53 protein-coding genes and 2 pseudogenes (1 of these 55 cut by a window edge) are annotated in these 56209 nt (G+C 70.6%); 21 read left to right on the top strand and 34 right to left on the bottom strand.

All coding sequences use genetic code 11. The features are described from left to right. A protein-coding gene (locus ACLL9L_RS14080) for a hypothetical protein (protein ID WP_411285285.1) crosses the window boundary here: on the bottom strand, nt 1-1341 show its 5' portion. 60 nt of this gene lie to the left of the window's left edge; 1341 of the gene's 1401 nt are visible here — the first part of the coding sequence; the start codon lies at nt 1339-1341; its stop codon lies off the left edge, out of view. A gap of 597 nt (nt 1342-1938) precedes the next feature. Between ACLL9L_RS14080 and ACLL9L_RS14075 the strand changes: the two genes are divergently transcribed. Next, nucleotides 1939-4338, top strand: coding sequence for a hypothetical protein (locus tag ACLL9L_RS14075; protein WP_411285284.1), 2400 nt, complete (start codon nt 1939-1941; stop codon nt 4336-4338). Between the two features lie 24 nt (nt 4339-4362). On the opposite strand, the gene ACLL9L_RS14070 is transcribed toward ACLL9L_RS14075, so the two are convergent. Further along, a complete protein-coding gene (locus tag ACLL9L_RS14070; RefSeq protein WP_411285320.1) occupies nt 4363-4497 on the bottom strand; it encodes a hypothetical protein in 135 nt (44 codons plus the stop codon). A gap of 654 nt (nt 4498-5151) precedes the next feature. After that, nucleotides 5152-6078, bottom strand: coding sequence for a methylenetetrahydrofolate reductase [NAD(P)H] (gene metF, locus ACLL9L_RS14065; RefSeq protein ID WP_411285283.1), 927 nt, complete (start codon nt 6076-6078; stop codon nt 5152-5154). Between the two features lie 153 nt (nt 6079-6231). On the opposite strand from metF, the gene ACLL9L_RS14060 reads away from it, so the two are divergent. Together ACLL9L_RS14060 and ACLL9L_RS14055 are read left to right on the top strand one after the other, a co-directional pair. Further along, entirely contained in the window at nt 6232-7326 is a 1095-nt protein-coding gene (locus ACLL9L_RS14060; protein WP_411285282.1) for a polyprenyl synthetase family protein, read from the top strand. Nucleotides 7327-7363: 37 nt separating this feature from the next. Beyond that, nucleotides 7364-8290 (top strand): phytoene/squalene synthase family protein, encoded by a 927-nt coding sequence (locus tag ACLL9L_RS14055; protein ID WP_411285281.1) that lies wholly within the window; start codon nt 7364-7366, stop codon nt 8288-8290. On the opposite strand, the gene ACLL9L_RS14050 is transcribed toward ACLL9L_RS14055, so the two are convergent. Genes ACLL9L_RS14050 through ACLL9L_RS14040 form a run of 3 tightly spaced genes read right to left on the bottom strand, consistent with a single transcriptional unit; the run spans nt 8234 to nt 9403 of the window. After that, nucleotides 8234-8626 carry a lycopene cyclase domain-containing protein gene (locus ACLL9L_RS14050; protein ID WP_411285280.1) on the bottom strand — a complete coding sequence of 131 codons (393 nt, stop codon included), beginning with the start codon at nt 8624-8626 and terminating at the stop codon, nt 8234-8236. The two genes, ACLL9L_RS14055 and ACLL9L_RS14050, sit on opposite strands and share 57 nt — an antisense overlap. After that, on the bottom strand, nt 8623-8991 hold the full coding sequence (locus ACLL9L_RS14045) for a lycopene cyclase domain-containing protein (protein ID WP_411285279.1): 369 nt from the start codon (nt 8989-8991) through the stop codon (nt 8623-8625). Before ACLL9L_RS14045 ends, ACLL9L_RS14050 begins: the two co-directional genes overlap by 4 nt. Nucleotides 8992-9001: 10 nt before the next feature. After that, nucleotides 9002-9403, bottom strand: a complete 402-nt coding sequence (locus ACLL9L_RS14040) for an Rv2175c family DNA-binding protein (RefSeq protein WP_411285278.1) — start codon at nt 9401-9403, stop codon at nt 9002-9004. A gap of 167 nt (nt 9404-9570) precedes the next feature. On the opposite strand from ACLL9L_RS14040, the gene ACLL9L_RS14035 reads away from it, so the two are divergent. From ACLL9L_RS14035 to ACLL9L_RS14025, 3 genes are all read left to right on the top strand, one after another. Further along, complete coding sequence (locus ACLL9L_RS14035) at nt 9571-10521, top strand: LysM peptidoglycan-binding domain-containing protein (protein ID WP_411285277.1); 951 nt, start codon at nt 9571-9573, stop codon at nt 10519-10521. Between the two features lie 65 nt (nt 10522-10586). After that, nucleotides 10587-12551: a Stk1 family PASTA domain-containing Ser/Thr kinase gene (gene pknB, locus ACLL9L_RS14030; protein ID WP_411285276.1), complete on the top strand. Its 1965-nt coding sequence runs from the start codon at nt 10587-10589 to the stop codon at nt 12549-12551. Between the two features lie 12 nt (nt 12552-12563). Then, complete coding sequence (locus ACLL9L_RS14025; protein WP_411285275.1) at nt 12564-13469, top strand: DMT family transporter; 906 nt, start codon at nt 12564-12566, stop codon at nt 13467-13469. A 65-nt stretch (nt 13470-13534) separates the two neighbouring features. On the opposite strand, the gene ACLL9L_RS14020 is transcribed toward ACLL9L_RS14025, so the two are convergent. Together ACLL9L_RS14020 and ACLL9L_RS14015 are read right to left on the bottom strand one after the other, a co-directional pair. Next, complete coding sequence (locus ACLL9L_RS14020; protein WP_411285274.1) at nt 13535-14620, bottom strand: threonine aldolase family protein; 1086 nt, start codon at nt 14618-14620, stop codon at nt 13535-13537. Continuing rightward, a complete protein-coding gene (locus tag ACLL9L_RS14015) occupies nt 14617-15972 on the bottom strand; it encodes a class II 3-deoxy-7-phosphoheptulonate synthase (RefSeq protein WP_411285273.1) in 1356 nt (451 codons plus the stop codon). Before ACLL9L_RS14015 ends, ACLL9L_RS14020 begins: the two co-directional genes overlap by 4 nt. Nucleotides 15973-16062: 90 nt before the next feature. Between ACLL9L_RS14015 and ACLL9L_RS14010 the strand changes: the two genes are divergently transcribed. After that, a complete protein-coding gene (locus ACLL9L_RS14010) occupies nt 16063-16902 on the top strand; it encodes a DUF1028 domain-containing protein (RefSeq protein WP_411285272.1) in 840 nt (279 codons plus the stop codon). Nucleotides 16903-17350: 448 nt separating this feature from the next. Here the strand turns inward: ACLL9L_RS14010 and ACLL9L_RS14005 are convergent, their stop codons facing one another. From ACLL9L_RS14005 to ACLL9L_RS13985, 5 genes are all read right to left on the bottom strand, one after another. Then, nucleotides 17351-17551 (bottom strand): formate dehydrogenase subunit delta, encoded by a 201-nt coding sequence (locus ACLL9L_RS14005; protein ID WP_411285271.1) that lies wholly within the window; start codon nt 17549-17551, stop codon nt 17351-17353. A gap of 23 nt (nt 17552-17574) precedes the next feature. Beyond that, nucleotides 17575-20367, bottom strand: coding sequence for a formate dehydrogenase subunit alpha (gene fdhF / locus ACLL9L_RS14000; RefSeq protein WP_411285270.1), 2793 nt, complete (start codon nt 20365-20367; stop codon nt 17575-17577). Nucleotides 20368-20417: 50 nt separating this feature from the next. Continuing rightward, nucleotides 20418-21965, bottom strand: a complete 1548-nt coding sequence (locus ACLL9L_RS13995) for a formate dehydrogenase beta subunit (protein WP_411285269.1) — start codon at nt 21963-21965, stop codon at nt 20418-20420. Continuing rightward, nucleotides 21962-22480 carry an NAD(P)H-dependent oxidoreductase subunit E gene (locus ACLL9L_RS13990; RefSeq protein WP_411285268.1) on the bottom strand — a complete coding sequence of 173 codons (519 nt, stop codon included), beginning with the start codon at nt 22478-22480 and terminating at the stop codon, nt 21962-21964. Before ACLL9L_RS13990 ends, ACLL9L_RS13995 begins: the two co-directional genes overlap by 4 nt. Before the next feature lie 120 nt (nt 22481-22600). Beyond that, nucleotides 22601-23467 carry a lysophospholipid acyltransferase family protein gene (locus ACLL9L_RS13985; RefSeq protein ID WP_411285267.1) on the bottom strand — a complete coding sequence of 289 codons (867 nt, stop codon included), beginning with the start codon at nt 23465-23467 and terminating at the stop codon, nt 22601-22603. 112 nt (nt 23468-23579) lie between these two features. On the opposite strand from ACLL9L_RS13985, the gene ACLL9L_RS13980 reads away from it, so the two are divergent. Both ACLL9L_RS13980 and ACLL9L_RS13975 read left to right on the top strand, forming a co-directional pair. After that, on the top strand, nt 23580-24329 hold the full coding sequence (locus tag ACLL9L_RS13980) for an alpha/beta hydrolase (protein ID WP_411285266.1): 750 nt from the start codon (nt 23580-23582) through the stop codon (nt 24327-24329). A 17-nt stretch (nt 24330-24346) separates the two neighbouring features. After that, the gene (locus ACLL9L_RS13975; RefSeq protein WP_411285265.1) at nt 24347-24973 is read left to right on the top strand and encodes a hypothetical protein; all 627 of its coding nucleotides are present in this window, start codon (nt 24347-24349) and stop codon (nt 24971-24973) included. A gap of 96 nt (nt 24974-25069) precedes the next feature. Here the strand turns inward: ACLL9L_RS13975 and ACLL9L_RS13970 are convergent, their stop codons facing one another. From ACLL9L_RS13970 to ACLL9L_RS13945, 6 genes are read right to left on the bottom strand one after another with little or no spacing between them, the layout of a single operon-like run. Further along, entirely contained in the window at nt 25070-25783 is a 714-nt protein-coding gene (locus ACLL9L_RS13970; protein ID WP_411285264.1) for an endonuclease/exonuclease/phosphatase family protein, read from the bottom strand. Beyond that, complete coding sequence (locus tag ACLL9L_RS13965; protein ID WP_411285263.1) at nt 25780-26757, bottom strand: ROK family glucokinase; 978 nt, start codon at nt 26755-26757, stop codon at nt 25780-25782. Before ACLL9L_RS13965 ends, ACLL9L_RS13970 begins: the two co-directional genes overlap by 4 nt. Then, nucleotides 26754-27359, bottom strand: a complete 606-nt coding sequence (locus ACLL9L_RS13960) for a hypothetical protein (protein WP_411285262.1) — start codon at nt 27357-27359, stop codon at nt 26754-26756. Before ACLL9L_RS13960 ends, ACLL9L_RS13965 begins: the two co-directional genes overlap by 4 nt. Next, on the bottom strand, nt 27356-28594 hold the full coding sequence (locus ACLL9L_RS13955) for an ArsA family ATPase (protein ID WP_411285261.1): 1239 nt from the start codon (nt 28592-28594) through the stop codon (nt 27356-27358). Before ACLL9L_RS13955 ends, ACLL9L_RS13960 begins: the two co-directional genes overlap by 4 nt. Nucleotides 28595-28600: 6 nt before the next feature. Beyond that, complete coding sequence (locus ACLL9L_RS13950; RefSeq protein ID WP_411285260.1) at nt 28601-29044, bottom strand: SRPBCC family protein; 444 nt, start codon at nt 29042-29044, stop codon at nt 28601-28603. Nucleotides 29045-29054: 10 nt separating this feature from the next. Further along, nucleotides 29055-29444 (bottom strand): polyketide cyclase / dehydrase and lipid transport, encoded by a 390-nt coding sequence (locus tag ACLL9L_RS13945; RefSeq protein WP_411285259.1) that lies wholly within the window; start codon nt 29442-29444, stop codon nt 29055-29057. A 92-nt stretch (nt 29445-29536) separates the two neighbouring features. Here ACLL9L_RS13945 and ACLL9L_RS13940 point away from each other — a divergent pair, with 92 nt between their 5' ends. Further along, nucleotides 29537-31339, top strand: coding sequence for an AMP-dependent synthetase/ligase (locus ACLL9L_RS13940; protein WP_411285258.1), 1803 nt, complete (start codon nt 29537-29539; stop codon nt 31337-31339). Between the two features lie 79 nt (nt 31340-31418). On the opposite strand, the gene ACLL9L_RS13935 is transcribed toward ACLL9L_RS13940, so the two are convergent. Together ACLL9L_RS13935 and ACLL9L_RS13930 are read right to left on the bottom strand one after the other, a co-directional pair. Next, the gene (locus ACLL9L_RS13935) at nt 31419-32606 is read right to left on the bottom strand and encodes a hypothetical protein (RefSeq protein ID WP_411285257.1); all 1188 of its coding nucleotides are present in this window, start codon (nt 32604-32606) and stop codon (nt 31419-31421) included. Nucleotides 32607-32945: 339 nt separating this feature from the next. Further along, nucleotides 32946-33197 (bottom strand): hypothetical protein, encoded by a 252-nt coding sequence (locus tag ACLL9L_RS13930; protein ID WP_411285256.1) that lies wholly within the window; start codon nt 33195-33197, stop codon nt 32946-32948. A gap of 229 nt (nt 33198-33426) precedes the next feature. Between ACLL9L_RS13930 and ACLL9L_RS13925 the strand changes: the two genes are divergently transcribed. Then, on the top strand, nt 33427-35223 hold the full coding sequence (locus tag ACLL9L_RS13925; RefSeq protein ID WP_411285255.1) for a DEDD exonuclease domain-containing protein: 1797 nt from the start codon (nt 33427-33429) through the stop codon (nt 35221-35223). A gap of 16 nt (nt 35224-35239) precedes the next feature. Beyond that, a complete protein-coding gene (locus ACLL9L_RS13920; protein WP_411285254.1) occupies nt 35240-35524 on the top strand; it encodes an Lrp/AsnC family transcriptional regulator in 285 nt (94 codons plus the stop codon). A 125-nt stretch (nt 35525-35649) separates the two neighbouring features. Here the strand turns inward: ACLL9L_RS13920 and trpD are convergent, their stop codons facing one another. Continuing rightward, nucleotides 35650-36714 carry an anthranilate phosphoribosyltransferase gene (gene trpD, locus ACLL9L_RS13915; protein ID WP_411285253.1) on the bottom strand — a complete coding sequence of 355 codons (1065 nt, stop codon included), beginning with the start codon at nt 36712-36714 and terminating at the stop codon, nt 35650-35652. 4 nt (nt 36715-36718) lie between these two features. After that, nucleotides 36719-37189: a hypothetical protein gene (locus tag ACLL9L_RS13910; protein ID WP_411285252.1), complete on the bottom strand. Its 471-nt coding sequence runs from the start codon at nt 37187-37189 to the stop codon at nt 36719-36721. A gap of 185 nt (nt 37190-37374) precedes the next feature. Between ACLL9L_RS13910 and ACLL9L_RS13905 the strand changes: the two genes are divergently transcribed. The 4 genes from ACLL9L_RS13905 (at nt 37375) to ACLL9L_RS13890 (ending at nt 41814) form a co-directional block, all read left to right on the top strand. Next, nucleotides 37375-37992, top strand: coding sequence for a heme-copper oxidase subunit III (locus ACLL9L_RS13905; protein ID WP_411285318.1), 618 nt, complete (start codon nt 37375-37377; stop codon nt 37990-37992). Between the two features lie 70 nt (nt 37993-38062). Next, the gene (locus ACLL9L_RS13900; protein WP_411285251.1) at nt 38063-38848 is read left to right on the top strand and encodes a cytochrome c; all 786 of its coding nucleotides are present in this window, start codon (nt 38063-38065) and stop codon (nt 38846-38848) included. A gap of 66 nt (nt 38849-38914) precedes the next feature. Further along, a complete protein-coding gene (locus tag ACLL9L_RS13895; RefSeq protein ID WP_411285250.1) occupies nt 38915-40045 on the top strand; it encodes a Rieske 2Fe-2S domain-containing protein in 1131 nt (376 codons plus the stop codon). Then, the gene (locus ACLL9L_RS13890) at nt 40045-41814 is read left to right on the top strand and encodes a cytochrome b (protein WP_411285249.1); all 1770 of its coding nucleotides are present in this window, start codon (nt 40045-40047) and stop codon (nt 41812-41814) included. Before ACLL9L_RS13895 ends, ACLL9L_RS13890 begins: the two co-directional genes overlap by 1 nt. A 202-nt stretch (nt 41815-42016) precedes the next feature. Here the strand turns inward: ACLL9L_RS13890 and ACLL9L_RS13885 are convergent, their stop codons facing one another. Together ACLL9L_RS13885 and ACLL9L_RS13880 are read right to left on the bottom strand one after the other, a co-directional pair. Further along, on the bottom strand, nt 42017-42217 hold the full coding sequence (locus ACLL9L_RS13885; RefSeq protein WP_411285248.1) for a hypothetical protein: 201 nt from the start codon (nt 42215-42217) through the stop codon (nt 42017-42019). A gap of 72 nt (nt 42218-42289) precedes the next feature. Beyond that, nucleotides 42290-42726 (bottom strand): annotated as a pseudogene (locus ACLL9L_RS13880) (LD-carboxypeptidase). 384 nt (nt 42727-43110) lie between these two features. Between ACLL9L_RS13880 and ACLL9L_RS13875 the strand changes: the two are divergent. After that, nucleotides 43111-44592 carry an aldehyde dehydrogenase gene (locus ACLL9L_RS13875; RefSeq protein WP_411285247.1) on the top strand — a complete coding sequence of 494 codons (1482 nt, stop codon included), beginning with the start codon at nt 43111-43113 and terminating at the stop codon, nt 44590-44592. Nucleotides 44593-45011: 419 nt separating this feature from the next. Further along, complete coding sequence (locus tag ACLL9L_RS13870; protein WP_411285246.1) at nt 45012-45383, top strand: metallopeptidase family protein; 372 nt, start codon at nt 45012-45014, stop codon at nt 45381-45383. A 63-nt stretch (nt 45384-45446) separates the two neighbouring features. Here ACLL9L_RS13870 and ACLL9L_RS13865 read toward each other — a convergent pair whose 3' ends face one another. The 3 genes from ACLL9L_RS13865 to coxB are packed head-to-tail and all read right to left on the bottom strand — an operon-like array spanning nt 45447 to nt 48528. After that, a complete protein-coding gene (locus ACLL9L_RS13865; protein WP_411285245.1) occupies nt 45447-45848 on the bottom strand; it encodes a cytochrome c oxidase subunit 4 in 402 nt (133 codons plus the stop codon). Next, complete coding sequence (gene ctaD, locus ACLL9L_RS13860; RefSeq protein ID WP_411285244.1) at nt 45845-47620, bottom strand: cytochrome c oxidase subunit I; 1776 nt, start codon at nt 47618-47620, stop codon at nt 45845-45847. Before ctaD ends, ACLL9L_RS13865 begins: the two co-directional genes overlap by 4 nt. Beyond that, entirely contained in the window at nt 47620-48528 is a 909-nt protein-coding gene (gene coxB / locus ACLL9L_RS13855; protein WP_411285243.1) for a cytochrome c oxidase subunit II, read from the bottom strand. The genes ctaD and coxB overlap by 1 nt, the downstream gene beginning before the upstream one ends. Nucleotides 48529-48621: 93 nt before the next feature. On the opposite strand from coxB, the gene ACLL9L_RS13850 reads away from it, so the two are divergent. Together ACLL9L_RS13850 and ACLL9L_RS13845 are read left to right on the top strand one after the other, a co-directional pair. Then, on the top strand, nt 48622-49806 hold the full coding sequence (locus ACLL9L_RS13850) for a cysteine desulfurase family protein (RefSeq protein ID WP_411285242.1): 1185 nt from the start codon (nt 48622-48624) through the stop codon (nt 49804-49806). Further along, complete coding sequence (locus tag ACLL9L_RS13845; RefSeq protein WP_411285241.1) at nt 49803-50141, top strand: sulfurtransferase TusA family protein; 339 nt, start codon at nt 49803-49805, stop codon at nt 50139-50141. The genes ACLL9L_RS13850 and ACLL9L_RS13845 overlap by 4 nt, the downstream gene beginning before the upstream one ends. Nucleotides 50142-50162: 21 nt before the next feature. Here the strand turns inward: ACLL9L_RS13845 and aat are convergent, their stop codons facing one another. The 5 genes from aat to ACLL9L_RS13820 all read right to left on the bottom strand — a co-directional run bounded on the left by aat (nt 50163) and on the right by ACLL9L_RS13820 (nt 54564). Further along, nucleotides 50163-50837 carry a leucyl/phenylalanyl-tRNA--protein transferase gene (aat, locus tag ACLL9L_RS13840; RefSeq protein WP_411285240.1) on the bottom strand — a complete coding sequence of 225 codons (675 nt, stop codon included), beginning with the start codon at nt 50835-50837 and terminating at the stop codon, nt 50163-50165. A gap of 13 nt (nt 50838-50850) precedes the next feature. After that, complete coding sequence (locus ACLL9L_RS13835; protein WP_411285239.1) at nt 50851-51837, bottom strand: carbohydrate kinase family protein; 987 nt, start codon at nt 51835-51837, stop codon at nt 50851-50853. Between the two features lie 150 nt (nt 51838-51987). Beyond that, on the bottom strand, nt 51988-52386 hold the full coding sequence (locus ACLL9L_RS13830; RefSeq protein WP_411285238.1) for a HesB/IscA family protein: 399 nt from the start codon (nt 52384-52386) through the stop codon (nt 51988-51990). 140 nt (nt 52387-52526) lie between these two features. Further along, the gene (locus ACLL9L_RS13825) at nt 52527-53693 is read right to left on the bottom strand and encodes a glycerate kinase (protein WP_411285237.1); all 1167 of its coding nucleotides are present in this window, start codon (nt 53691-53693) and stop codon (nt 52527-52529) included. A 70-nt stretch (nt 53694-53763) separates the two neighbouring features. Continuing rightward, entirely contained in the window at nt 53764-54564 is an 801-nt protein-coding gene (locus ACLL9L_RS13820; RefSeq protein WP_411285236.1) for a metallophosphoesterase, read from the bottom strand. A gap of 144 nt (nt 54565-54708) precedes the next feature. Here ACLL9L_RS13820 and nadA point away from each other — a divergent pair, with 144 nt between their 5' ends. Further along, the gene (gene nadA, locus ACLL9L_RS13815; RefSeq protein WP_411285235.1) at nt 54709-55914 is read left to right on the top strand and encodes a quinolinate synthase NadA; all 1206 of its coding nucleotides are present in this window, start codon (nt 54709-54711) and stop codon (nt 55912-55914) included. Nucleotides 55915-56010: 96 nt separating this feature from the next. Here nadA and ACLL9L_RS13810 read toward each other — a convergent pair. Then, nucleotides 56011-56209, bottom strand: a pseudogene (locus ACLL9L_RS13810) (dipeptidase); the annotation flags it as partial.

Genomic DNA, 56209 nt, shown 5'->3' with positions numbered 1-56209 from the left:
GGCCTTGTCGTACACGACGACGTTGCCGTCGTCCTGGATGACGGCGTAGTCACCCGGGCTGTACAGCCTGGTGTGCCAGACGGGTGCACCACTGGGTCCGTAGATGACGACGTTGCCGTCGGCCTGCGCCTCGAGCCTCGACCCGGGCACCGACGTGCCGCTGGACCACCGGGTCGACCCGTTCGCGTTCTTCAGGACGAGGTTGCCGCCGGTCTGCAGCGTGAGGGTGAAACCGTTGGACCACGAGGTGACGGACTGCCCCGAGGACAGGTGGGTGAATGCCCGCTGCGGGACGAACCGGACCGCGGCCCGGCGGGTGTAGCCCTTGCTGTCCCACAGGGGCGCGCCGGCGTCGGAGTACAGCACCAGGTTGCCGTCGTTCTGCATCCGCAGCTGGGCGCCGGGGCTGTACACGCCGGTCGTCCACAACGGCAGGTTGGCCTCCGGGTCGTACATCACGACGTTGCCGTCGGCCTGGACGCGCAGGTAGCTGCCCGGGACATTCGTGGACGACGCCCACTGGTACTTCCCGGCGGCGTCGTACGTTACGAGGTTGCCGTCGGTCTGCATGTTCAGCCGGAACCTGCCGTCGGGCGAGAAGACCGCCGGGCCACCGGCGTTGACGCTGCCCGGCACCGTCCCGGTGGCCGGCACGGGAACGGGGGCAGGCCCCGGGACGACGGATGGGCACGGCGTGGGGTTGGGTCCGGAGTAGGCCGGCGCCCACCCGGTGGTCGAGGTCCGGCACGGCCCGTAGTCCCTGGCAGCCACCTTGCCGCTCCAGTAGGACGTGGCGGCCATCGCCCACTCCCAGGAGAGCGAGATGTGCACATGGTCGCGGTGGCACGCGGTGTCCGACGCCGCCTCCGGGTGCGCCTCGCAGTTGCTGTAGGGCCGCCAGCCGTCGCTCGGGCGGTAGGCGCCCCAGATCTGGTCGTTCCAGATGATGTACATGACCCCGAGGCGGCGGGCATTGGCCACCGCGTTCCCCTGGGCATCGGTGGCCAGCAACCAGTTCACGAGAGTGTCCCCCCGGTCGAGCCCCTCCGGGGTGCGGACCGTCGTCATCCAGTCGACCGCCCGGCCGTCGTAGTGCTCGCTGACCGACCCCTCCGAGCCACACGCACGTCCGATCCCGGTGGACGTCCCTGGGTACGTCGCCTTCAGCAGGTTGGCGAAGCGCGTCGCGCCCGGCTTTGCAGTGGGATCACAGGAGACATCCGGCACGTATGCCGCGGTGGCCTCGATGCCCGTGACGGCCGGAGGCGGTGGGGGCGTGGCCGCGGCTGCGGCGGACTCGGGGATCGCGACGGCGAGGGCCGCGAGGAGGACAGAGCTCAACAACACACTGGTAACAGGTCGACGTCGCACGAAGGCAGGTCCTTTTCAGTTGCGGTGAGGGAGCCTGCGAGCCGGGTGACGGCGCAGGGGAGGGTCGCCGGGTGGGGTGGGTGATGCCCGCCCCGAACGGGCCAGCGGATGCCGGGGCGAGCGCATCCTCACGGGCGCCCGTGTCGGACGAGCAGCCTCTCGGTTCACCTTTCATGGACACTTACTAGCAGTTATCGGCGTGTTTGTCCCTAATTATCCTATTTAACCGCTGTATCCTGCCGCCTCGCGAAACTCCAGCGTCTGGCCTCCTCCACCTGCCGTTCCGCTTGGCTGGAACGTCTTCACCGAACCTGACAACCACCACGAGCCCCGGCAGCCGATGGCTGTTCCCGGGACAACCCGACAACTTCGCTGCAGCCACGTGAAGGGACAGGTCACCGGCCAGCAATCAGTCTCAGGACGGCGGGTCCAGACATGGGGTCTTAGTACCTAAGTGCCATAGACGCGTCTGGGTCGTCAGGGTTGAATGGGGCTCTTGGCCACCGGATCGGCCGTTGGCGGGACGGAGTGTCTGTGCTACAACCGTGGTCGCCCAATCCGTTCACCGTGCGCCGTCGCAGGCCGGTCATCATCGCCGTGCTCCTTCTCGTCTCCACGTTCCTGGTGGTCGCCCCTGCGTCCGCGGCCGTCTCGGTGTCGCGAGCAGAGGTCAGCGGGTCCAACTTGCGGCTCGAGGGCACCGCGGCGGCCAGTCGGGACATCACCGTCGACGGCGTCATCATGGGTAGGAGCGACACCGGCGGGGGTTTCCGCATCGACCGCACCCCATACACCCGGCCGGCCGACTGCACAGTTGACATCGACGACGGCTCCGCGACGCCGCGAGTGGCGACGCTGTCCGGGTGCACCGCGACCCAGCCGCCGCCCGCTGGTCAAGCCGCGCCCTCGCCGCTCACACCTGCCAACGGAGCGGCAGTGACCACGCCGTTGACCCTCTCTTGGTCGTCCGTCATCGACCCGGCCAGTGTCAACGGCGGCTACAACTGGGAGATCAGCGCCTCTCCGACGTTCGCGCCGCTGGTGACCCGCGACTCCACTCTGCCGAGCGTGACTCAGCAGAGGGTCGGTGGCCTCGGCCTCGGCACGTACTACTGGCGCGTCCAGGCGATCAACAGCAACCTCGACCAGAGCGCGTTCTCGGCGACGCGCAGCTTCACCGTCACCGGGTCCGGCGCGGGCGCGCTGAGTTCGCCGGTGCTCGGCGCGCTGCCATTCGGCACGGCGTACCACCCGATGGAGAGCTTCCCCTTCTCGTGGAGCGCCGTCGCCGGAGCCAGCAGCTATGTCGTCGAGGTCTCCGCCGACCCGAGGTTCCCGGCGCCCGTGGATGTCCGCTTCACAAACATTCCCGACCCGAACTATGGCTTGACGTTCAACAGCACTCTCATCGGCAGCTGGAACCTGCGCGTGTATGCCGTCGACGCGGCCGGAGTCGCCGGCACCCCCTCCAACGTACGCACGTTCACCATCTCCTACGCCGCGCCGGTCGGGCCCGCACCGACCCTCGTGTCCCCTGCTGCCGGTGCCAACCTCCCGCTGCCGATAACCCTCGACTGGAACGACGTCCAGAACCCGCAGCCTTCCGGCTACGAGGCCCAGGTCGCCACAGACCCCGCGTTCACCAACGTCGAGGTCCAGATCAGCCAGCAGACGAGCTCTCAGTACACCCTCCTGGGCCTCAGTTCTGGGACGAAGTACTGGCGGGTCCGCCACACCCAGGGGGACGCGTCGCCAACGACCGCAGCGATGACCGCGTGGTCGACGGTGCGCTCGTTCACGGTCGACACCGCGCCGGCGATGATCGCGTCTATCTCCCTGCTGGGCATCACATCTGCCTACAGCGGGACGGAGCAGGTGGGCGAGCTCCAGCTCACAGGTCCAGCGCCGGCCGGCGGGGCGTTGGTCCAGCTGACGAGCACCCAGCCCGGCGCCACGCCGGTCCCGTCGTCCGTGCTCATAGGCGCCGGGACCGCCTTCACCCAGTTCCGGTTCCTGTACGGGCAGGTGACCGCACCAACCTCAGCGACCATCACGGCGACGTATGCCGGATCGGCGGCGAGCGTCCCGGTCACCGTGAACCCCCCGTCACTCAAAGAGGTCGGGCCTTCGCCGAACCGGATCACCGGTAGCAGTCCCGCGACGGCGTTCGTCACGCTGAACGGCGCCGCACCCCCCGCGGGGGCGGCCGTCACACTCACGAGCAGCTCGCCGCTGGCCGTGCCGCCCGCGACCGTCACCGTGGCCCCAGGCGGCTTCTCGCAACCGTTCACCATTCAGACCAGTGCCGTGACGGTCAACACCACCGTGACGATCTTTGCCAGCTGGAACGGAAAGCAGGTCACGCACCAGCTGACCCTCGAGCCCGGCGTGGCACCTTCGGAGTGGACGGTAACCCCGCCCACCACGACCGGATCAGAGGGCTCGTCGGCCCGGGTGGCCATGGCCCAGCTCCAGTCCACGGACGTCACCTTCACCCTGACAAGCAGCGACCCTGCTGTCGCCCGGATGGCCCCGACGGTGACGATCCCGGCCGGCTCACCGCATGCCGGCGTCCTGATCCTGACCACCAATCCGTCGGCAACGACGACCGTCACGCTGTCGGTGTCGGGGGCCGGGGTCACCAAGACGGCGACGCTGACCGTGAACCCGATCCCGTTGACGCCGCTGCCGGCACCGACCCTGGTGTCGCCGCCTTCGGGCGCCCGCTTCGCGCCCGGCCAATCCGTGTTATTTGACTGGAGTAGCGTCGCCAGCGCTGCGTCCTACACGCTCCAGGCGAGCTCCACGAGCACCTTCACGTCCATCCTGCTCGAACGCTCCTCGACCGCCCCTCAGATCGGCGCGTCCTTCACGGCCAAGGGCGACTGGTTCTGGCGGGTGCGAGCCAACCGGCCGGATGGAAGTGCGGGAAGCTGGTCGACCGCGCGTTCCTTCAGGATCAACTAGCCGCCCAAGGTCACCGACCCGGGCTCACGGCCCGTGGCTCAGGCCAGCGCGGACCGCGAGGGCGAGCAGACCCTTACGCATGTCCTCGGCGATCTCGCCCATCGCGATGGTCACTTCATCGGGCACGGCGAGCCCCGGCCCGGAACTCGTTGTTGGCATGTTCTTCTGCTACGAGTTGGTGACGGGGGTCCTTGCGAGAAGGCCGTAGGCAGGTGCCGTGCGTGCGCGGGAGTGTCCCGGAGACGCGCCCGAGGAAGCTTCCAGATCGGGAGCCTCATACGGGACACGCTCAGCGGACCCGACCGGCCCCTCGCGGCAGTTGTGCCGAGATCGGGCACGCCAGCGAGCCTCGGGGCTTGTCTCGACGAGACCCCAGAGCCCGTTCGGCTGGCGCAAGCCCATCCTTGACTGTACGGATGCGAAAAACCGATATACGTGCCGGAGCGCCCGCTGTTCGGAATGTCCGCAAACGTCCAAGTCTCCGCATGTCGACGCGTCGAGGAGGGACAACGGCTACGCACGCCCGCACATCGTCGAGACAAATACCACCGAGAAGTGCGGAACGGCAGCTCGACGGGCGGGCTGGCGAAGGGTAACCGAGTCTCTGTACTGATGACAGAGCCGGAGAAAACCGACATACTCTGGACCGGGAAACCGCAAGCGGGCGCCCGGGTCACAGCAGGTCGTGCAGGGGGCGACCTGCCCTACGGGACCCGGACGCCTGCCGCCTGGCCCAGGCCCAGGCCCAGGCCAGGGCCAGGCCCAGGCCCAGGCCAGGGCCAGGGCCAGGGGCAGGGCCAGGGCCAGGGCACGCTACTGGGCGGCAGTCATCCCGAGGTTGTCCCACACCCGGAGCGTCGCGGGCGAGCGGTTCATCGTGATGAAGTGGATGCCCGGAGCTCCCTCGGCGAGCAGCTCCTGAGCCAGCTCGGTCGTGATCTCGACCCCCACCTCGCGCACGGCTGCCGGATCGTCGGCCACGGCCTCGAGCCGGGAGGCCACCGCGTCGGGCACCGGCTGACCGGACAGCTGGGTCATCCGGGCGAGCTGCTTGACGTTGGTCACCGGCATCAGGCCGGGGATGATCGGCAGGTCCCGGCCCCGCGCCGCGACCCGGTCGCGCAACCCGAGGTAGGCCTCCTTGGTGAAGAAGAACTGGGTGATCGCATACTCCGCGCCGGCATCGGCCTTGCGCACGAGCACCTCCGCGTCGGCATCGAGGCTCGGGCTCTCCGGGTGCTGGTCGGGGAAGGCCGCGACGCCCACGGTGAACGCCCCGAGCGTGCGGACCAGCGCGACCAGCTCGTCGGCGTGGTCGAGGCCCTCGCGGTGACGGACCCACTCCTGCCCCGGACCGCCCAACGGGTCGCCGCGCAGGGCGAGGATGTTGCGGATCCCCGCCGCGGAGAAGGCGCCGACGACGCTGCGCAGCTCGCTCACCGAGTGCCCGACGCAGGTCAGGTGCGCCAGCGGGGTGAGGGTCGTCTCGCGCGCGATCCGCTCGGTGACCCGGACGCTGCGGTCGCGGGTCGAGCCGCCCGCGCCGTAGGTGACCGACACGAACGTCGGGCGGGTCTTCTCGAGCCGCCGGATCGCCTCCCACAGATGGGCCTCCGCCGCGTCGTCCTTCGGCGGGAAGAACTCGAAGCTGAAGCTCGGCAGGTCCTGGGCCAGGGCCTGCGGGATCGACCGCGTCATGTGGGCGGGCCGGGGCAGGCGGGCCGAGGTGCCGAGGGACATGCGACCAGCCTACGACGCGGGCCCCTGACGACGGTCGCGCCGCGCACCACGTGGCCGTCCGGGAGTGCGCCGGGTCACCCCGGGGCGGGTCACCCGTCCACTCACCAGCCCGTAGGCTGGTGACGCACCCGCTGACCGCCCCCGGAGGACCCCGTGAACCGCCCGACGGACCCGCTCGACCAGGTCGGACTGCGCGCTCGCGTGCAGGCGGCGGTCGATGCCGAGATCGCGGTGCAGACCGCCGTCCTCGACGCGCTGGGTGACGACCTGTCGAGCCTGGTCGACGCGGTCGCCCGGTTGCTCGCCGGCGGCAAGCGGCTTCGGGCGGCGTTCCTCTACTGGGGCTACCGCGCCGCCGGCCAGCCGGACTCCGACGCCCTTGTGCGGCTCGCCACCGCGATGGAGTTCTTCCAGGCCGCGGCCCTGCTCCACGACGACGTCATGGACGGCAGCGACTCACGCCGGGGTATGCCGTCCGCCCACCGCGCGATCGCGGCGCACCACGCCGAGGCCGGGTGGGCGGGCAGCAGCGTCCGCTTCGGGGAGGCGGCCGCCATCCTCGCCGGCGACCTCTGCCTCCAGTGGACGGACGAGCTCTACGCCACCTGCGGCCTTCCGGCGGAGCACCTCGCCCGGGCCCGGGGCACCTTCGACGCGATGCGCACCCAGCTGATGGGCGGGCAGTATCTCGACCTGCTCGAGTCGGCCCGCGGCTGGGACGGCCTGGACACGGCGGCCCGGGTCGCCTCGGCCCGCAACGTCATCCGCTTCAAGAGCGCGAAGTACACCATCGAGCACCCCCTGCTCATCGGCGCCGCCGCCGGTGGGGTGGCGGCCTCCACGCTCGGCCCGCTCTCGCGCTACGGCCTCGCCCTCGGGGAGGCGTTCCAGCTGCGGGACGACCTGCTCGGGGTCTTCGGCGACCCTGCCGCCACCGGGAAACCGGCCGGCGACGACCTGCGTGAGGGCAAACGCACCGTGCTCGTCGCCCTCGCCCTCGACGCGGCCGATGCCGACCAGTCGGCGCTGTTCGACAAGCACCTCGGACGGGGCGACCTCGACGACGCCGGGGTCGAGGACCTGCGGACCGTGCTGCGCGACACCGGGGCGGTCGACGGAGTGGAGTCGATGATCGCGGCTCTCGCCGAGGAGGCCGGGGCGGCCCTCGCGAGGACCACCGGCCTCGACCGCGACGCGGTCGCCGTCCTCGCCTCCCTCGTGACCTCCTCCACGACCCGGGAGTCGTGACGCCGCCCGTGCCCGGAGACCGCCCGCGGGCCACCCGATGAAGGACCGGGCCATCCCGCCCGCACTCGCCCCGGCATACCAGCGGTGCCGTGAGGTCCACCGCGAGCACGGCGGGGCCTCCTACCTCGCGACGAGTCTGCTCCCGCGCGAGCGACGGCCCCATGTCTGGGCGGTCTACGCCTTCGCGCGCACCTCGCGCGACCTCGTCGACCGGCCCCGCAGCGACCCGCTGGAGGCCCTGCCGGCGTGGCGGCACGCCGTGCTCGCGACCCTGGCCTCGGACGCCCCGCCCGACCCCGCCGCCCCGCCCGACCCTGCCGCCCCGCCCGACCCTGCCGCCCCGCCCGTCCTCACCGCCCTGTGGCACACCCAGCGGGTCGTCGGGATGCCGGGCGACCTCTTCGAGGACTACCTCGCGTCGCTGGTCATGGACCTCACCGTGACCCGTTACGCCACCTGGGACGACCTGCGCGCGTACATGAGCGGCGCCGCCGCCGCCCTCGGCGAGATGATGGCCCCGTTGTTCGGGGCGACCGACCCGTCCGTACGGCCCCTGGCCCGGGCGCTCGGCGAGGCCTTCCACTTCACGACCGTCGTGCGCGACATCGCCGAGGACCTGGCACGGGGCCGGGTCTACCTGCCCGAAGAGGACCTCGTAGCCCACGGCGTGACGGCTGACGACCTCGCCCGCTCGGTCGCGAGCCGCCGCCCCGACGACGCCGTGCGGTCCCTCGTGACGGCGCAGGTCGAGCGTGGACTCGCCCTCTATGAGGATGCCGGGCCGGGGCTCGCGCTCGTCGATGCCCGGTCGCGCGTCGGGCTCCAGACGGCCTTCAGCCTCTACCGCGAGATCCTCGTCGAGGTCGGGCGGCACGACGGCAACGTCTTCGACGGCCGGGTCAGGGCGTCACGGGCGGCGCGGGCCGCCACCGTCGCCCGGGTGCTGCGCCGCCGGGGCCGCTGACCCGGGCGCTGCTCGGCGTCCCTGCCGGCCCAGCCGGACCCACAGGGCACATGTCGCGAGGACGAGCGCGAACCCGAAGCCGAGGTCCTCGACCGGCGCCCAGGCGATCCTCCCGTCCCCGAGGAACGGCACCCCGCCGCTGCCGATGATGGCGTCCGGGTCGTAGGTGACGATCCGCCGCCCGGTCAGCCAGCCGTTGGTCACGAGCTGGAAGAACACGACAATCACGTATGCCGCCCACCACCGGCGCGTCGTGAGGAGCCGGGTGCGCAGGACGAGCAGGTCGAGGAGCGCGGCGAGCACGATGCCGACCGCGGTGGCGGTGGTGTAGCTCATCGCGCCACTCCCCCGTCGCCGGGTGGTCCTCCAACCCTGCGGCGACGTTCTCCCCGGCGCAGGACGACGCCGACGGCCTCGTAGGTCAGCAGGCCGGCGAGGGGGATGACGACGAAGAAGGCGAGCTCCTCCAGGGGCAGGCCCAGGACCCGGACGCCGAGGGTCTGCCCGGGGTCGAAGGACCAGTGCCCGGCCCGGGTCGCGGCCACGTCCCACGCGATGAAGACGAGCGCCACCGGGAGGATGCTGAGGGCCACCCGACGGACCTGACGCGCCAGGTCGAGATGGAAGACCCGGTGCAGCGGCAGGGTGCCCACGAGGCAGAACGCGAGCATCGCGGCATACGAGAGGTGTCGCACCGGCATTGGTCAGCGGTCAGAAGGCGAGGGCCTGGGCGCGGCGCCGGACCTCGGTCTTGTGCCCCGCGATGAGGGCGTCGATGGGGGCGCCCTCCACCGGGAGCGTCTCGTCGGGGGTGAAGAGCCAGCGGAGGATCTCCTCGTCGTTCATGCCCCCGTCGGCCAGGACGGTGAAGGTGCCCTTGAGGTCGAAGCGCGGACCCTCGTCGGTGACGAACTTCGCCGGGACGCTGACGACGCCCCGCTCACCGATGCGCTGCGAGAGCAGCTCACGGTCCGCGAGGTGCTGACGCACCCGAGCCAGCGAGATCCCGACCCGCTCCGCGATGTCGGGCACGGTCGTCCACTCGCCGACCAGGGCGGGCAGTGCGGTGAGAGCGGTGAGGGGGGTGGGACGGGGGGAGGTCGGATCAGCCACCCGAGCAGCCTAGGGGACCGGTCCGGGTGGTCCAAAGGGACCCGGCACCAACTCAACGCGCGAACACTCGACGTCCCGTGTAGATTCACACACTGCACACCTGTCCCACGCTCCCCACGCGTCCCTTCAACCCCGAGCTCGCCCCGACGGGGAAGGATTCAGCCCCCATGGCCCCGATCGCCGTCAGCACCCCTCCACCCGCACTGTCACCACCCCCTGCCCTGGTCCGTACCGCGGCGGGCGCCCCGTCAGGGTGGCAGTCGTACACGGTCCAGGCCGGCGACACGCTCATCGACATCGCAGCCCGCGCGGGCACGCCGCCCTCCGTCATCGCCGCCCAGAACCAGCTGCCCCTCGGCGGCCGGATGATCCGGACCGGTGCCGTGATCCTCGTCCCCGCCGGCCCCCAGCCGACGGTGGCGCCGGCTGCTGCGCCCATTCAGCCCGTGTCGTCGAGCTACACCGTCCAACGCGGTGACACGATCGGCCACATCGCCCTGCGCGCGCCGGCCACCGCCCGGCAGATCCTGGCTGCCAACGGCCTCGGGCCGAGGTCGCAGATCCGGCCCGGCCAGGTGCTCCAGATCCCCGGCCTCACTCCCGCTCCAGCCGCCCCGGCCCCAGCCGCTCCGGCGACCACGGCCAACACCTTCGCCGGCCGGACCTACCCGGACGCGACCGTCGCCGCAGCCGCGGCCGCACGAGCCACCCTCAAGGCCGCCGCTGCGCCGGACCGCCAGGCGATGCGCTCGATCGTCGAGGCGACCGCCCGTCGCCACGGGATCGATCCCCAGCTGGCACTGGCCATCTCCTACCAGGAGTCCGGCTGGGACCAGCGCCAGGTCTCGGTCGCGAACGCCATCGGGGCGATGCAGGTCATCCCCAGCTCCGGTGAGTGGGCCTCGTCGTTGGTGGGGCGCAGGCTCGACCTGCTCAGGGCCGAGGACAACGCCACGGCCGGCGTCGTCATCCTTCGGGCCCTCACGCGCTCCTCCAGCTCGGTCGACGAGGCCATCGCGGGCTACTACCAGGGCCTCGGCTCGGTGCGGGCCAACGGCATGTACGCCGACACCCAGCAGTACGTCGCCAGCGTCAAGGCGATGATGTCCCGCATCTGACGCCACCGGCACCCCAGCGGCTAGCCTCCACCGCTTTGCCGGGAAGCCTTCGTAGACTCCTCATCATGTCGTCCCGCGTGCAGGAGTCCGTCGTCGGGCGCCTGCTGGACGGCCGCTACCGGGTGCTGTCGCACCTCGCCGACGGGGGGATGGCCTCGGTCTACCTGGCCCTGGACGAACGTCTCGACCGCGAGGTCGCCGTGAAGATCATGCGGAGGGACCTGGCCCAGGACGAGACGTTCGTCAGCCGGTTCCGTCGGGAGGCACGCTCGGCCGCCCGGCTGAGCCACCCCAACGTCGTCGCGGTCTTCGACCAGGGCGAGGACGCGGGCGACATGTTCCTCGCCATGGAGTACGTCTCCGGCCGGACCCTACGCGAGGTCCTCGTGCAGGAAGGCCCGCTCACGCCCCGGGCCGCCCTGGACCTCTTCGACCCCATCCTGCAGGCCCTCGACGCCGCCCACGCGGCCGGCCTGATCCACCGCGACGTCAAGCCCGAGAACGTCATCCTGCGCGACGACGGCGTGGTGAAGGTCGCCGACTTCGGGCTCGCCCGGGCGGTCACGACCGCCACCACGACCAACGCGTCGGGGGTCCTGCTCGGCACGGTCGCCTACCTCTCCCCCGAGCAGGTCGAGCGCGGCATCGCCGACGCCCGCTCCGACGTGTATGCCGTGGGCCTCGTCCTCTACGAGATGCTCACCGGCCGCAAGGCCTTCGACGGCGACACCCCGATCCACGTGGCCTACCAGCACGTGCACGGCTGCGTGCCCGTCCCGTCCGACCAGGTGCCGTCCCTGCCTCAGGAGCTGGACCAGCTCGTCGCCCTCGGCACGGCACGCGACCCCGACCAGCGCCCCGCCTCCGCCGGCGACTACCTCACCGAGGTGCGCCGGTCGCGCGCCCTCATGTCCACGACCGAGCTCGACCTGCGCCCCGTCCCACCCCTGCGGGCAGACGGACGCCCCGCCGGCACCTCGGACCTGAGCCCCACCTCGGCCATCCCGCTGCGCGAGGGGCACGGATCCCGCGCCGGCCCGGCCCACCCCACGCAGTCCGTGCCGCGGTCCCTGTCACCGCCCGTGCCGCGGCCTGCGGGGCAGCCCGGTGGCGGGGCCTCCATCGGTCAGGCTCCGACGCGCCGTCGACGCCGCTGGCTCGTCCCGGTCCTGCTCGTGGTCCTGCTCGCGCTCGGGGGCGGGGGTGCCGCGTGGTGGTTCGCGGACGGGCCCGGAGCCAGGACGACGGTGCCGACCGTCGCCGGGCACCCCCGGCTCGAGGCGTTGACCGCCCTCGAGGTCGCCGGCCTGCGCGGCGACGTGGTCGAGTCGTTCGACGAGGCGGTGCCGGCGGGGACCGTCCTGTCCCAGGAACCCGGGCCCGGCTCCGAGGTCCCCCGGCTCACCGCCGTCACCGTCACGGTCTCCAAGGGTCAGGAGCGGTATGCCGCGCCCTCCCTCGTCGCGACCTCGGTCGATGCCGCCGCCGCCATGCTCAGCCAGGTCAACCTCGCGGTCGGCGCCCGGACCGACACCTTCAGCGAGACGGTCGAGGCCGGCACGATCATCTCCCAGGACCCTGCCGCCGGCACCCCCCTCCAGCGCGGCGCCCCCGTTGCCGTCACGGTGAGCAGGGGTCGTGCCCCGATCACCGTCACCGACGTCACGGGCAAGCGGACCGCCGACGCTCGGCAGGCGCTCGAGAGCCTCGGGCTGAGCGTCGTCGAGGGCCCGGTGGTCAACAGCGACACCGTCCCCGAGGGTGTCGTCGTCAGCCAGGCCCCCCGGAGCGGCACCCGGTTCAAGGGTGACCCGGTCACGATCGTCGTCTCCAAGGGCCCCGTCCTCGTCGCGGTTCCCGCCACCGTCGGCACGCAGCGCGACCAGGCGGCCGCCCTCCTCAAGGCCGCGGGCCTGAACGTCAGCTACACCGAGATCCTCGGCGGCTTCTTCGGAACCGTCCGCGACTCGAACCCGCCGGCCGGCAGCATGGTCCGCAAGGGGTCCACGATCACCTTGACCATCGTCTGAGCCGGCAACCCCGTGTCCCAGCGCCCGGACCGGGCCCGCTCCGTCGCGACCGGGCTGCTCATCCTCCTCACCGCGGTCTGGGGGTCGACGTTCTTCCTCATCCGCGACCTCGTCGCCACGGTGCCGCCGATCGACTTCCTCGCGGTCCGCTTCACGATCGGCGCCGTGCTCATGGTCGTCATCTTCCGCCGTCCGCTGCGCGCCCTCGGTCGGCGCCAGTGGCTTGCCGGCGCCGGCCTCGGCGGCCTCTACGGCGTCGCCCAGATCCTCCAGACGATAGGCCTCACCCACACCGACGCCTCGGTCTCCGGCTTCATCACCGGCACCTACGTCGTCCTCACCCCGCTCCTGTCCGCGCTGCTCCTGCGCGAACGGATCCCCCGCGCCACCTGGTATGCCGTGCTGCTCGCCACCGTGGGCCTGTCGGTCCTCTCCCTCAACGGGGTCAGCGTCGGCATCGGCGAGGCCCTGACGCTGGGCGCTGCCGTGGTCTACGCCCTGCACATCATCGGGCTCGGCCGGCTGTCGACGCCCTCCCACGCCACGGGGATGGCGGCGGTCCAGATGCTCGTCATCGCCGTGATCTGCGTGGTCGCGGCCGTGCCGGACGGCATCACCTGGCCCCGGGGCGGGGGCCAGTGGGCGTCGGTCATCTACATGGCCACCGCCGCGGGGGCCCTCGCCCTGTGGATCCAGACGTGGGCTCAGGCCCACCTGAGCGCGACGCGGGCCGCGATCGTCATGACCCTCGAACCCGTCTTCGCCGCACTCTTCGCGGTGCTGTTCGGCAGCGAGTCCCTGACGTCACGGATGGTCGTGGGCGGCCTGCTGGTCCTCACGGCGATGTACCTCGTGGAGCTGCTCGGCCGCCGCGCCGACGAGCCGCCGTCGGAGGTCCTCCACCACGAGGTCACCTGACCGGGTGCCCACCGCCTCCTCTTGACGCTGCGTCAAGCGCGTCGGTAACGGACTGCTGGGCCAGCTCAGGCAGCGGGGCCGGCGGCCAGCAGAGCAGAGACGACGTCGATCGCGATGTCGGTGCCGGCATCGTCGACGTCGAGGTGCCACACGAGCCGGACCGCGCCCGGCCCCACGGCATACAGGCGCACGCCCTCGCCCAGCGCTGCGGCCACGAGGGCCGCACCGGACCACCCGGCCAGCGACACGTCGAGGATGAGGATGTTCGTCTCGACGGTGGCCGGGTCGATCGAGCCCGGGGCCGCCGCGGCGAACGCCCCGGCGGCCCGGCGGGCCCGGGCGTGGTCGTCGGCGAGCCGCTCGAGGTGGTGCTGCACGGCATACAGTCCACCGGCCGCGAGGATGCCGGCCTGGCGCATCCCCCCTCCGTAGCGCTTGCGCCAGATCCGCGCCTCGGCCATCGCCTCGGCCGACCCGACGAGGACCGAGCCGACCGGCGCGCCGAGCCCCTTGCTCAGGCACACCGAGACCGTGTCGAACTCGCGGCCGTAGTCCCGCAGCGCCACCCCGCTCGCGACATGGGCGTTCCAGAGCCGGGCGCCGTCGAGGTGCATCGCCACGCCCCGCTCCTGCGTCACCCGCCGGACCTCGCGGATCGCCTCGAGCGGCTGGACGGTGCCGCCACCGAAGTTGTGGGTGTTCTCGAGCACGACCAGCGCGGTGGTGACCTGGTAGGGACCCGCCCCCGTGATCATCAGCTCGAGCGGCTGGCGCGGGTCGAGCAGCCCACGCGGGGCGACCCACGTCCGGGACGAGATGCCGGAGAAGACGGCCGCCGCTCCGAGCTCGGCGCGCACGACGTGGGCGAGCGAGTCGCAGACGAGCTCCTCGCCCGGCCGGACGTGGAGGCGCAGACCGAGCTGGTTGGCCAGGGACCCCGACGGGGTGAAGAGCCCCGCCTCGTGGCCGAGCAGCCCGGCGACGTGCTCCTCTAGGGCACGCAGCGTGGGGTCCTCGCCGAACACGTCGTCGCCGACCTCGGCGCCGGCCATGGCGGCCCGCATCGCCTCGGTCGGCTTCGTCAGGGTGTCGGAGAGCAGGTCGGCCGCGAGGGCGGGCGCGTGCACGGGCGCGAGGGCGGGCGCGGTCATGACTGGCCGAGCATCTCCGCGACGAGGAAGGCCAGCTCGAGGCTCTGCTGGTGGTTCAGGCGCGGGTCGCAGACGGTCTCGTAGCGGTTGCCCAGGTCGGCGTCGAGGATCTTCTCGGAGCCGCCCAAGCACTCGGTGACGTCGTTGCCGGTCAGCTCGACATGGATGCCGCCGGGCACCGTGCCGAGCGCCCGGTGCACCTCGAAGAATCCCTGGACCTCGTCCACGACGTCGTCGAAGTTGCGCGTCTTGTAGCCGCTCGTGGACTCGAAGGTGTTGCCGTGCATGGGATCGCAGATCCACGTGACCTGGGCGCCCGACTCGGTGACCCGCTCCACGATCGCGGGCAGGGCGCTGCGGATCGTGCCCGCGCCCATCCGGGTGATGAAGGTCAGCCGGCCCGGGGTGCGGTCAGGGTCGAGCTTGTCGATGAGCTTGAGCAGGTAGTCGGGTTCGGCCCGGGGCGAGACCTTGACGCCGATGGGGTTCTGGATCCGCGAGACGAAGTCGATGTGCGCCCCGTCGAGGTCACGGGTGCGCTCCCCCACCCAGACGAAGTGCGCCGACGTGTCGTAGGGCAGCCCGGTGCGTGAGTCGATCCGCGTCATCGGCCGCTCGTAGTCGAGCAGCAGGGCCTCGTGCGCGGCGAAGAACTCCGTCGTCCGCATGGCGTCGAAGTCGGCGCCGCAGGCGGCCATGAACTTCATCGCCTTGTCGATGTCGTGCGCGGTCCGCTCGTAGCGCGCGTTGGCCGCGTTGGCGACGAAGCCCTTGTTCCAGTCGTGCACGTGGCGCAGGTCGGCGAACCCGCCGGTCGTGAAGGCGCGCACGAGGTTCAGCGTCGAGGCGGCCGCGTGGTAGGCGTGCACCAACCGCTGCGGGTCGGGCGTGCGCGAGCCCGGGACGAAGGCGAAGTCGTTGACCATGTCACCGCGGTAGGCGGGCAGGGTGACGCCGTCGCGGGTCTCGGAGCCGCTGCTGCGGGGCTTGGCGTACTGCCCCGCCATCCGTCCGACCTTGACCACCGGGAGCGAGGCGCCGTAGGTGAGGACGGCCGCCATCTGCAGGACGGTCTTGACCCGGTCCCGGATGTTGTCGGCCGTCGCCGAGGCGAAGGTCTCGGCGCAGTCGCCACCCTGGAGGACGAACGCCTCGCCGCGGGCGGCGGCCGCGAGGCGGTCGCGCAGCACGTCGCACTCCCCCGCGAAGACGAGGGGGGGATAGCTCGAGAGCGTCGACACGGCATCCCGCACGGCCCCGGCATCCGGCCACTCGGGCTGCTGCGCCGCGCCCAGCCTGGCGCCGGCCTGCTCGAGCTCGGCCTGGAAGTGGGTGCTGTCCAACGTGTTCACCGGATGATTCTAGGAGCGTCGACGGAGTGGTCGGTGCGCGGTCCGCCTGACGAACGCCGGCGAACAGCCGCCCGGGTTAGGGTCTGGCCCATGACGTTCTCAATCGCTGCCCGGGCCGGTGATGCCTACGGCGTTGCCGTGGCCAGCAAGTTCATCGCCGTCGGGTCCGTGGTGCCGGCCGCCCGGATCGAGGTCGGCGCGGTCGCGACCCAGGCCATGGCCAAGGTGTCCTACCGCAAGGACGTCCTGGACCTCCTCGAGCTGGGAGTCGACGCCGAGACCGCGGTGGCCCGGGTCACCGCCGCCGACGAGGGACGGGCGCACCGCCAGCTCGGGGTCGTCTCCGAGACCAGCCAGGCCACCTACACGGGTTCGGAGTGCATGGCGTGGGCGGGCGGGCGCGCCGGCGGCGACACCTCGGGTCGCTACGCCATCCAGGGCAACATTCTCACCGGCGAGAAGGTCGTCGTGGCGATGGAGCAGGCCTGGTTCGACAGCGTCGGTATGCCGTTGCCGCGCCGCCTGCTCGCGGCTCTCCTCGCGGGGGACGCCGCCGGCGGGGACTCGCGCGGCCGCCAGGGCGCCGCGATCCACGTCGTCCAGCGTGGGACCGGCTACGACGCCTCCGGTGTCCTCGTCGACTTGCGCGTCGACGACCACCCCGACGCACCCGCCGAGCTGGCCCGACTGCTGGACCTGCACGACCTGTTCTTCGGCGAGCCCGAGGACGTCCAGCCCCTGACCGGCGAGCTGGCCGACGAGGTGTCGTCCCGGCTGGCCGTGCTCGGACACACCGGCGCCGACGCCTACGCCGCCCTCGAGGCGTGGTCCGGCGTCGAGAACTACGAGATGCTGCTGAGCCCCGGCGGTATCGACGCCCGGGTGCTGGCGGCGCTGCGGGCGGCGACACCGGACTCGCCCACGTCCTGACCTGCGCCGGTCCAGAACCCCTGGGTTGAGGGCCGTCCGCCCATCAGGGGGCTGGTGTCGTCGTATCCGCAGTTGATGCACACCGCCGTCGACACGACTGATGCCCGACGCCCGAATGGAGTTCCATCGGCAACTGCTCGGACTGCAGTACCGCCCACGTGATGAGCCTCCAACTCGCGTTCCATGACGTCGACAGCGTGACGCCGTCCACCTGGGCGTTGCACGACGTGCAGAAGCAGTCAGATCGATCTCAGCGTGCCCCGCGACGAGGACGTGCATCGGCACAGTCAGCGGGCCAAGGAGCTGGGTGCGCGGGTCCTGCCTGAGCCGACCACGAAGGACGATGAGCGCCCAGTGTCGAGTCTCGCACGATCCACCGTTGACACCGATCGCGTCGTCGGCACGAGTCGCGAGCGGGGCCGGCCGGAACGGGGCCGGCCGGAACGGGTCAGGGCTTGACCTCGCGGAGCCGGAACTGCTCGGCGGCCGCGGCTGCGAGCGGAGTCAGGTCGGACCCACCTCCGTCGACATACGTGACCAGGTCCGCGCGCATGGACGGCGCCCAGAACGACCGCAGGTGCGCGGTGATCTCGGCGACCGCCCGCTCATGCGGGTGGTGGGCCACGTTGGCAGCGATCTGGTTCAGCATGCGCACCAGGGGTGCGGGGTTGCTCACCGCTGCCCCACGCCCAGATCCTGGAGCGCCTGCTCGCTGACGGGTGTCTGCGAGGTGGTCGCCACCTGGACCGCCGTGACCTTGTACTCGGGGCAGTTGGTCGCCCAGTCCGAGTAGTCCGTGGTCACGATGTTCGCGCCGCTGCTGGGGTAGTGGAAGGTCGTGTAGACCACTCCTTGCGGCATCCGGTCGGCGACCCTCGCGCGCAGCACCGTCTGGCCCACCCTGCTGATGATCGCCACAGCCGCCCCGTCGACGATGCCGCGCTCCTCGGCGTCGTGCGGGTGGATCTCCAGCACGTCCTCCCCGTGCCACTGCACGTTGGCCGTCCGACGGGTCTGGGCACCGACGTTGTACTGGCTGAGGATGCGCCCTGTGGTGAGGATCAACGGGAACGTGCGGCTGGTGCGCTCGTCGGTGGCCACGAACGGCGTCTCCACGAAGTGCCCCTTGCCGCGCACGAACCCGTCCACGTGCATGGTCGGCGTGCCGTCGGGGGCCGAGGCGTTGCACGGCCACTGCAGGCTGCCCACCTCGTCCAGCTTGGCGAACGAGACCCCGGCAAAGGTGGGGGTCGTGGCGGCGATCTCGTCCATGATCTCGCTGCCGTGGGCGTAGTGCATCGGGTAACCCATGGCGGTCGCGAGCTCACAGGCCACCTCCCACTCTTGCTTGCCCGACTTCGGCGCCATCACCGGGCGGACCCGGTTGATCCGCCGCTCGGCGTTGGTGAACGTCCCGTCCTTCTCCAGGAACGACGTCCCGGGCAGGAAGACGTGGGCGAACGCAGCGGTCTCGTTGAGGAACAGGTCCTGGACGATGAGCAGGTCCAGAGAGGCCAGGGCAGCCTTGACGTGCTTGACGTTCGGGTCGGACTGCGCGATGTCCTCGCCCTGGATGAACATGCCGCGGTAGCTGCCGGCGAGGGCCGCATCGAACATGTTCGGGATCCGCAGCCCGGGCTCGGGGTCGAGGGTGCGCGCCCACAGCTGCTCGAACACCCGGCGCGCGGTGTCGTCGCCCACGGGGCGGTAGCCGGGCAGCTCGTTCGGGAACGAGCCCATGTCGCAGGAGCCCTGCACGTTGTTCTGCCCGCGGAGCGGGTTGATGCCCACACCCTCTCGGCCGATGTTGCCGGTGGCCATCGCGAGGTTCGCCATGCCCATCACCATGGTCGAGCCCTGGCTGTGCTCGGTGACCCCCAAGCCGTAGTAGATCGCCGCGTTCGGCGCAGTGGCATACAGCCGCGCCGCCGCGCGCACCTGCTCGGCGGGCACGCCGGTGATCTGCTCCGTCGCCTCGGGGCTGTTCTCCGGGCGGGCGATGAACTCCTCCCACAGGGCGAACGAGTCTGCCTCGCACCGCTGCGCGACAAAGGCCCGGTCGACCAGTCCCTCGGTGACCACGACGTGGCCGATGGCGTTGACGATGGCGACGTTCGTGCCCGGGTGCAGCTGGAGGTGGTGTGCTGCCTCGATGTGGGGGCTGCGCACGAGGTCGATGCGGCGCGGGTCGATGACCACCAGTGCGGCGCCCTTGCGCAGGCGCTGCTTCATCCGGGAGGCAAACACCGGGTGTCCGTCGGTGGGGTTGGCCCCGATCACCACGATGACGTCGGCCTGGTCGACCGACGCGAAGTCCTGCGTGCCGGCCGAGGTGCCCATGGTCTGCTTCAGCCCGTAGCCGGTGGGAGAGTGGCACACCCGGGCACAGGTGTCGACGTTGTTGTTGCCGAACGCCGCCCGGATCATCTTCTGCACCACGAAAACCTCTTCGTTCGTGCAGCGTGAGGAGGTGATCCCCCCGATGGACAGGACGCCGTGCTCGGCCTGGATCGCCATGAGTCGCGACGCGGCGTGGCTGATCGCCTCGTCCCACGACACCGTGCGCCACTGGTCGGTGATCGACTCGCGCACCATCGGGGACAGCTGGCGGTCCCGGTGGGAGGCGTAGCCCCAGGCGAACCTGCCTTTCACGCACGAATGGCCCTCGTTGGCCCCGCCGTCCTTCTGCGGCACCATCCGGACGACCTCGTCACCACGAAGCTCGGCCTTGAACGAGCAGCCGACACCGCAGTAGGCGCAGGTGGTGAGCACCGAGCGCTGCGGCGGGCCCAGCTCGATCACCGTCTTCTCCTGCAGCGCCGTGGTCGGGCAGGCCTGCACGCAGGCACCGCACGATACGCACTCGGACGCCATGAACGACTCACCCGCGGACGCCGCAACCGTCGAGTCGAACCCACGACCCGCGATGGTCAGGGCGAACGTCCCCTGCACCTCGTCACAGGCGCGGACACAGCGCGAGCAGGCGATGCACTCGGCGGCGTCGAAGGTGAAGTAGGGGTTGCTCTCGTCCTTGTGCGCGTCGAGGTGGTTCTTGCCCTCGAAGCCATAGCGCACGTCGCTCAGCCCCACCGTCGCCGCCATGCCCTGCAGCTCGCACTCGCCGTGGGTGTCGCTGGTCAGGCAGTCGCGGGGGTGGTCGGACAGGTAGAGCTCCGTCACACCTCGGCGCAGCCGCGCCAGACGAGGGGACGCGGTCGTGACGACCATGTCCGGGCCGCACGGGGTGGTGCACGAGGCGGGGGTGCCCTTGCGCCCGTCGATCTCGACCAGGCAGAGTCGGCAGGAGCCGAACGGCTCGAGCGAGTCGGTCGCGCACAGCTTCGGGATGTCGACGCCGGCCAGCGCGGCCGCGCGCATGACCGACGTCCCGGCGGACACGATCATTGGTATGCCGTCGACCTCCAGCTTGATGTCCGCCTCACCGGGGCGGGCTGGAGTGCCCAAGTCGATCTCCCTGAGCCCGGTTTCGCTCAGCACATTTTCCCTGAGCACAGTCATCGTCGCGCGCCTTCCGATCGGTCCAGGTCCTGGGGGAAGTACTTGAGCACGCTGCGCACGGGCATCGGGGTGAGTCCACCCATGGCGCACAGCGACCCGTCCGTCATCAGCTCACACAGGTCCTCCAGCAGCACGACGTTCGCCGCGGGGTCCTGACCGGCCACGATCCGGTCGATCACCTCGACGCCGCGGACGGCGCCGACCCGGCAGGGGGTGCACTTGCCGCAGGACTCTGTCGCACAGAACTCCATGGCGAAGCGGGCCTGGGCCGCCATGTCGACGGTGTCGTCGAAGACGACCATGCCGCCGTGGCCGATCATGGCCCCTGCCTCGGCGAAGGCCTCGTAGTCCAGCGGCAGGTCGAACTGCGTGGGCGGCAGGTAGGCCCCGAGGGGGCCGCCGACCTGCACGGCGCGAACCGGTCGGCCGGAGGCGGTGCCCCCACCGAACCTCTCGAGCATCGCTCCCAGGGTGATCCCGAAGGCGGTCTCGACGATCCCGCCGCGTGCGACGTTCCCCGCCAGCTGGAAGACCTGGGTGCCGCGGGAGCGGCCGACGCCGAAGTCACGGTAGAACTGCGCCCCGCGGGCGAGGACCACCAGGACGCTGGCCAGCGACAGCACGTTGTTGACGACCGTCGGCTTGCCGAAGAGACCCTCGAGCGCGGGCAGCGGCGGTTTGGCGCGGACCACACCCCGCTTGCCCTCCAGGCTCTCCAGCATCGCGGTCTCCTCACCGCAGATGTAGGCGCCCGCGCCGACGCGGATCTCCAGGTCGAACACGTGGTCGCTGTCCAGGACTCGCGAACCGAGCCAGCCGTTCTGGTATGCCGTCTGGATGGCGGCGCGCATCGTGGCCACGGCGTCGGGGTATTCCGAGCGGATGTAGATGAAGCCCTCGCGGGCGCCCACGGCGATCCCGGCGATGACCATGCCCTCGATGAGCATGAAGGGGTCGCCCTCCATGAGCATCCGGTCCGCAAACGTCCCGCTGTCGCCCTCGTCGGCGTTGCAGGTGACGAACTTCGGGGAGTCGGGTGCGTCCAGGACCGTGCGCCACTTCACTCCGACCGGGAAACCTGCACCGCCGCGTCCGCGCAGACCGGACTCGGTGACCTCGTCGCAGATCTGCACCGGCGTCATCGCCAACGCCCGCTTCAGCGCGAGCAGCCCACCGTGCGCCTGGTAGTCGTCGGTGGACAGCGGGTCGATGACGCCGACCCGGCGGAAGGTCAGGCGGTCCTGCTCCGCGAGCCAGGCAATCTGGTCGGTGTGGCCGTGGCCGAGCGCGTGCGCCTTCCCGTCCAGGAAACCCGCGGCGAACAGGCCGGCGACGTCGTCCGGCGTCACCGGGCCGTAGGCGACGCGACCCTGCTCGGTCACCACCTCGACCAGCGGCTCGAGCCACATCATCCCGCGCGAGCCGTTGCGAACGACCTCGACCGCTGCGCCGAGGCGAGCTGCCTGCACCTCGATGGCCGCCGCGACCTGGTCCGCGCCGACCGAACGAGCCGAGGAGTCCCTGGGGACATAGACGGTGGTCACGCCAGCTCACCGCTGTTGCCACTGCTGCTGACGGCGCCGTCGCGGACCAGCCGGTCGAGCTCGGCGGCCCGGACCCGGCCGTGCAGGCGACCGTCGACGGTGACCGTGGGCCCGAGCGCGCAGTTGCCCAGGCAGAAGACCTCGTCGAGGGTGATCGACCCGTCGGCGGTGGTCCCGCCGAAGTCGACGCGCAGGGAGCTGGTGGCGTGCTCGGCCAGCGCGTGTCCACCCACCGACTGGCACGCCTCGCCGCGGCATACCTGGACCCGCATCTTGCCCGGCGGGGTCGAGCGCAGGTCGGAGTAGAAGGTCAGCACCCCGTGCACGTCGGCACGCGAGAGGTTGAGGGCCTTGGCGACGAGCGGAACCGCACGCGGGTCGACATACCCGAAGGTCTCCTGCAGGGCGTGCAGCACCGGCAACAGCGGTCCCCGCTGCGCGACGTGGGCCCAAATCGTCTCCGACGCCACCTCCGGCGACCAGGGGACGTGCCGCGTTGATACGTCGCTGAGCATTACCGGAGGACTCCTTAGGGCTGAGGCGGATATCTTCCGAAACTACCCCAGCCGCCCCCCCACATCAACCATCGGAGCCACGTGAAGGTGGCCCCGTCACCTGCGGTCGACGGTCGACGGTCAGCTCGCCGCACGTTCGTCACCGGGGCGCTCGTGGTGCGCCGCATCGTCGACCGGGTCGTCGAGGTTCGCGCCGTCGGCCGCGGCCGGTCCATCATCCTCGGCGGCGTCGAGCGCCTCCTCGAGCTCCTTCGCGGCCGCGCCCGGCTTGGCGGCCTCCTGGATCTCGCGCGCCTTGACCCGGGCCGCCTGCAGGAGCCGGTTCTTCATCGAGGTGGCGTACTCGTCGACGTACTCCTGACCGGAGAGGAGCATGAGCTCATACATGATCTCGTCGGTGATCGAGCGCAGGACGAACCGGTCGTCCTCCATGCCCTCGTAGCGCGAGAAGTCGAGAGGCGCCCCGATACGGATGCCAATCCGCATGATCTTGGGGACCTTCTTGCCCGTCGGCTGGGCCTTGTCCGTGCCGATCATCGCCACCGGCAGCACGGGCGCCCCGCTCTCGAGGGCCATCCGGGCGACGCCGGTGCGTCCGCGGTAGAGCCGGCCGTCGGGCGAGCGGGTGCCCTCGGGATAAATGCCGAGAAGCTCGCCGCGACGCAGGATCTTCAGGCCCGAGCTGAGGGCCGCCTCACCGGCCTTCCCACCGGTGCGGTCGACGGGGAGCTGCCCGACGCCCCGGAAGAACGCCGCCGTCGCGCGGCCCTTCAGACCCCGCCCGGTGAAGTAGTCGGCCTTCGCCAGGAAGGTGAGCCGGCGTGGGAGCACCAAGGGCAGGAAGATCGAGTCGGAGAACGAGAGGTGGTTGCTCGCGAAGATCGCCGCCCCGTCCTCGGGAATGTTCTCCTCCCCCTCGACCCACGGCCTGAAGAGAATCCTGAGAAGCGGCCCGAGGACCACGGTCTTGAGCACCCAGTAGAACACTGTGCGAACCTCGCCCTCTCCGATGTGACGGTCGGCACTTTACGGCACTATCGGCACGGCGCGCGCTCGTGCAAGGATTTCGCCATCCACCACCCCCACGCCAGGAGTCGACGTGCCGGTCCTTCCCGGAGCTGAGCCCTACTCGAACGACGGCAACAGGGTCGGTGTCCTCCTGTGCCACGGCTACACCGGCACCCCCCAGGGCCTGCGGCCGTGGGCCGAGCACCTCGCCGGCGCGGGCTACACCGTGCGCCTGCCGCTCCTGCCCGGGCACGGGACGACGTGGCAGGAGCTGGGGAGGACCCGGTGGCAGGACTGGTACGCCGAGGTCGACGCGGCCTTCCGCGAGCTGCGCGTCTCCTGCGACCACGTCTTCGTGGCCGGGCTGTCGATGGGGGGCCTGCTCGCGACCAAGCTCGCCCTCGACCACGGACCGCGGGTCAGCGGCCTGGTCCTGGTCAACCCGATCTACAAGCACGACAACAAACTCCTCGCGCTGCTGCCTGCACTGCGGCGCGTCGTGCCGTCCTTCCCCGGCATCGCCAACGACATCAAGAAGACCGACGGCGAGCCCGAGCTCGGCTACACCCGCAACCCGCTCCAGTCGATGCACTCCCAGACCCAGCTGTGGGCCGGGGTCTCCCGGGACCTTGCGGAGATCACCCAGCCGGTCCTGCTCCTGCACTCCCGGGAGGACCATGTCGTGCCACCGCTCAGCTCGGCCTACTTCCTGTCCCGGATCTCGAGCACCGACGTGACCGAGATCTGGCTCGAAAACAGCTATCACGTCGCCACTCTCGACAACGATGCGCCGCTCATCCACGATGAGTCCGTGCGGTTCATCCAACGGCTGAGCGCCTGACCAGTGAGAATGTGACCATGGCTGAGAAGGACGTCGACGAGCAGTTTGCCGCGATCATGGCGCACTGGGACGAGGAGGCGCTGGGGCTGGACCCCTTCGGCGACCCGAGCGCAGACCGCAACCCCGGTGACCCCGACGGCGGCACTGATGCCGGTGCGTCCGCCACCCTCCCCTCGGCCGTCAACCCGGCTCCCATCCACGGGCTGGAGCCGCGGACGACGCCGTCTGCGGGCCCACCACCACTGCCGGTCGACAAGGGGGAGCCGGACGAGCCGGTCGAGCCGCTCGACAAGGGGGAGCCGGTCGCGGCGGAGGACGACGCGCAGACCCCCGGCGGGGTGCCGGAGGAGCCCCCGCCGGTCGTCGGGGCGGCCTGGCGCCAGCACAACCCGCCGGAGGTCGAGGAGCACTTCGAGCCCCCGCCCCTCGCGCCCCTGCCGTCCGCGGAGGACAAGCACTTCTGGACGATGCTCGGCGCCCTTGTCGGTGGCCCGCTCGTGTTCCTCTACCTGCTGCTGTTCAACCGCGACGGCAACGGCTGGTGGATCACCTTCGCCCTGCTCGTCACGGTCGCGGGGTTCGTCCTGCTCGTCCTGCGTCAGCCGAACCATCGTGACGAGGACGACCACGGCATCCGACTCTGAGGTCCGCACCGTCGTGGCGCTGACGTTCTGTCCTCGCAGAAGTGCTCGACCCGCCAACGTGCTCGACCTCGCGAGCGGCTGGACCGTATGCCGGGCTCAGGACTCCATGGGCCGGGCCACGACCTCGACCCACACCGGCCGGTGGTCCGAGGCGGCCCGCAGGTCGGCCTCGTCCAGGTCGACGGGACCCCCCGGGCGCACCACGAGGTCCGGGGACGCGAAGACGATGTCGATCACGCGCTCGGGCCGGGACGCGGGGAAGGTCGCCGCCCCCGGGGAGACGACCCGGTAGCGCCCGGCGATCGACCGGTGGGCGCGACCCTCCTCCCCCTCGTTGAGGTCGCCGGCGACGACCACGTCCCCCGACCCGGCCAGGGCGTCGAGGATGCGCGTGGCGTGCCGCTCACGCTCGTCAGCGGCGAGGCTGAGGTGCACGCTCGCCACGGTGATCGGGTGGTGACCCGGGAGCACGACCGAGGTCACGGCATACCCCCTGCGGCGCACGAGGAAGCGCACGGCGAGCCGCCGGTGCGTGCTCTGCGGGGTCTGGACCCGCAGGCTCGTGAAGATCGTGGTGCCGCCGCTGCCCTGGTGGTGGCCGGACCAGTACATCCGGCACACCTGCGCGAAGTTCGCGACCCGCCAGGTGCCCAGCAGTCGCCGCGGCACCTCCTGGAGGCAGAGGACATCGGGGGCGATGGCGCGGATGACGCGCGCCGCCGCGGCGGGGTCGTCGAGGAAGTCGCGCAGGTTGTAGGTCGCGACCCGGATCGTGGACCGCGAGGCGTCCGTGCCCACGTGCGTGCTCACGTGCGGCCCCGGTCGATGCGCGCGAGGTCCGCCGCGCCGATCAGGCCGGCCTCGTTGCCGAGCTGGGCCGCCACGATGGTGGCCTCCGGCCGGTAGCCCCGACCGGTGAGCTGGCGGCGGAACATGTCCCGCGCCGGGTCGATGAGCAGGGGGCCGGCTGCGCTGACCCCACCGCCGATGACGAAGGTGCCCGGGTCGAAAGCAGCAGCGAGGTTGGCGATGCCGACCCCGAGCCAGTGCCCGATCTCGGCCAACAGCTCGATGGACGTCTGGTCCCCGGTCTGGGCAGCGGCCGTGATCAGCGGACCGGTGAGGTTGGCCGCGTCGCCTCCGACCGACGACAGCAGGTCGGTGGCCATCGGCGAGTTGGCCGCGATGAGCGAACGCGCCTCTCGCACCAAGGCGTTGCCGCTGGCGTACTGCTCCCAGCAACCCCGGTTGCCGCACTCGCAGCGCAGGCCGTTGGGGACGACCTGCATGTGGCCGAACTCGCCGGCGATGCCGAACCGGCCCCGCTGGACCTGGCCGTCGATGACGATCCCGCCACCGATCCCTGTGCCCAGGTTGACCATCATCACGTGTGACTCGCCCTGGGCGGCACCGAACTTCCACTCCGCCCACGCTGCGGCGTTGGCGTCGTTGTCCACGGTAATGGGCACCCGCACCCGGCGCTGGAGGTTCTCCCGGAGCGGCTCGTGCCGCCACGACAGGTGTGGCGCGAAGACCACCGTCGCCCGGTCCGCCGCCACGAAGCCGGCCGCGCCGATCCCGACGGCGGTGATCCGGTCGCGACCCACCGCGTCGAGGAGCTCGTCGACGACCTCGACGATCGTGCTCTCCACGACGCCCGGTGACATCGACCGGTGCGGGGTGTCCCGTCGGGCGCGGGTCAGCACCCGACCGTGCTCGTCGACGACGCCGCCGGCCACCTTGGTGCCGCCGATGTCGATCCCGATCGCCAGGTCCCGGCTCATCGCCCTCCCACCTCGTTGTCATCCGTGCCTGGTGCCTGCTCCGTGCCTGGTGCCTGCTCCGTGCCTGGTGTGCGGTCCGCGCCGCCAGAGGCGGCGGCGTCGGCGTCGTTGTCGTCGTCGTCGGCGTCGTCGACCACCGCGATGTCCTCGACCGTGGCGCCGGGTCGCCCCGGGCCGGGTGCGCCGGCAGCCCGACCGCTCTCGGCCCACCGGTGTGCGGCGAGGTCACGCAGCGTCTCGGTGACCGCGGCGGCAAGATCGGCGAGCCGGTCGACCGTCTCCGGGTTGATCGCGCGCACGGCACCGATGAGCTGGCACACCGGGCAGAGGTGGCAGACGCTCGCGGCCGGCTCCCCGCCCGCCCGTCCGCAGGTGCCGCACACTCCGGCCGGGGTGGTCGGTGATGGGTCGGGGTGTGCCGGTGGGGCGGGGCGTGGTGGCGGGCCGGGGCGTGGTGGCGTGGCGGGGCGTGGTGGCGTGGCGGGGCGTGGCGGGTCGGCGCGTGGTGGAGGGTCGCCAGCAGCCTCGCCCAGCAGGGCGTTGAGCAGCCGCGCCGTCTCCTCCGCCACCGACCCCACGGGGCGCGGCCGGTGATCCGTCACGCTGTCGCCTCCCCGTCGGCTGGTTGCCTGATGGGCCAGAGCGCCCCGTCCGGGACGAACCGCACCCTCAGGGTGCCATCCTTCACCGCGGCGCTCTTGACGACGCACCGTTTCAGGACCGCCGGCAGCGTCAGCACCCGACGGTGGTCACCGACGACGACGAGCAGTTCCGCATCGCGTCGTTTGAGGTCGACCTCGGCGGCCCTGACGAGCGGCAGGGGCAGGGTGAGGACGTATTCGTCGCCGGCCCGGCGCACCGTCAGCCCGCGCCGGCGCACCGGGGCCAGCAACGAGGCGACGTCGTCGCCCCGCAGCTGCGCGAGCGCGTCGAGGGCGTCGACCCCGATGGGTTCGTGGGCGAGGTAGGGCGAGGTGAGGACCGGCACCCCCGCGAAGGAGTCGCCCACCTCGTCGAGTCCCTCACGCTGCGCGGCGTTCCACGCGCTGAGCCAGGGGTCCGGCTTTGTCCGGCCGCTGACCCCGGCTGCCGCATCGGGGAAGACCCGGTTGACGATGACCTGGTCGACGACGAACCCGTAGAGGCTGAGCGAGGTCCAGGTGCGTCGCGACTCCGCGATGACGACGCGCTCCGGGGTGAGCACCAGCCGGACGGACGCCCGGTCGCTGGTCAGCAGGGCTTGCAGGTCGCGCATCTGGACGTTCCAGCCCTTGATCGTCGCGGCGACCGCGGCCCCGGGCAACGGCATACCCGCTGCCGCCGCGGCGGCCGGACGCAGGGTGCGCAGCAGCCCTCGCTGGCCGGGCAGGAGCCGTTCGAGGTGCCACGCCAGGGCCTCGGGCAGCGCGAGAAGCCGCAGCGTCTCGGCGGTCGGCGCGCAGTCGACGACCACCAGGTCCCACCGGCCCGACTCGGCCTGGGCCCGCAGCTCGAGCAGCGCGGCGATCTCCTCGGCGCCGGGCAGCGAGGTCAGCTCCTCGGCGACGACGGGGTCGACCCCCACGGTGGCGAGGACCTGCAGCAGGTAGTCCTGGACCGTGCGCCAGGCCGGGTCCACGGCGTGGTGTGCACTGACCTGCAGGGCGTGCAGGTGGGGCTCGAGCTCGACGGGGCCGACCCCGCCGAGATCGTGCCCGAGCGCGTCACCGAGGGAGTGGGCCGCATCCGTCGACATCACCAGCGTCGAGATGCCGGCACGCGCCGCATGGACGGCCGCCGCGGCGGCAGTCGTCGTCTTACCGACTCCGCCCTTGCCGGTGAACAGAACGATGCGCAAGCTGCGTCAGCCCTCGACGCGCTTCTTCAGCTCCTTGAGAGCGGTGTCGACGATGACCTTCTCGGCCCTGCGCTTCAGCAGGCCGAGCATGGGGATGTTGAGATCGACGGCGAGGCGGTAGGTCACCCGCGTGCCGGTCCCCTCCTGCGCCAGCGTGTAGGAGCCGTTCATCGCCTTGAGGACGGTGGCCTTGATGAGGCTCCACGAGACGACCCCGGTGCCCCCGGCGGTCACCTCCCACGCGTAGTCGAGGGTGTAGGTGTCCTTGATGACACCCGCGTCGAGGGTGAACTCGACCTGGTCCGCCCAGCCGTCGCCCTCCTCCGACAGGACCGAGACCCGCTTCACCTCGGTGGCCCACTTGGGGTAGGAGGGGAAGTCCGCGATGACGTCCAGGACGGCGCCGGGTGCCGCGTCGATGACGAGGGAGGACTCAGTGCGATCGGCCATGCGCCGAAGGCTACAACGACTGCTCTTCGAGTCGGTCCTTCAGCCGGTGCACGGCCAGTTTCCAGCGACGGGTATGCCGCACCGCCACGTCCCGGGGCGCGTCCGGCGCCGCCACGGCCCGGACGTAGTGGTGGACGATCGCTCCGTCGGCGAAGGACTCGACCCAGACCTCCATGGCGCCGCGCAACGCGCCGGTCACGACCCAGCGCTGGCCCTGGGTCCCCCGGTCCCGGTCGAGGATCAGCTCGAGGTGGGGCCACCACATCTGGTGGTTGCGCGGGTCGGCGAGCGCGCCGGCAACCCGGTCCGGTGCTGCCCGGATGAATGTCTCGTCGCTGAGGTCGATGCGCGGAGATGACGGGATCCGGCGCAGGCCGGATCGTCGTGGGGAGCCGCTCATCCTCCAAGCATGGACACCCTCGCGGCGGGTCCCGGGGGCGGGGCCCGCGTCCGCGTATCCTGCCCCTGACCGCCCACCACCCAGGAGCAGCCGTGCCGGACAACGTCGTCGCCCCCCTTCGCGCCCCCACCACGGTGGGCAACCTCGCGCAGGCGGTGGTGGTGAACGCCGCGGACGACCCCGCGAGGGTGCTGTTCGCCAAGCGCGAGGGCGCCGGGTGGTCGGACGTCACCGCCGCCCGGTTCAAGCAGGAGGTGGACGCCCTGGCCAAGGGGATCATCGCGGCCGGGATCGCGGTGGGCGACCGGGTCGGGCTGATGTCCCGCACCCGCTACGAGTGGACGCTGGCCGACTACGCCATCTGGACGGCGGGCGCGGTCACGGTCCCGATCTACGAGACGTCCTCGGCCGACCAGGTGCGGTGGATCCTCGAGGACTCCGGGGCGGTCGCGGTCTTCGTCGAGACCCCGGCCCACGCCAGCACGCTCGCCGGTGTGCGGGGCGGCCTCCCGGACCTCACGGACGTGTGGCAGCTGGAAGGTGACGCCCTTGAGGATCTGGTCCGCGCCGGTGGCGAGACGACGGACGCCGCCCTCGAGGAGCGCCGGGCGAGCACCGACCGGACCTCGCTCGCCACGATCATCTACACGTCCGGCACGACGGGCCGCCCCAAGGGGTGCCGCCTGACCCACGGCAACTTCAAGGACCTCGCGGAGAACGCCTACGAGGAGCTCTCGGAGGTCGTCAGGGCGGAGGGGGCCTCCACCCTCCTCTTCCTGCCCCTGGCGCACGTGTTTGCCCGCTTCATCCAGGTCCTCTGCGTGGAGGCGCAGGCCAGGATGGGCCACTCCAGCGACATCAAGGCCCTGCTCGACGACTTCGCCAGCTTCCGGCCGACGTTCATCCTCGCGGTGCCGCGGGTGTTCGAGAAGATCTACAACTCCTCGGAGCAGAAGGCCACTGCTGACGGCAAGGGCAGGATCTTCACCATTGCGGCAGGGACCGCCATCGCGTGGAGCCAGGCCCAGGATGCCGGCCGGCCGTCGCTGGCACTGCGGGCGAAGCACGCCATCTTCGACCGGCTCGTCTACAGCAAGCTGCGGGCCGCCATGGGCGGCCAGGTCCGGTATGCCGTGTCCGGCGGCGCCCCGCTCGGGACCCGCCTCGGGCACTTCTACCGCGGCATCGGCGTCACCGTGCTCGAGGGCTACGGACTCACCGAGACGACGGCGCCCGCCACCGTCAACACGCCGCTCAAGGTCAAGATCGGCACCGTGGGGCCGCCGTTGCCCGGCGTCGGCATCCGGATCGCCGATAACGGCGAGATCCTCATCAAGGGGGTCAACGTCTTCAGCGGCTACCACAACAACGACGCGGCGTCGGCTGACGCGATGCAAGACGGCTGGTTCCGCACCGGTGACATCGGCGAGCTCGACGACGACGGTTTCCTGAGGATCACGGGGCGCAAGAAGGAGATCCTCGTGACCGCTGGAGGCAAGAACGTCGCGCCAGCGGCGCTGGAGGACCGGCTGCGGGCTCACCCGCTCGTCTCCCAGTGCATCGTCGTCGGGGACCAGAAGCCCTTCATCGGCGCCCTGATCACCCTCGACGAGGAGATGCTGCCGGCGTGGGCCAGGATCCACGGCCACGAGGGTCTGACCCTGGAGCAGGCCCGCACCCACGAGGCCGTGCGCGCTGCTCTCGACGAGGCCGTCGCGGACGCGAACACCGCCGTCAGCAAGGCGGAGTCGATTCGCAGGTATGCCGTGCTGCCCGGCGACTTCACCGAGGACAACGGATACCTCACGCCATCCCTCAAGCTCAAGCGCAACCTCGTGATGCGCGACTTCGCCGACGATGTCGAGGGGCTCTATTCCGGGAGCAAGCAGCAGTAAGTCCAGGGACCGCAGTAGTCCGGGACCGCCTACCGGGGACCGTGGATGCCCCTGTGGCAGCCCGTCGCCGCCGCCGGCCTCACCGGGCCAACTGCCCCAGGTAGGCCAGCCAGTCGGCGACGAAGGCCTCCTCGCTCGTGCCCAGCACGTCCTGGAACGTTTGCGCGGCCACTGACGTCGGGCCGGCGACGACGCCCGGCTCAGCGACGCTCCCACCGGCCACGGCCCGGTAGAACGCGACGACCCGAGCGGAGCCGTGGACCTGGGCCATCCGGGTCACCGCCAACCAGGCCGCGGAATACGTGGGGGCGATCACCCCCTGGGTCGGGTCGAAGTCGGTCGGGACGGGCAGCCGGGTCGGCCCGGTGCCGGACCGCACCTTGGCGAGCAGATCAGCGGCAACCGTGCGCGCTGGCAGCGCCACCCCCTGGAACCCGACGTAGTCGGCGAAGCCCTCTGAGAGCCAGATCGGCACCGGCCGCGTCGTCGTGCCCCGGACCGTGACGTGGGTCAGCTCGTGGGTGATGACGACGCGGCGACCGTCGGGCGTCAACCTGGCGAGGGCCTGCGGGTTGAGGTAGACCCGGTCGCCGGTCGCGGCGGTGCCCGTCGTCAGTGGCCCGTTCGTGACCCCCGCGACCTGATCGAGGCCGGCGGCGCTGGAGCGCTGCAACTGGGCCGTGAGCTCGTCGACCGTGGCGGGGACCACGAGCACCCCCGGCAGCGCACTGCCCCAGACTGCGGCGACCCGGGCGTGCGCGGCCTCGCCCATCTCCAGGTCGGCCCTGAGCTGGGCGGTCGGAGCGTTGCCGACGACCAGCGTCGTCGGTGAGCGGAGCACCGTCATCGCGGGCAGGTCCCACGGCTGGGCCTGCGACGCTCCGTCGGTGTCGTCCGCGAATCGCCATCCGGCCGACGTCCGGACGACGGTGTAGGAGGCGTCGTAGGTGTGCGGGGCACGGTCGTAGCCGTCCAGCCGATAGGTCTGGTGGACCGTGCTGAGCCATGCGTCCGGCCCCACGGCCTCGGCCCGGGCGGCCGTCAGGGCCGGCGCGATCTCGACCCCCCGCTGGCCGTAGTCGACGATCGGTAGCGCGAGCATCTGCTCGAAGATGACCCCTTGACGCCGGGCAAAGGGGCCGGTCGGGTCGCTGAGGGTGGCCAGCCACGCCTGCCCGTCCCGCCGGGTGAGGGCCCGGGCCCGCTGCGCGACGAGGTCGGCAACCGCGTCGCGACGGTCCTGGTCGGGGTCGACGGTCGAGCGCAACCGGGCGCTGGAGTTCGCGGAGCTCTTGTCGCTCGGATCGGCTCCGGTCGCACCTGCGCCCGTCGAATCTGCGCCGCCCGAATCTGTGCCGCCCGAATCTGCGCCGGGCGGGCCGGTGATAGAGGTCGTCGGTCCCGCCGAGGTTGCCGGCAGCAGCGAGGTCGCCGGGCCAGGCGCCCCCGTGGACGCACTGCACGCGGACGCGAACACCACGACTGCGAACACCATGACTGCGACGACCCAGACAGTCGCTGCCCAGAGCCCATGGGGCCGTCCGGCCGTCTCCCGGGGTGCGGACCCTGCCCGCCGTGACGTCACCCGATCATCGTAGGTGGCGCCTCACCCGACGGCGCGCACCCCGGACCATGGTTCACGCCGGGCCGTGAGCATCGCCGCGTCGGCAGCGTCGAGCATCCCGGCCCCGACGAAGACGTCGACCGCGAGACGCTCGGCCTCGTCGAGCAGCATCTCCCCGTCGCCGAGCTGGACCAGCGGCAGTCCCCCGAGCGCGGTGACGATGCACTCGTCGCACCGAACCTCCCGGACCGGGCACGTCTGGCAGTCGATGACCATCGGTGAGTCTCTTCGCATGATGCCTCCTTGTCGTGAACCTCGTGTTGGCTCTCGTGAACCTCATGTTGGCTACCGGGACCACGCTAGGAGGGTGCACTGACAGCCCTCCCGTCACATCGTCCGACCCACCGGGGGCACGGCGCTGGGGCAGGACGCGGGGGGCCCCGCGCGGCCGCGGCATACCGGTCCCGGGGTCCCGCAGCGCGCCTGCAACCCCCTGTCGGCGCCCGCGGTTAACGTCACGGCCATGAAGGCAGTCCAAGGCACCCTCGACGATCTCGGCACCGCTCTGGCCGGCGTCACCTTCGTCGTCGTCGACCTCGAGACGACGGGTGGGAGTGCCACGGCCTCGGCCATCACGGAGTTCGGTGCGGTGAAGGTCTGCGGCGGGGTGGTGCTCGGGGAGTTCCAGACGCTGGTCAAGCCCGGCGAGCCGATCCCCCCGTTCATCCAGGTGCTGACCGGCATCACCAACGCCATGGTCGCCCAGTCGCCGCGCATCGACTCCGTGATGCCGGCCTTCCTCGAGTTCGCGCGCGGCACCGTGCTGGTGGCCCACAACGCTGGGTTCGACATCTCCTTTCTCAAGGCGGCCGCCGCTGCGACGGGCCACGCCTGGCCCGCGTTCCGGGTACTCGACACCGTGCACCTGTCCCGCCAGCTCGTCTCCCGCGACGAGTGCCGCAACCACAAGCTGTCCTCCCTCGCCCAGCTCTTCGGCGCGGCGACGACGCCCGATCATCGGGCCCTCCACGACGCCCGGGCAACGGTCGACGTCCTGCACGGGCTGCTCGCGCGCGTCGGCAACCTCGGCGTCCACACCCTCGAAGAGCTCTCCAGCTACACCTCCCGCGTGACGCCCGCACAGCGCCGCAAACGCTTCCTCGCCGATGGCCTGCCGGCGCTGCCCGGGGTCTACATCTTCAAGGACGAGGGTGGACGACCACTCTACGTCGGCACCTCCCGCAACATCCGCGTCCGCGCGCGCAGCTATTTCACCGCCTCCGAGCAGCGCAGCCGGATGTCGGAGATGGTGGGCCTCGCGGCGAGCATCCAACCCATCGTCTGCCAGACGACGCTCGAGGCCCAGGTGCGCGAGCTGCGGCTCATCGCCGAGCACAAGCCTCGCTACAACCGTCGATCCACCCGCCCCGAACGGGTCATCTGGGTCAAGCTGACGGTCGAGCCGTTCCCCCGCCTGTCGATCGTTCGAGAGGTGCGCACCGACGGAGCCCGATACTTCGGACCCTTCGCCTCACGCGGGTCGGCGGTCGCCGCGGTGGCCGCCGTCCACGAGGTCATTCCCCTGCGGCAGTGCACCCAGCGCCTCTCGCTCAAGGCCACCGGCTCCGCGTGCGTTCTTGCCGAGATGGGGCGCTGCGGGGCGCCGTGCACCGGCCACCAGAGCGAGGCCGAGTATGCCGTGGTGGTCGACGAAGCGGTCGGTCTCATCTGCGGCGACGCCCGGCCGGCGACCGACGCGCTGCGGGACCGGATGTCGACCCTGGCAGAGCAGGAACGCTTCGAGGACGCCGCGACGGTCCGGGACCGGCTCCTGCACCTCGTGCGGGCCGCCGCCCGCACCCAGCGACTGGCTCCCCTCGCCTCCAGCCCCGAGCTCGTGGCCGCCCGCCGCGCCGAGCGCGGTGGGTGGGAGCTGGTCTGCGTCCGTTACGGCCGGTTGGCCGGCGCAAGTGTCAGCCCCCCCGGTGCGGATCCGATGGTCTACGTCGAGAGCCTGCGCTGCACGGCCGAGGTCGTCACCGCGCCCGCGGCCCCGTCGCCGGCAGCGACCCCCGAGGAGGCCGAGATCATCCTGCGGTGGCTCGAGTCCCCCGGCGCACGCATCGTCGACCTCCAGGGCACATGGTCCTGCCCCGTGGGCGGCGCGGGCGCTGTCCGCGCCATGCTCGACCCCGCGCGGCCGGGCGACGTCGCCCCCTTCGACCGCGACCCCGCCCCGGCTCAAGCTGTCGCGCCCACCTCGCCCCCGTCCACCTCGCCCGCCTCCCCGGCCACCTCACCCCTCGCGGCGGCGGGCTGACGTTAGGCTGGCGCGCGTGATCACCGCCATCGTCCTGGTCAACTGCCACGTCAACCGCATCCCCGACGTGGCGCAGGCCATCGCTGAGCTCGACGGCGTCACTGAGGTCTACTCCGTGACCGGCGACGCGGACCTCATCGCGATGGTCCGGGTCAGGAACCACGAGGAGTTCGCCGACGTCATCGCCGACCGCCTCAACAAGGTCGACGGGGTCACGGGGACGGCCACGCACATCGCGTTCCGCACCTACTCCAAGGGCGACCTCGACGCGGCCTTCAGTCTCGGCCTCGAGGGCGACTGACCCATCTCCCCACGGGGCGCATGACACCAGGCCCGCTGTGGGCCAAGGTCAGGCCCCCGCGAAGGTCCGGACCTGGCGTGCGCAGTTCCAGGCCCGGCGCGAGTATGTAGGAGACCCGCGAAAAGTCAGGATCCGGCGACAGCCCGGGTCGCGGCGACCCAGCGCCGGACGAGTTGGGTCGCGGCCCCCGAGTCGAGGGTCTCCTGCGCCCGGTCCATCCCGGTCCGGACGTCGACGAGGAAGGCGTCCTGGCTGGTGCCACTGTCGGGTTCGGTCAGAGCCAGCGCAATGCCGGCGTTGAGGACCACGGCATCGCGGACCGGACCACCCTCTCCGGCGAAAATCGCCCGCACGACGCCGGCGTTGTGGGCGGCGTCGCCGCCGCGCAGGGACTCGGTGGGGCTGTTCGCGAGGCCGAGGCGGGTCGGGTCGATGACGTGCTCACGGACACCGCCGCCGCGCACCCACCACACCGTCGACGTCGTGGCAAGGGTCAGCTCGTCGAGTCCGTCGTCCCCCCGGAAGACTGCGGCGTCCTTGCCCCGGCCGGCGAAGACCCCGGCCACGAGGGGCGCCATGCGCGCGTCGGCGACGCCCACCGCGGCATACGTCGGCTGTGCCGGGTTGGTGAGCGGCCCGAGGAAGTTGAAGGCCGTCCCGATGCCGAGGTCACGGCGCGCGGCGGCCGCGTGCCGCATCGACGGGTGGAAGACCTGGGCAAAGCAGAAGGTGATGCCGGCATCCTCGCCGATGCCTGCGACCTTCTCGGCGGGCAGCGCGAGGTCGATGCCGAGAGCCTCGAGAACGTCCGCCGAGCCTGAGGACGACGAGGCCGCCCGGTTGCCGTGCTTGACCACCGTGACCCCTGCGGCGGCGCAGAGCATGGCGGCCATCGTCGAGATGTTGACGGTGTGGGCCCGGTCGCCGCCCGTGCCGACGATGTCGAGGCTCGGGCCCGCGACCTCGATCCGGATGGCGTGCGCCAGCATCTGGTCAGCCAGGCCGCGCATCTCCTCGACCGACTCCCCCTTGGCGCGCAGCGCCATGAGGAACCCCGCCACCTGGGCGGGGGAGGCCTCGCCGGTCATGATCTGGCCCATCGCCCACTCCGCGTCGCGGGAGGCGAGGTCCTCCCCGGCGAGCAGGGCAACGAACACGGTCGGCCAGGTGGGCTGGCCTGGCTCCGTCATCGACTCAGGCCGACGCGGGAGCCGCCCGGCGCCCGAGCTCCGCGACGGCCCGGGCGAGGGCGACCGGGTCGATCGGGTGCGGGACCGCGAGGTCGGCCTGGGACCACGCCGCGAGCCACCCGTCCTGGGGACGGCCGGTCAGGACCAGGACCGGAGGGCAGTCGAAGATCTCGTTCTTGAGCTGCTTGCACAGTCCCAGGCCGCCCATCTTGGCGGCCTCCCCATCGAGGATGACCACGTCGACTCCGCCGGCCTCCACACCGGAGACGGCGGCCGCAGGGGTGGCCACCTCACGCCAGCCAGCCACCTCGACGTCCCGGGCGGGCCGCCGGCCGACTGCGAGCCGCACCGCGTCCCGGGTGGCGACGTCGTCGCTGTAGAGGAGCACCGTGATGCGTCGCGGCCTCGAGCCCGGCGTGCCCGAGGCGGGGGCCAGCTCGGTGGAGTGCGTCGGCGTGGCCTGCGAAGCGGTCATGGCGTGATGGTAGCGCTGACCCTCCACGCGGCGATCCGGGGTTTACCAGCGGGTTTACCGACCGGAACCCGGGGGGTCGCGTGCACCCCTCGGACAGGAGAGGTAATAATCATCGGGTGGCGACAGCATCAGCAACACCTACCCGCTCCGTGAGCACCGGGCACGGACCCGCGACGCGGCCCGACATGGTCTCGGTCGGCACCATCGTCTGGCTGTCCAGCGAGCTGATGTTCTTCGCGGGCCTCTTCGCGATGTACTTCCAGATCCGTTCGCTCTCCCCCGACCTGTGGGCGGACCACACGGAAAAGCTCGCCGTCCCCTTCGCCTCGGTCAACACCTTCGTCTTGGTCATCTCCTCGCTGTGGTGCCAGCTCGGCGTATGGAGGGCAGAGTCGGGCCAGGCCTCACGCACCGGAAAGCTGTGGCAGACCGGGTTCATCCGCACCCTCCGCCGGACCCCGACGCACGGACCCAGCTGGGGCATGCGTGAGTGGTACGTCGTCACCTACATCTTCGGCGCCGCCTTCATCGCCGGTCAGGTCTTCGAGTACGCCACGTTGTCGAGCGAGGGCATCACCCTCTCCTCGGACCGCTATGGGTCGGTCTTCTACATGGCGACCGGCTTCCACGGCATGCACGTCACCGGGGGCCTGATCGCCTTTCTGCTCATCATCGGACGCACCTTCACGACGAAGCGCTACTCGCACACCCAAGCCGTCGGCGCGGTGGTGACGTCTTACTACTGGCACTTCGTCGACGTCGTGTGGGTGGCCCTCTTCGCGACCATCTACCTCCTCAAATGACCGCCACGCACTCCGGCCCCAAGAGCACCGTGACACCTACAGTGACACCTCCGGACGACAGGACAGCACGTTGAACGCCATGGCCGCACACCGACGACACCCCGCCGCGATCGCCATCCTGCTGCTGCTGGGGCTGGTCGTCGTCGGCGGCGCCTACTCGCTGCTCGCGCCGAAGACCGCCCAGGCCTCGGCGGTCTCCGCCGACTCGGTCGCCGACGGCCGCTCGCTCTTCCTCGCCAACTGCGCGACCTGCCACGGGCTGGCCGGTCAGGGCACCAAGGCCGGCCCCTCCCTCGTCGGTGTCGGCGCAGCGTCGGTGGACTTCCAGGTCGGCACCGGCCGGATGCCGTTGGCCGCGCCCAACGTCCAGGCCGCTCGCCAGGACACCATCAAGTTCACCCCGGAGCAGATCGCGTCGATGGCGGCCTACGTCGCGTCGCTCGCCCCCGGCCCGGCGATCCCCGACGGCCAGTACACGACCGGCAAGGACGGCAACGTCGCGTTGGGCGGCGAGCTGTTCCGGGTCAACTGTGCGATGTGCCACAACTTCGCCGGCGCCGGTGGCGCCCTGTCCCGCGGCAAGTACGCCCCGTCGCTCAAGGGCGTGGCCGGCAAGAACGTCTACGAGGCGATGATCACCGGCCCGCAGTCGATGCCGGTGTTCAACGACGCCAACATCAGCCCGGAGGGCAAGAACTCGATCATCGCCTGGCTCAAGACGACCCAGGAGGAGCAGAACGTCGGTGGGATGACGCTCGGCAACCTGGGTCCGGTGTCCGAGGGCCTCTTCGTCTGGGTCTTCGGACTCGGGCTCATGATCGGCTGCGCCGTGTGGCTCGGCCAGAAGTCCGCCTGAGGGGCTGGACATGCCCACCGTTTCTGGGATGATTACAAAAACCGACGCGACAGGACGACCACGCGCATGAACGACCACGCACCTTCCTCCGGCAACGAGAGGACCACACCAGCCGGTGGGAGCACCTCGACGGATGTCGTGCGCCTCGACGACGGCCACCACGCGGGCACGGGCGGGCTCCCCGCCCGGTTCCCGGACCCGGGCCTGCCGCCGCACGTCCACCGCCTCGCCGACGCCGACGACCGGGCTGCCCGGCGCGCCGAGCGACAGGTGGCCACGATGTTCGGTATCTCGATGCTCGGGACCTTCGTCTTCCTTGTGGCCTACTTCGCCATCGACGCCTCGACAGGTTTCTTCATCCCGGGGATCGGCAACGCCAACCTGCTCAACGTCGTGCTCGGTGTCACCATGGCCATCAGCCTGTTCGGCATCGGCGCCGGCGCCGTGCACTGGGCCAAGACCCTCATGCCCGACGAAGAGTCGGTGGAGGAGCGCCACCCGCAGCGCTCGGACGACGCCAGCCGCGCCCAAGCCGTCGACATCATCCTGGGGGGTGGCGAGAAGGCTCAGCTAGGCCGCCGCCCGATCCTCAAGTACTCCCTCGGTGGGGCCCTGGGTCTCTTCGCCCTGCCCTTCGTCCTTCAGGTCGCCGGGTCGCTCGGCCCGACACCCAAGCACGAGCTGGCCGAGACGATCTGGGACATCAAGCCCTCAGGGGACGGCAAGCCCGGAGCGCCGATCAGGCTCCTGCGTGACCCCGAGCTGACGCCCGTCAAGGCCAGCGACGTGACCATCGGGTCGGTCTTTCACATCCTGCCGGAGACCTTCAAGGACTCCACCCACCTCCTCGAGGACAAGGCGAAGGCGGCCGTCCTGCTGATGCGCCTGGACCCTGACAACTTCGATGCCGGCGCCCAGGGGCAGAAGGCCCTGCAGTGGGGTTACCAGGGCATCGTGGCCTACTCCAAGATCTGCACCCACGTCGGGTGCCCGGTCGGTCTGTACGAGCAGCAGACGCACCACCTGCTCTGTCCCTGCCACCAGTCGACGTATGACGTCACCAAGGACTGCGAAGTCATCTTCGGCCCTGCCAAGCGCCCGCTGCCGCAGCTGAAGATCACCGTCGACGATGCGGGTTACCTCGTCGCACCCGAGGGCTTCCACGAGCCCGTTGGCCCCAGCTTCTGGGAGCGCTGATGACCACCACGGCAAGCCCCAAGAGCGCAGCGTCGCTGCGCGAGAACGACACCGACAACGGCTCCGCACCCGGAGCAGGCATGAAACAGGTTGGCGGGATCGCCAACTGGGTCGACGAGCGCACCGGTGCGGCCAAGGGCGCCGCGTTCCTGCTCAAGAAGGTCTTCCCGGACCACTGGTCGTTCATGCTCGGCGAGATCGCTATGTACTCGATGATCATCTGCCTGCTCTCGGGCACGTTCCTCACCTTCTGGTTCGTCCCGAGCGCCACCCAGATCCCATACAACGGGTCCTACCTGCCCCTCAGCGGCGTGACCATGTCAGAGGCCTACCGCTCGACGCTCGACATCTCGTTCGACGTCCGTGGCGGCCTGCTCATCCGCCAGATCCACCACTGGGCCGCCCTGTTGTTCATCGTGGCGGTCACGGTCCACATGTTCCGGGTGTTCTTCACCGGGGCCTTCCGCAAGCCGCGCGAGATCAACTGGGTCATCGGCACCATCTTGTCGATGCTCTCGATCGTGGAGGGCTTCGCCGGCTACTCGCTGCCGGACGACCTGCTCTCCGGCACCGGCCTGCGGGCTGCCGAGGGCTTCATGCGCTCGATCCCCGTCGTGGGGTCCTACGTCTCCTACGCCATGTTCGACGGCGCCTTCCCTGGCGAGGCGATCATCCCCCGCCTCTTCACCGTGCACGTCCTGCTCCTGCCGGCCATCCTCGTCGGCCTGTTCACGGCCCACATCGTCCTCGTGGCCGTCCACAAGCACACGCAGTACCCCGGTCCCGGGCGGACCGAGAACAACGTCGTCGGCTTCCCGCTGATGCCCGTCTACATCGCCAAGGCCGGCGGCTTCTTCTTCATGGTCTTCGGGGTGACGGCCCTGATCTCCGCCCTCGTCACGATCAACCCGATCTGGGCCTATGGTCCCTACGACCCGTCACCTGTCACAGCAGGCGCCCAGCCGGACTGGTACATGGGCTTCGCCGACGGCGCGCTGCGGCTACTGCCCGGGTTCCTCGAGTTCGTCGCCTTCGGGCACACCTTCAGCTTCAACGTGTTCATCGGCGCCATCCTGCTCATCCCGGTGCTCTACGGCATCGCCGGCGCCTACCCGTTCATCGAGGCCTGGGCCACCGGTGACCAGCGCGAGCACCACCTGCTGGACCGTCCTCGCAACGCCCCGGTCCGGACCGGCCTCGGGGTGATGGCGATCTCGTTCTACCTGATCCTGTTCTTCGCCTCGGGCAACGACATCATGGCCATCAAGCTGCACCTGTCGATCAACGACCTTACCCGCGCGTTCCAGGTCGGCCTGCTGGTCGTCCCCCCGCTCGCCTTCTGGGTGACCAAGCGGATCTGTCTCAGCCTGCAGCGGCACGACCGCGAGACGGTGCTCCACGGTCGTGAGAGCGGCACGATCATCAGGACCGCCGAGGGCAAGTTCTTCGAGAAGCACGACCAGCTCGATCCCTTCGAGCGCTACGCCCTCGTGCAGCACGACAAGGTCGAGCCCCTCGTCCTGACGTCGGGCACGGACGCCAACGGGGTTGCCAGCCCGGCCGCCCGCAAGGACCGCGCGCGGGGCAGGCTGTCGCACTTCTACTTCAACGACCGGGTGGATCCCGTCACCCCGGCGGAGTTCGCGGCGGCCCAGCACCACGGCGATCACGAGGCCATCGAGGCTCCTGCCAAGGAGGCGCCCGAGACGCGGGTGCTCGGCTCTGCCGACCGCGAGTCCATCAAACGGGCACCCGAGTCCGGTCACTGATCGGGCCACGACGGCGCTGACAACCGGCAGGAGAGGGCGACCACCCCGTGGGGGTTGGTCGCCCTCTCCCTGTCCCCGTCGGTTGGGAAGGTCGGTCAGGGTATGCCGTGCAGCATCTCGTCGAGGCGGGCTCGGCGGAGTCCTTCGTCCACGTCCAACACGATGGCCTTGGTCCACGGCTTGCCCCGCACCGTCACCCGCATCAGTAGTGGGCCATGACCCGCCGGGCCGGCCCGTCGACGGTGAGTCGTCCCCCGTAGGGCAGCACCCACTGCGGGCTCGTATGCCCGAAGTCCACTCCGAAGACCGCCATCGCCTCCGGGTTGTAGCGCGCGAGCTCTTGCAGCACCGCCGTGCGCTGGTCCGACCGGTAGGCCTCCCGCTCGTCGTCGGACGCCGCCATGAGGTGCGCTGACCACGTGATCCGGCCGGTGCCAGGCCCACGGCGCCGCGGGCCGCGTCGGCGACGCGTCGGTCAGCGCCCGAGCGAGGCCCCAGTCGAGACCATCCTCGCTGAACTCCGGCAGCGGCGATCTCGAGGTCGACCCCGTCGAAGAGGGCCGCCTCGAGGGAGCGCAGGTGCAGCGAGGCGACCTGAGGTCCCGGTCCGAGGTGGACCTGCGTCGAGCCGCCGTGGAAGGCTGCGAGGCCGTGTCGCCACAACCAGTTGGAGCAGGTTGGTGTTGTCGCTGTAACCGAGGAAGGGCTTGGGGTGCCGGCGGATCACGCCAGGCTCGAGGTGTGGCAGCACGGTCATCTGGTCTCTCCCCCGATGGTGGCGAGGACGGCGCCGATCGACGTGTCAGCGAAGGCGGCCATGAGGTCGTCCGCCCGGTCCTGCGGTGTGCTGTCGCGGCGCGTCGTGGGGTACTCGACCGGCTCGACCCCGACGACCTCGCGCAGGCGGCGCATCGCCTGCTCGTGGATCTCGGGGAAATGGGCGGGGCCGCCCAGGAGGGCGAAAGGATGGCCACCCGCCCTCCCCGAGCCATCTTCGGCGGTGCGACGAGAGTGGGGGCCATGACCCCACTCCACCATCGTTTCCGACCGGGAGCACACAAGCCACCTCGACGGGGTCGAGCTCACCGTCGAGCACCGCGCCCCAACCAGCAGAGACGGTGGTGAATATCGGGGGCACGCAAGACCCACCCCTGAGGGAATCGTCGGCGCCTGCCAACGCGTCCTGGTCATGTGCTCGGGCCGTATCGTGGACGAACGAGCCGGCGACGGCGTCACCGGACATGCCTTGCTCCAGCACCGCTACGCCCTTCCCACCATCCTCTTCCAGGAGGCGTCATGACCGACACGTCCCTCACTCCGTACCGCATGAGCATCGGCGGCCAATCTGTCGACGCGCTGTCCGGCGCGACCTACGACACCCTCAACCCCTACACCGAACGGGCATGGGCCACCGTCCCCGACGCCGACGTGGCCGACGTGGACCGCGCCGTGGCTGCCGGCCGCGCCGCCTTCACCGGCGAGTGGGGTTCGACCACCGGCTTCGCCCGCGCCAAGCTGATGCACCGCCTCGGCGAGCTCATCGAACGCGACGCCGACCGGCTCGCCGAGCTGGAGACCCGTGACTCGGGCAAGCTGCTACGCGAGATGCGCACCCAGATGCACTACGTGCCCGAATGGTTTCACTACTTCGCCGGCGTCGCGGACAAGCTGCACGGCGAATCCATCCCGTCGGACCGGCCGAACTACTTCGTCTACACCCGCCACGAACCCCTCGGCGTGATCGCAGCCATCGTGCCATGGAACTCCCCGCTGCTGCTGCTGGCCTGGAAGCTCGCGCCCGCCCTCGCCGCCGGCTGCACCCTTGTCGTCAAACCCAGCGACTACACCCCCGCCACCGCCCTCGAGCTCGCCGCCCTCCTCGATGAGGCGGGCTTCCCCGCCGGGGTGATGAACGTGGTCACCGGCAACGGCCCCGCCGTCGGCAAGGCCCTGGCCGGGCACCCAGGGATCGACAAGGTCGCCTTCACCGGCTCCACCCTCACCGGCATCGACGTCGCACACAGCGCGGCCAACAACCTGACCCGCGTCTCCCTCGAGCTCGGCGGAAAGTCCGCCCAGGTGGTCTTCGCCGACGCCGACCTGGAAGCAGCCGCCAACGGCGTCATCTCCGGCGTCTTCGCCGCCAGCGGCCAAACCTGCATGGCCGGCTCGCGGCTCCTCGTGCACGCCGACGTCCACGACGAGCTCGTGGCCCGCATCGTGGCCCGCGCCGAAACCATCAAGCTCGGGGACCCCACCGACCCCGAGACCGAAATGGGCCCCCTGGCCAACGCCGCCCAGCTGACGAAAGTCCTCGGCTACCTGCGCTCAGCCGTCGCCGACGGGGCGACCGTCGCCTGCGGTGGCGGACAGGACCCCGACCTGGGTGGCTACTTCGTCCGGCCCACTCTGCTCACCGACGTCACACCCGACATGCAGGTGGTGTGCGAGGAGATCTTCGGACCGGTGCTGTCCGTGCAGAAGTTCACCACCGAGGAGGAAGCGATCGAGCTCGCGAATGCCTCCGAATACGGCCTCGCCGGCGCGGTCTGGACCACCGATGTGCACCGCGCCCACCGCGTTGCCCATGCGCTGCGGGCCGGCACCATCTGGATCAACGCGTACCGAGTGGTAGCGCCCAACGTGCCCTTCGGCGGCTTCCGGCACTCCGGCCTCGGTCGCGAGAACGGCATCGACGCCGTCCGCATGTACACCGAAACCAAGTCCGTCTGGGTGGAGCTGTCCGGAGCGACGCGCGACCCCTTCAACATCGGCTGATCAACCCCTCCGGCGGCCCCGATGGCCCCTGTAGCCACTGCCGTCGGGCATGGTTGGGGTCCCGCCGTCGGCGGGGTCCGGGGCGCGGTCATGGTCGCGGCGGCGGGTCGGGGGTGTCGGTTGCTTCGGTGTTATCGGGGGCGACGGTGTTATCGGGGGCGACGGTGTCATCGGTTCGGACCTCGCGCAGGTAGCCGTCGTAGGACCCTTCAGCCAGGTCCCACCTCGCGGCGTTCGCTCAGCTGCTGAACCTGTCCCATCACCCCAACCCAGACACCACCACCGACGCCCCCGAACCCCCAACCACGTTGTCCACAAGGGGTATTCACCACCCCACCATCCACAGGACCGGCCTCACCCCTTGACGTCGCGGGGGACATTGAGAGATGCAGCCGCGGTCCATGTGTGAGGCTGGGCCAATGGACGACGACGCGACCCGGCTCGTGATGGGTGAGGAAGAGTTCGAGCGCGCTGTCGCGGACGCCCTGGACTCCATCCCGGACGAGCTGGCGCGGCTGATGAGCAACGTCGCCGTGCTCGTCGAGGACGAGCCCCCACCTGACGAGCCGGAGCTCCTCGGCGTCTACGAGGGCACCCCGCTGACGGAACGCGACGGCTGGTGGGATGCCGGGTCCCTCCCGGACCGGATCACGATCTTCAAGGGTCCGTTGGAGCGGATGTGCACCGACCAGCAGGACCTGCGTGATGAGATTGCCGTCACCGTGGTGCACGAGGTGGCGCACCACTTCGGGATCGACGACGCGACGCTCCATGACCTCGGCTGGGGCTGAGGCCGCCGTGACGAGGTGGGGCCCCGGAACGTCCCAGGGCCGCACCGCGATGGAGCGGGTGGATCAGTTGGCGTACTCGCCCTTGTAGTGCTCGAACGTCCACCCGACGAGGGCGACGACGCCGAACGACGCACCGATGATGAACAGCCACCAACCCACCGCGAGGCCCGCGAAGCAGACGGCAGCGCTCAGGCCGAGCCAGAACGGCCACCACGAGTAGGGGGTGAAGAAGCCGTAGTCCCCCTCCTGCTCGGAGATGAGCGCCGCCGGGTTGTCCTCGGGACGGTCGGTGAAGTTGCGCCCCGTGACCGTGAGGTAGAAGGAGACCAGCGCGGCCAGCAATGACGTCAGGAAGAGCGCGATCGGCCCGGCCAGGTCCTCCCCCCGGTTCCAGACGCCGTAGATGGGTCCCAACGGCAGAAAGAAGAGGGCGAGGTAGAGGAAGAGCTTGCTCTCGACCTTCATCGTTTGTCCTTGTCCGTGTGGGCCTCACCAGGCTTGTGACCTGACATGTCCCCCAGGTCGGCCGGGCCCAGGACCCGGATGATGGTGCCCGGGTCAGCCTGCGGGCCCTCGGGGGGCGCTGCCTCCGGATGGTGCAGGTCGAAGGCCGGTCGCTCGGAGCGGATCCGCGGGATGCTGTCGAAGTTGTGCCGCGGCGGCGGGCAGGAGGTCGCCCACTCGAGCGAGCCGCCGTAGCCCCACGGGTCGTCGGTCTCGACCATGGGGGCGTAGCGCCACGTCTTCCACACGTTGTAGAGGAACGGCAGCGTCGACGCGCCCAGGAGGAACGCACCGGCCGTGGAGATGACGTTCGCGGTCTGGAACCCCTCTGACGGGAGGTAGTCGGCATACCGGCGGGCCATCCCCTCGATGCCCAGCAGGTGTTGGATGAGGAAGGTCGTGTGGAACCCGATGAAGAGCATCCAGAAGTGGATCTTGCCGAGCTTTTCGTCGAGCATCCGCCCAGTGAGCTTCGGCCACCAGAAGTAGAACCCGGAGAACATCGCGAACACGACCGTCCCGAAGACGGTGTAGTGGAAGTGGGCCACGACGAAGTAGGAGTCCGAGAGGTGGAAGTCCAGTGCCGGGCTGGACAGGATGACACCGGTCAGACCTCCGAAGAGGAAGGTGACGATGAACCCGATGGCCCAGATCATCGGGGTCTCGAAGGTCAGGGATCCCCCCCACATCGTGCCGATCCAGTTGAAGAACTTCACCCCGGTGGGCACGGCGATGAGCATCGTCATGATCGCGAAGAACGGCAGGAGCACCTGTCCGGTGGCGTACATGTGGTGGGCCCAGACGCTGACCGACAGTGCGGCGATGGCGATGGTCGCGAAGACGAGGGTCTTGTAGCCGAAGATCGGCTTGCGCGAGAAGACCGGCAGCACCTCGCTGATGATGCCGAAGAAGGGCAGCGCGATGATGTAGACCTCGGGGTGACCGAAGAACCAGAACAGGTGCTGCCAGAGCAGGACCCCCCCGCTCTCGGCATCGAAGATGTGCGCGCCGAACCGGCGGTCCGCGCCGAGGGCGAAGAGCGCCGCCGCGAGGACGGGGAAGGCGATCAGCACGAGGATCGACGTCACCAGGACGGTCCAGACGAACATCGGCATCCGGAACATCGTCATGCCGGGCGCGCGCATGCAGATGATCGTCGTGATGAAGTTGACTGCTCCGAGGATCGTGCCGAAACCAGCCAGGATGAGGCCGAAGACCCACAGGTCGCCGCCGAGGCCGGGGCTGTAGCTGTTGTCCGACAGCGGGGCATAGGCGAACCAGCCGAACGACGCCGCCCCCTGGGGGGTGAGGAAGCCAGCGCCGGCGATGATGCCGCCGAAGAGGTAGAGCCAGTAGGCGAACATGTTCAGTCGCGGGAACGCGACGTCAGGGGCGCCGATCTGCAGCGGCATCAACGCGTTCGCGAAACCGGCGAAGAGAGGCGTCGCGAAGAGCAGCAGCATGATCGTGCCGTGCATGGTGAACAGCTGGTTGTACTGCTCGGGGCTGTCGACGATCTGCAGACCGGGGGCGGCGAGCTCGGAGCGGATGAGCAGCGCCATGACGCCACCGAGCAGGAACCAGATGAACGAGGTGATGAAGTAGAGGTTGCCGATGATCTTGTGGTCGGTGGTGGTGACCCACTTGACGACGGTCTGGCCCGGTGCCAGCCGAGGCCGCGCCGCAGCGCGCTCGTGGGTGACGTATTCGACGGTCGGGGTCGCGGTGGCCATCACTTGCTCCCGGTGGAGGACGGAATGAGCTTCTGGTCCTGCGGCAGGACCGGCTCGCGGTTGAGCGCGGTGGACAGCTGCCCCGTCTGGCCGAGGGCCCGCAACTTGGTCATCTGGGCGTCGAACTCGGCCGGGGAGACGACCTTGACCTTGAAGAGCATCTGCGAGTGGTAGGCCCCGCAGAGCTCGGCGCACTTGCCCTGGAACTCGCCCTGCTGGGTCGGCACCACCTGGAAGCGGTTGGTCTTGCCCGGGATCATGTCGAGCTTGCGCAGGAAGGCCGGCACCCAGAAGGAGTGGATGACGTCACGGGCGTTGAGGACGAACTGGACGCGCTTGCCCTCGGGGAGGTAAAGGACCGGCATCGCGTTCAGCGGCTCACCCGTGTTGGGGTCGAGCTCGGTCTGGATGCCGGACTCGAAGGTGTTGGCGTCGACGTAGTTGAAGTCCCAGCTCCACTGCTTGGCTACGACGTTGACGGTGACGTCGGGCGTCGCCGAGTTGTCCATCAGCACGGCATCGTCGCGGGCGGTGTAGTAGAACAGCACGGCCACCATGAAGACGGGCACGATGGTGTAGAGCATCTCGATCGGCACGTTGTATCGCAGCTGCGGTGGAAGTCCCGTGTCGTGCTTCTTGCGCCGGTAGGCGACCATGACCCAGATCGTGAGGCCCCAGACGATCATGCCGACGGCGAGCGCCGCGATCCAGGTGCCCACCCACAGCGACGTGATCCGCCCGGTGCTGCCCGTGACCTCGCCGCCGTTGGCGCCCTGGGGCAACCACCCGCTCGAGGCCGAGCCGTTGCCCGCGCACCCGCTCAGGAGGATCGAGCTGGCCACCACGAGGGTGGCGACCGTCCAGCCCCGACGCGTGACGCGACCGGCCGTCTCTTCGTGCTTGCGCAACGGGAGCACCTTCCGTGTCCGAGGTCCGCTGACCGTCAAACAGTACCTCCCCCACAGGGTCTCGGCACGGGAGGGTGCGACTAACGTGAGCGGGTGGCGGATCCGAACAATCAGGCACGTGCCAGGACCGTCCTCGACGGGGCCTGCGCGCCGCTGCACCCTTCCGCACGCGAGACCCTGATGGCCGCGCTGGAGGTGGGCTGGGCCGACCCCCGCCGGCTGTACTCCGAGGCGCGACAGGCCCGCCGGCTCCTCGACCAGGCCCGTGAGGTCATCGCCGCGGGCCTCGGCGTGCGACCCCCCGAGGTCAGTTTCCTGCCCGGCGGCCCGAGCGCCCTCACGGCTGCCGTCGAGGGCCTGCTGTATGCCGGACGGCGCCGGGGGGCGCGCACCGTCGCCAGCGCAGTGGAGCACTCCGCAGTCCTCGTCCCCGCGCGGCACCGGGCCGCTCTTGGGGAGCAGCCCGGACTGCTCGCCGAGGTCCCTGTGGACCGGCACGGACGCGTCGATCTGGCCGGCTGGGACGCCGCGCTGCGCGTGCCGGGCACGGTGGTCGCCGCCCTCCAGTGCGCCAACGGGGAGGTCGGCACACGGCAGCCGCTGCTCGAGGCCCGGGACCGCTGCGAGCAGCACGGCGTCCCCCTCGTCGTGGACGCCATGGCCGCGCTCGGGCGCGACCCGGTGCCCGAGGCCTACGACGTCCTCGTCGGCGACGCCCGGTCGTGGGGTGGGCCGGGCGGCGTCGGCGTCCTCGTCGTGCCGGAGCGCACCCGGTGGCGGCGCCCGGGCGCGCCGAGTGAGCTCGAGCACGGCCGCGCCGACGTCGAACCTGTGATCCCGCTGCTCCTGGCCGCGGCCGAGGCCTGGCGCCAGACCGAGGCCGTGCGGGTCACGGACGCGCAGGAGGCACGTGCACTCGTCGACCGGGTCCGGTCGGCGGCGGCCCTCGTGCAGGACACCGAGGTCGTCGGTGACCCCGGTGACCGCCTCCCCCACGTCACGACGTTCTCCTGCCTCTTCGTCGACGGCGAGGCGCTCGTCCACGAGCTCGACCGGCGTGGCTTCGCTGTCGCGTCCGGGTCGGCGTGCACCGCCAGCACCCTTGCGCCGAGCCACGTCCTCGCGGCGATGGGCGTCCTCACCCACGGCAACGTGCGGGTCACCCTCCCGCTGGCTGCCTCCGGGCCCGATCGGGCCGCGGGGGTCGACGCCTTCTGCACGGCGTTGCCCGCAGCGGTCGCCACGGTCCGGGCCCGGCTCGGGACGGACCGGCTGTGACCGGGCTGGATCCCGCCCGCGCCGGAGATGACGCCGAGACCGGGGATGACGCCACCGCGGGAGGCGAGGCCCAGACCGGGGATGACGCCCCCGCGGGAGACGACGCCCCGTCACCCGTGCTCCTCGACGCGCGCGGCCAGCGCTGCCCCATGCCCGTCATCCGGCTCGGTGCGCTGCTCAAGGACCTGCCCCCCGGAGCGGGCGTGCTGCTGCTCGCGACCGATCCGGCCGCGCGCACGGACGTCCCCGCGTTCTGCCGGATGCGGCGCCACGACCTCGTCGAGGTGACCGACGAGGGGACCCACACGGCATACCTCGTCCGTCACCGCGGCTGAGGTCGGGGCTGGGGTCGGGGCTCAGGCGAAAGCCGGCGGCAGCGGCGTCGTCAGGGCGACCTCCAGCAGCCGCAGGTAGTCCGGCCGCGGGACCTGGGTGATCCCCAGTGTTGCGAGGTGGTCCGTGCGCCACTGGACATCGACGATGCGCCGGGGGTCGTCGTCGACGGCGAGCAGGTCGCGCAGCCCGACGAGGGCACCCTTCGACGCGTCGGTGACCGTGTGGAACATCGACTCCCCCGCGAAGAGCCCCCCGACGGCGATGCCGTAGAGCCCGCCGACCAGCTCGCCGCCCTGCCAGACCTCGACCGAGTGGGCCCAGCCGAGCTCGTGGAGGCGCTGGTAGGCATCGCGGATCTGCGGAGTGATCCAGCGCCCTTCGCGGGCGGGGTCCCCGCAGGCGCGGACGACGTCGGTGAAGGCGGTGTCCACCCTGATCTCGAAGCGGCGCATCGACCGGCGCAGCGACCTGCTCACCTGCAGGTCGTCGAGGCGCAGCACGCCGCGGGGGTCGGGCGACCACCAGCCCATCGGCGGCCCCCCGTGCTCACCGAGTCCCATGGGGAACAGGCCGGTGGTGTAGGCGGCAAGGAGCGTGCCGGGGGTGAGGTCGGCGCCGATCCCGACGAGGTCCTCCCCCGCGGCCACGCCCGCGAGGTCGAAGGCGTAGGCCGATGGCTCGGGCGGGATCGGCACGGCAGGGTCGCGGTCAGGCGCGCAGGCAGGCCACGACCGGCGCGATCTCGGACGCCGCCTGCTCGCCGTAGGCCTCGGTGAGCCGGCGCAGGAAGTGCTCCTGGCCGAGGGAGTACTCCTGGGTGCCCACCGTCTCGATGACATAGGTCGCGAGCATCGAGCCGAGCTCGGCGCAGCGCCGGTGGCCCAGGCCCCCGGACAGGCCGACGAGGAAGCCGGCCCGGAACCCGTCGCCGACACCGGTCGGGTCCGCCTTGCGCACCTCCCGGGCGACCGGGACCGTGATGCTCTCCTCACCCCGGCGGTGGATGCTCACGCCGTCGCTGCCGCGGGTGATGACCCGGGTGCCGACCCGGTCGAGAATCTCGTCGTGGCCCCAGCCGGTCTTCTGCTCGGTGAGGTGGGCCTCGTACTCGTTGGTGAACAGGTATGCCGCGCCGTCGATGAGACGGCGGATGAAGGGCCCGTCGGCGAAGGCGAGCTGCTGCGACGGGTCGGCGATGAAGGGGATGCCCCGGGTGCGGCACTCCTGGGTGTGCCGCTGCATCGCCTCGGGGTCGTTGGCCCCGATGAGCACGAGGTCGAGCCCGCCGACCCGGTCGGCCACCGGCTTGAGCTCGATCGCCCGGGCCTCCGACATGGCGCCGGCGTAGAAGGTGGCGATCTGGGCCATGTCGTCATCGGTCGTGCAGACGAACCGCGCGGTGTGCTTGGTGCCGGAGACGTGGACCGCCTCGCAGTCGACCCCGTGGCGCTCGAGCCACGACCGGTAGTCCGCGAAGTCCTCGCCGACCGCCCCGACGAGGACCGGCCGTTGCCCGAGGTTGGCCATGCCGAACGCGATGTTTGCCGCGACCCCCCCACGGCGGATCTCGAGGTCGTCCGCGAGGAACGACACCGAGATCTTGTCGAGCTGCTCGACGACGAGGGAGTCCGAGAAGCGGCCCTTGAACGTCATGAGGTGGTCGGTGGCAATGGAACCGGTCAGGGCGATCTTCACCCGCAGAACCTATCCGATCCGCCGCCGGACCCCGCGCAGACGCAGCGCCGGACGTCGTGTGGACGCAGCCGCCGGTCCCACCAGCGAGCACAGGGCCCGGGATCGCTCCCGGGCCCTGCGTGTCGTGCCGCCGCTGGTGCTCGGGCTGGGTCAGCCGAAGCTGTCGCCGCAGGCGCAGGAGCTGCCGGCGTTGGGGTTGTCGATGGTGAAGCCCTGCTTCTCGATCGTGTCGGCGAAGTCGATCGACGCGCCGTCGAGGTAGGGGGCACTCATCCGGTCGATGACGACCTCGACACCGCCGAAGTCCACGACCAGGTCACCGTCGAGGGTGCGCTCGTCGAAGTACAGCTGGTAGACCAAGCCGGAGCAGCCGCCGGGCTGAACACCGACTCGCAGGCGAAGGTCGTCGCGGCCCTCTTGTTCGAGCAGGCTCTTGACCTTGACAGCGGCAAAGTCAGAGAGCAGCACGCCGTGTGCTGGCTTGTCGGCCGCGGCCTCCTCGACAACTGCCTGCGCGAGTCGAGCCTGGGTGTCGTCCTGAACACTCATGGGTGCGTCCTTCGGTAGTGAGTCGATCGTGTGTCGGTCAAGCGTGTGCCGTCGAGCGGTGTCTGGGTCGTGGGACAGATGGTCAACAGTGCCAACCCAGAGACGCTCGAATGTGTTCCCAGTTATCAAAGCCTACGTTGTCAGGTCTGACGGGTGGACCACGTCGTGGCCACTCTTTCGGTTCTTCTGCTGAGCGTCCCTGCGGGGTCAGCCAGTGCGGCTGCGATCTGGCCCGGGTTCTCGGCCACGGCATAGGTCCCGCTGATACCCAGCGCCATCCAGTCGCGACGGCCCACCAACGCCTGTCCTGCGATGACCACGGCCGGTCTCGCCCTGACCAGCGAGGCCTCAGCCACGCCCGCGACGACCTTGCCGCGCAGACTCTGCCAGTCGAAGGTGCCCTCGCCGGTGATGACCAGGTCGGTGGCCAGGACCAGGGCATCGAAGCCGACAGCCTCTAGCACCACCTGCACCCCGCTGACCCGATGACCGCCCAGCAACAACAGTCCGAAGCCCAAGCCACCAGCGGCCCCCGCACCCGGCTCGCGGTCCCGTCGAATCGCTGTGCCCGTGAGCAGGTCCCGGCCGTGGGGATCTACCGTGCCGACGACCTCGGTGAAGCGCCCCAACGCCGACTCGAGCTCCTGCGCCATCTCGGGCGTCGCGCCCTTCTGTGGCCCGAACACCGCACTCGCTCCCTGAAACCCGAGCAGAGGCGAGTCGACATCGGTGGCCAGGACGAGCTCGACGGGGCGCAGCCGCTCGCGGACCATCGGGAGGCCCTGCAGCGCATCGTCCGCAAGCCGGCTGAGCGCGGCACCCCCCACGGCCAGAACCTTCGGATCGCCTGCGCCGAGCGCGGCGAGCATGCCGGCCCCCCCGTCGTTGGTCCCGCTGCCACCAAGCCCGACCACGACCCGCGTCGCACCCTCGCCCACGGCTGCGTCGATGAGCTGGCCCACGCCGTATGTGCTGGTCACCATGGGGTTGCGCTCGTCCTCGGCGAGGAGGTGCAGACCGCACGCCTGAGCAGACTCGATGTATGCCGTCCGCGTGGTGCCCACGTCAACCAACAGGATGGCGGCTGGAACCGGACGCCCGAGCGGATCTGCCACGGTGACGGACACGGTCTCACTGACCAGCGCCCTGGACAGGACGTCCATGAACCCGGGTCCCCCATCGCTCAGCGGCACCAGGGTGAGGTCGTCGTCCGGCGCCGCGTGTCGCCAGCCGTCGGCAATCGCCTCGGCGGCCTGGGCAGCGCTGAGGGTGCCGGAGAAACAGTCGGGGGCAATGAGCACGCGCACGAGCCCATGTTGTCAGGCCGCTAACACGTTCACAGTCAGGCGGGTGGCTGGTCAGGCGGGTGGCAGGTCGTCATGACGTGCTGGCGGGCTCATCGTCGAGGCGGACGACCAGACAGGGCCCTCCGGCGTAGATGCCGCCGTCAATGGCGAGAACCCGGCCGCCGGCATATGACAGCGGACCGGTGACCTCGGCGGACTCCTGTCCGGAAAGTGTGGCGATGATGCTGTGGCCGTGGACGATGCGCTCGCCGCCGAGCTCGTCGAGAAGCCCGGCGGCCACCTGCTCGCCATCACGGCCGGCGAAGGCGTGGCGGGCTGTCAACCGGACCCAGCAGCTCCACACCTCCTCGAGGTCGCCGTCAGCCAGCACCCTGCGCACCTCGTCGTTGATCTGCCCGATCGTGTGACCCCAGAGGAGGTATGTCGTGGTGTCGGAGTGCAGCAGCAGGTCAGGTCCGGTCAGGACCACAGCGTCGAGGCCGGACAGCCACTCCCGGTGTTTGTCCGTGAGTCGCTGCTGGTCACTGAGCCTGCCACCGTTCTGAGCCCAGCTGTGGGCGAAGCTGTTTCCACCCCAGGGCTCTGACCGGACCGGCTGATCCCCGAAACGGCTCATGCCCAGCGCCAGAACCTCGTGGTTGCCGATCATGGCGTCGACCCGACCACCCATCGCGACCGCCTCGCCCTGCAGCCGTCGAACCAGATCGACAACCGCGATGCCATCCGGACCACGGTCGAGGTAGTCGCCCATGAAGGTCAGGCGGCTCTCCCCGCCAGACCAGCTCCCGGCAGTATCGAGCAGATCCGCCTGACGCAGCGCCGCAAGCAGCGATTCTGGATGACCGTGCACGTCACTGACTACATAGTGCATCTGCCAAACCTTAGGGACCTGGTGAGAAGCTCTGTGCCAGACGCGGGACGACGCGCCTGCAGACCCCACCTTGCCGACCGCGAACCAACACCGCGAACGGGATCTCCGCGCAGCGGCATTCGAGCAGCGGCATACGATCAGCGGGTGAGCATCACACTGGAACCGTCTGGTCACCCCCCGCTGCCACTACTCGTCCTTGGCCGGGGCAGCGACCTCGCCTCCGAACGGGGCGTCGAGTGTCCCGGCGAGCTGCCGGCTGCCTCAGACCCGGACCTGGTCGAACGCGCCCGCATCGCGAAGGCCGCCCTCGGCGAGACAGTCTTCGTGCTCGGCCACCATTACCAGCGCGACGAGGTCATCGAGTTTGCCGACGTCACCGGCGACAGCTTCAAGCTGGCCAAGGAGGCGGCAGCCCGACCCGACGCGCCATACATCGTCTTCTGTGGCGTGCACTTCATGGCGGAGTCGGCCGACATCCTCACGGCAAACCACCAGCAGGTCATTCTTCCGGACCTTGCCGCGGGGTGCTCGATGGCGGACATGGCGGCAATCGGCCAGGTCGAGGACGCCTGGGACGACCTGGCCGAGCTGGGCGTCGCGGACGTGCTGGTTCCGGTGAGCTACATGAACTCCTCCGCCGCGATCAAGGCTTTCACCGGTCGCCATGGCGGCACGATCTGCACGTCGGGCAATGCCGGGACCGCCCTTGCGTGGGCGTTCGACCAGCACGGCGGGGTCAACGGACGGGGCAAGGTGCTGTTCCTGCCCGACCAGCACCTCGGACGCAACACCGCGGTGCGAGACCTCAACCTGTCGCTGGAGGACTGCGTGGTCTTTGACCCGCACAAGCCTGCCGGAGGTCTCACCCGTGAGCAGGTCCAGGCCGCGCGGATCATCCTGTGGCGGGGACACTGCTCGGTGCACGGCCGGTTCTCGCTCGAGGCGATCGAGGCCGCCCGCGCCACCATCCCCGATGTCCGGGTGATCGTTCACCCTGAGTGCCGGTACGAGGTCGTCCAGGCCGCAGATGCGGTCGGCTCGACCGAGAAGATCATCGCGACCATCGCCGCAGCACCAGACGGGACCTCGTGGGCAGTCGGCACCGAGCTCAACCTCGTGCGCCGGCTCGCCACCACGTTCCCGAGGCAGCACATCACCTTCCTGGAGAAGAGCGTCTGCTACTGCTCCACGATGAACCGCATCGACCTCCCGCACCTCGTGTGGACGCTCGAGTCACTGGTCGCCGGGCGGGTCGTCAACCAGATCAAGGTCGACCCGGACGTGGCGAAGTGGGCCAAGGTGGCGCTGGACCAGATGCTGGCACTGCCCGGCAAGACGGCCATCGACTGACCATCCCGACGAGGGGACTCGCTGGCCTGCGGCGCCGGGACCGTGGCCGTGGCACCGGACCGCGGGGGCGTGGGAACCGTGGGCGGAGCAAGACCCTCAGAGGCGTAACAGGCTCAGGCGCTCCAGCAAGATCGCCTCGGCCAGACATACCCGCTCGAACTCGCCGAGATGCAGACTCTCGTTCGCGCCATGGGCGCGGGTGTCAGGGTCCTCGACACCCGTGACGAGGATGCCGGCGTCAGGGAACTTCTCCGCGAAGGCGGCAACGAACGGGATCGAGCCGCCGATGCCGATA

Source organism: Lapillicoccus sp., from assembly GCF_046595215.1.
In the GTDB taxonomy this organism is placed as follows: domain Bacteria; phylum Actinomycetota; class Actinomycetes; order Actinomycetales; family Dermatophilaceae; genus Lapillicoccus.
The sequence above is the reverse complement of the archived record's forward strand: the minus strand, read 5'-3'. Positions and strand labels throughout refer to the sequence as shown.

Excerpts from the sequence above, each read along its gene's own strand:
- ACLL9L_RS13890 (WP_411285249.1), top strand. The coding sequence starts at position 40,045 with ATGACCACCACGGCAAGCCCCAAGAGCGCAGCGTCGCTGCGCGAGAAC.
- ACLL9L_RS14005 (WP_411285271.1), bottom strand. The coding sequence starts at position 17,551 with ATGCTGAACCAGATCGCTGCCAACGTGGCCCACCACCCGCATGAGCGG.
- ACLL9L_RS13905 (WP_411285318.1), top strand. The coding sequence starts at position 37,375 with ATGGTCTCGGTCGGCACCATCGTCTGGCTGTCCAGCGAGCTGATGTTC.
- ACLL9L_RS13870 (WP_411285246.1), top strand. The coding sequence starts at position 45,012 with ATGGACGACGACGCGACCCGGCTCGTGATGGGTGAGGAAGAGTTCGAG.
- metF (WP_411285283.1), bottom strand. The coding sequence starts at position 6,078 with ATGTCCCTCGGCACCTCGGCCCGCCTGCCCCGGCCCGCCCACATGACG.
- ACLL9L_RS13965 (WP_411285263.1), bottom strand. The coding sequence starts at position 26,757 with ATGAGCCGGGACCTGGCGATCGGGATCGACATCGGCGGCACCAAGGTG.
- trpD (WP_411285253.1), bottom strand. The coding sequence starts at position 36,714 with ATGACGGAGCCAGGCCAGCCCACCTGGCCGACCGTGTTCGTTGCCCTG.
- ACLL9L_RS13925 (WP_411285255.1), top strand. The coding sequence starts at position 33,427 with ATGAAGGCAGTCCAAGGCACCCTCGACGATCTCGGCACCGCTCTGGCC.
- ACLL9L_RS13865 (WP_411285245.1), bottom strand. The coding sequence starts at position 45,848 with ATGAAGGTCGAGAGCAAGCTCTTCCTCTACCTCGCCCTCTTCTTTCTG.
- ACLL9L_RS14070 (WP_411285320.1), bottom strand. The coding sequence starts at position 4,497 with ATGCCAACAACGAGTTCCGGGCCGGGGCTCGCCGTGCCCGATGAAGTG.
- ACLL9L_RS13950 (WP_411285260.1), bottom strand. The coding sequence starts at position 29,044 with ATGGCCGATCGCACTGAGTCCTCCCTCGTCATCGACGCGGCACCCGGC.
- ACLL9L_RS13975 (WP_411285265.1), top strand. The coding sequence starts at position 24,347 with ATGGCTGAGAAGGACGTCGACGAGCAGTTTGCCGCGATCATGGCGCAC.
- ACLL9L_RS14050 (WP_411285280.1), bottom strand. The coding sequence starts at position 8,626 with ATGAGCTACACCACCGCCACCGCGGTCGGCATCGTGCTCGCCGCGCTC.
- ACLL9L_RS13820 (WP_411285236.1), bottom strand. The coding sequence starts at position 54,564 with ATGCACTATGTAGTCAGTGACGTGCACGGTCATCCAGAATCGCTGCTT.
- ACLL9L_RS14035 (WP_411285277.1), top strand. The coding sequence starts at position 9,571 with ATGGCCCCGATCGCCGTCAGCACCCCTCCACCCGCACTGTCACCACCC.
- ACLL9L_RS13875 (WP_411285247.1), top strand. The coding sequence starts at position 43,111 with ATGACCGACACGTCCCTCACTCCGTACCGCATGAGCATCGGCGGCCAA.
- ACLL9L_RS13945 (WP_411285259.1), bottom strand. The coding sequence starts at position 29,444 with ATGAGCGGCTCCCCACGACGATCCGGCCTGCGCCGGATCCCGTCATCT.
- ACLL9L_RS13930 (WP_411285256.1), bottom strand. The coding sequence starts at position 33,197 with ATGCGAAGAGACTCACCGATGGTCATCGACTGCCAGACGTGCCCGGTC.
- ACLL9L_RS14045 (WP_411285279.1), bottom strand. The coding sequence starts at position 8,991 with ATGCCGGTGCGACACCTCTCGTATGCCGCGATGCTCGCGTTCTGCCTC.
- ACLL9L_RS14010 (WP_411285272.1), top strand. The coding sequence starts at position 16,063 with ATGACGTTCTCAATCGCTGCCCGGGCCGGTGATGCCTACGGCGTTGCC.
- ACLL9L_RS13990 (WP_411285268.1), bottom strand. The coding sequence starts at position 22,480 with ATGCTCAGCGACGTATCAACGCGGCACGTCCCCTGGTCGCCGGAGGTG.
- ACLL9L_RS14055 (WP_411285281.1), top strand. The coding sequence starts at position 7,364 with ATGAAGGACCGGGCCATCCCGCCCGCACTCGCCCCGGCATACCAGCGG.
- ACLL9L_RS13830 (WP_411285238.1), bottom strand. The coding sequence starts at position 52,386 with ATGAGTGTTCAGGACGACACCCAGGCTCGACTCGCGCAGGCAGTTGTC.
- pknB (WP_411285276.1), top strand. The coding sequence starts at position 10,587 with ATGTCGTCCCGCGTGCAGGAGTCCGTCGTCGGGCGCCTGCTGGACGGC.
- ctaD (WP_411285244.1), bottom strand. The coding sequence starts at position 47,620 with ATGGCCACCGCGACCCCGACCGTCGAATACGTCACCCACGAGCGCGCT.
- ACLL9L_RS13885 (WP_411285248.1), bottom strand. The coding sequence starts at position 42,217 with ATGGCGGCGTCCGACGACGAGCGGGAGGCCTACCGGTCGGACCAGCGC.
- ACLL9L_RS14020 (WP_411285274.1), bottom strand. The coding sequence starts at position 14,620 with ATGACCGCGCCCGCCCTCGCGCCCGTGCACGCGCCCGCCCTCGCGGCC.
- ACLL9L_RS13910 (WP_411285252.1), bottom strand. The coding sequence starts at position 37,189 with ATGACCGCTTCGCAGGCCACGCCGACGCACTCCACCGAGCTGGCCCCC.
- ACLL9L_RS13895 (WP_411285250.1), top strand. The coding sequence starts at position 38,915 with ATGAACGACCACGCACCTTCCTCCGGCAACGAGAGGACCACACCAGCC.